The following is a 54,643-nucleotide window of genomic DNA, read 5'->3' as shown; positions in this document are numbered from 1 at the left end:
CTGCCCACCCACGGCTCAGCCGTGAAATTGAGATAGGGCAGGCCTGCCGCCTCCATGAAGCGGCGCTGGGCAAAGACCCACAGGATGATGCAAAGCGCAGCCACCAGGCCCAGATGCACGCGGCTCAGGGCAATGACCAGCGGCATCATGGCAAGGATCACCATGTACATCGGCAGGATGTCGAACAGGTTCGGCACCCATTGCAGCGTCATGAAGCTGAACAGCATGTTGGGAATTTCCCAAAGCCCCTCGTCATGCTCGACAAAGATCATCCAGAGGTTCATCTGACCCCAGTAATTGCGGTCCGTGATCTCTAGGTCGGTGACATAGACCAGCAGGGCAGCGGTGGCAAAAAACAGGCCCACATGCGCCCAGTAGACTTGCCAGATGCGATACCCCACACGGGCCGTGCCAAGGGCAAAGCCCGCCCGGTCAAAGGTTGCGCCAAAGGCGATGGCAGAGGCCATGCCCGAGCAGAACACGAACATTTCGGTCGCGTCGGAAAAACCCCAGCGGGCAGGAATCCACCGCGTCAGGAAATTGCCGGGCGTGTGGGCAAACAGGATGATGAACATCGCGATGCCACGAAAGAAATCCAGACGGATATCGCGCACCCGCACCGGATTGGCTGCGGGGGCCGCTGCGGACGGGGCCGCGGCAGTGTTCGTGGGGTCGGCAAACGTCATGGCCGCTGTCTACTTTACCTTACACATGGGCACCATCTCCCCGCGCCTTATTGCGCAGGGATGCGCCGGGCGTCGTTGATCGAGGCAAGCCGCGTCGCGGCGAACCGGTCGATGACACCCGCGCGGCGGGCGATCCTGTCTTCGATCAGGGCCTCAACCGCGTCATACATTCCGGACCGCAAGCCTGCATCAATGGTCATCCGTTCGAATACGTCGCGCTGGGCGTGGCTGCCGCCGATGGTTTGCATGGTCGGGCGCGCCGCAGCGAGGTCGCGGAAGGCCGCGTCATAGCGCCCTTCGGCAAAGGCATTCAGACCGGCAAGGGCTGCCTTGCCCGGATCGGCGACGCGTGCGGGCATTTCGCCCTGGCGTGCGGCATCAACGGCAAAGCGCGCCGCCATGGCGGCCTTGGCGTCTTCACGCCCTGCGGCACCAAGCGCCAGTTGATAGTGCAGATCGGCAAAGACCAGGCAACCGTCGTCGGTGCGGTTCTGGGCGAAATCCGCCAGCTCGTCCCACCGGTTCGATACGTTCATGCCTTCCAGTTCCAGCCGCATCAGCAGCGATGTTGCATTGGCGATGTCGCGGTAGTCGTCGGTCTTGTCCGCGCGGATCTGCTGATCATAAAGCGCCAGCACGATGTCGTTCTCGCCCCGGTCCATGTGCAGCAGCGCCTTGTGCCACCACACATGGTAGCGGAAGTTGTTGCAGTGATCCCAGGCAGAAAGGTTGTTTTCGATCAGGGAAATCCCGGCATCGGGGCGGGATGTCATGTCATAGACGTGGGCGACAGCGTGCAGGCCCCAGGCGTCGTCGGTTGTCAATTCCAGCCCCTTGAGGCCAGCGGCTTCGGCAGCGGCGTACTCGCCCGTTTCTTCCAGCGTGAAGGCGTGGCAGCCGTGCACATAGCCTTCGAGCGCGTGGCCTTTGTGGGCGTCCAGGATGTTCTCGATCGACGCGCGCATGCCCACGCCATCGCCCAGGATAAAGCGGATGGCATGGCTGACCTTGGCCGACAGGGTATCTGTGGGATGTTCAGCCAGCACGCGTTCCATCGCGGCAATTGCGCCGGATGGGCGGCCATCCAACCACTCACCCAACGCGCGGACCCACAACCGTTCCCGGGGGCTGCCGCCAGACACGGCCAGCGCGGCAACGGCGTCCTTGCCGGCCTGATGCGCTACGTCCCAAAGTTCGGCCCGTCCCATCATCAGGGAAAACAGGCCCTTGGCAGCAAAGCCCATCGCGAATTGCGGTGCACCGGACAAAACAGCGCCCAGATGCGTCGGCGTGGCGGTGCCGTGCGCCATGAAGGCGCGGATCATACCGTTCCACTCGTCAACGAGCGCGGGGTCCTCCAGGCTGACCGGCGCTTGGCAGATATCGTGCATCATGTGGGCGGTACCTCTTACCGTAAGTATTCTGGATGTGGTGTAGAACATCTAAGCCCGTTTGACATGTAATGTGCGGTGGACACACGCAACCGTGAAGGTTTGGTGGGGGGAATGTGAGCAAAAATTCTGCACATTTGACGAAAGCAGGCGAAAACCGGCCAAAGCGCTTGGGTCAGGTGTCGTCTTGGTGCGGTTTTTGAGACTTCAGTGTTGCAAGAACCGCGTCCGTGTCCTGCCCGAACCGGGGCGGAGGGCGCCGATATGTCACTGGTGTTGCTGAAAACTTGAGCGGATTCGCCAGAAGCCGGACGTGTCCGTCCGCGACGTCGTCGCGCGGCACATGCACAACCGTACCGCGTGCTTTTGCCTGATCGGACTTCAGTGCTTCGGCCACGTCATGGATGGGACCACCTGGCACCTTCACGCTGTGCATCTTGCCCAGCAGATCGTCCTTGGTCATGGCCGCAAGGAGGGGCGTCAACGCCGCTGTCAGAGTGACCCGGTTTTCGATCCGCTTGAGGTTGGTCGCATAGCGCGGATCCGTGCCCAGCTCTGGTGCGCCGATGGCGTCGCAAAACCGGACGAACTGGCTGTCATTGCCCACGGCCACCAGCACGTGGCCGTCCGACGTGGCAAAGGCGTCATAGGGCACGATGTTGGGATGCGCGTTGCCGCGTCGTTCGGGCACCTGACCCGAGACAAGGTAATTGCACCCTTCGTTGATCAGCCACGCCATTTGCGCGTCCACCAGGCTCAGGTCGATATGTTGCCCTTCGCCTGTCTGATCCCGGTGGCGCAGGGCGGCCAGAATACCGATGGTCGCATACATTCCGCACATGACATCGGCGATGCCCACGCCCACCTTGGTTGGCGTGCCGTCCGGGTCGCCAGTCAGCGACATGATCCCGCCATACCCTTGCGCCATCAGGTCATAGCCTGGCTGATCCCGGTTTGGGCCGGTCTGCCCAAAGCCAGAGATCGAACAGTAGACTAGCCCGGGATGCGCCTTGCGCAGCGTCGTGTGGTCGAGCCCGTATTTGACCAGCCCGTCGGGTTTGTAGTTTTCAATCACCACATCCGCGCGGGCGGCCAGCTGTCGGACGATGTCCTGCCCGTCGTCGGTGGACAGGTCCACGGCCACTGATTGCTTGTTGCGGTTGGCCGCCATGAAATAGGCCGACAGGTCGGTCGGGTTGCCATCCGCGCCCTTGGCATAGTTCGGCCCCCACGCGCGGGTGTCATCACCTCCGGTCTCGGGGTTTTCGATCTTGATGACCGTTGCCCCCATATCGCCCAGCAACTGAGTGGCCGTCGGACCCGCAAGGATGCGCGACAGGTCAAGGACAAACAGCCCGTCCAGCGCGCCCGGTGTGTCAGATGCGGCCATCATACGCCCCCCGGTCAATCACGGCTGCGATGACAGTGAAGGTATCCGCGGATCGGGCGGCGTCCAGGGCCGCCCGAAGCTCGGCGCGCGAGGAAACCGTATGACCCGCCCCGCCAAAGGCACGGCCAATGGCGGCAAAGTCGTGCTTGGCAAAATCCACGCCCGCATTTGTCAGTTGCCGCTGACGCTGTTTCAGCTCGATCAGGGCAAGGGAGGCGTCCACGAACACCACGAAGATGGTCCTAAGCCCCAGTTCGGCGGCAGTGGACAATTCACCCGCGACCATCAGGAAACCGGCATCGCCGGAAAAGCTGACAACCGTGCGGTCAGGCTCAGCCACTTGCGCGCCCATCGCCAGCGGAACCGCACAGCCCATGGTGCAAAGTGCGGATGACTGCATCAGACCGCGCGGCTCGTAACACGCCCACATCTGGCTCAGCAGGATGCGGTGCGCACCGCTGTCAGCAGTGGCAAGCGCGTCGCGCGGCAGGGCGGCCCGGCAGGTATCGATCACGGCGGCAGGACCCCAGTCTTCATCGGTCGGGAAGGCGGCTGCAAGATCTGCCCTGGCCTTGGCAATTTCGCCATCCGCCCACGTCGTGCGCGGTTCGATCCCGTCGCTCATGGCTGTCAGGGTTGCCGCGCAATCGCCGATCACGTTGGTGGTGGCCTGGTGCATGTAATGGTGGTTCGGCTCCGCCGTGATGTCGATCATGGTCTGGATGCCGGGATAGTAGAAATCCCGCCAGCCGGTCCGCATTTCGATCGGATCATAGCCCAGGCCGATGATCAGGTCGGCCCGGTGCACAACCGGCAACAGGATCCTGTCCGCCTTGGGCGACAGGCCCGCCCCACCCAGCGCCAGCGGATGATCCTCGGGCAGCAGCCCCTTGGCCTTGTAGGTGGTGATGACAGGCACGTTGTAGGTTTCGACAAAGCGACGCAGCGTGGCGGCCATGTCCTGACAGCGGGGGTCAAATCCCTGGTTCAGCGCATCAACACCCACGATCAGAACCGGGCGTTCGGCGGCGGCCAGTGCGGCGCGCATCTGCGTCAGGGATTGCTGGGCCGGGACCACCGGTTCGGCTGGTGCGCGTGGCACCGAAACGGGCGGTGTCACGGGCGTGACGGCCACGGTGATGGGGACATCGATATGGACGGGACCGGGGCGCCCTTCCGTCGCGATGCCAACGGCCTTGTCGGCGATCACATGGGCCGCACCCGTGTTCAGCGTGAAGGTGGCCTTGGTGATCGGGCGGAACACCTGGGTCTGGTCCAGCACCTGGTGGGTATAGGTCTGCGCCTCATCCGCATCGACGCAGCCCGCCAGCACGATCAGCGGAACACGGTCCTGATGGGCGTTGGCAACGGCGTTCACGCCGTTCAAGGCGCCGGGCCCCACCGTGGCCACCAGGATGCCGGGCGCGCCTGTGCGGTGCCAGGCTCCCTCAGCCATGAAAGCGGCGGCATTTTCGTGCTTGCACAGAATGAACCGGATGCCCGCCCGCTCCAGCGCGTCCACGATGGTCAGAACTTCGCCCCCGGGCATGCCGAAGGCAAAGCGACACCCGGCGTCATAAAGCCGCGCAGCCAGAACGTCAGCGGCACGGGGCGGGGTGGGGGGCAGGTCTTTCATCTTTGGTCTTCCACGTTTTGGCACCGCGCCTTCCTGTCATGGTCGCGCCTGACGCACAACTCACACCTGCGCCATGCATTGTTTCATCCCGGGACTTGACCTTCCAGTGACTGGAACCCTTATGTGCAAGGCATGAGTGACACACTGACATTCGGCCTGCAGGGCCTGAATTGCGCGTCCTGCGTGGGCCGGGCAGAGGCCGCGCTGACTGCGCTGCCCGGCGCGCGCGACGTCCGCGTGAACCTGGCGGATCACAGCGCACGCATCGCCGGGGTGCGGGCGGACAGTGCGGCGGACGCGCTGCAACAGGCGGGCTACCCCGCCGAACTTTCGGACTTCGATCTGCATATCCCCGCGATGTCCTGTGCCTCCTGCGTTGCCCGGATCGAAACTGCCGCACAGGCCGTGCCCAATGTGCTGCGGGCCGAGGCGCGACTGCCCACCAAAACCCTGCATGTGCAGACATTGGGAAGCGGCGCACAGCTGCATGCGGCCCTTGCCGATGCGGGATATCCAGCCGAAGACACCCAAGACACCGCAGGGACCACAGGTACGGATGGGCAGGACGTCGTGTCGGGTTTGCGGCGCTTCCTTCTGGCCGCAGCACTCACGCTGCCCGTCTTCGTGATCGAAATGGGCGGACACCTGTATCCACCGCTGCACCACTGGATTGCGCGCAGCATCGGGCTGACCACCAGCCACGTGGTCCAACTCGTTCTGACGGCCATCGTGCTGGCTGGGCCGGGCGCCGTGTTCTTTCGTCGGGGCATACCCAACCTGATCAAAAGGCGCCCGGATATGGATGCGCTTGTGGCGCTTGGGGCCGGGTCGGCATTCGCCTTTTCCGCCTTTTCGGTTCTGGCGCCAGGTGTCTTGCCCCCTGCAGGTGTGTATTTCGAAGCGGCAGCGGTGATTGTGACGCTGATCCTTCTTGGGCGGTGGCTGGAGGCGCGGGCCAAGGGCAGAACCGGTGACGCCGTGCGCCGGCTGCTTGGATTGCGTCCCGACACTGCGGAACGGGTGCAGGGCGATGACGTGTCCGAGGTGCCCCTGTCCGTCATTGGTGCGGGAGATCTGCTGCGGGTGCGCCCGGGCGGGCGTATTCCGGTGGATGGTGTGGTCGCATCGGGCCACAGTCACGTGGACGAAAGCATGCTCACGGGTGAACCGGTGCCCGTGCTGAAACAGGTGGGCGATATCGTCACCGGAGGCACGTTGACGACAACCGGCACGCTGACAGTGCGGGCAACGCATGTGGGCGAGGATACGGTGCTGGCCCGCATCACGGCCCTGACCCGTGACGCTCAGGCCGCACGCCTGCCAGTCGAGGCGCTCGTGAACCGCGTGACCGCGTGGTTCGTACCGGCCGTCTTGTTGATCGCCGCGCTCAGCTTCGGCACGTGGTGGGCCCTGTCGGGATTGGCACCCGCTGTGGTGGCGGCTGTGTCGGTCCTGATCATCGCCTGCCCCTGCGCCATGGGGCTGGCCACGCCCATGTCCGTGATGGTCGGAACGGGCCGGGCGGCGGAACTGGGCGTGCTGTTTCACAAAGGCGATGCCTTGCAGCGATTGCAGGATGCGCGTGTGGTGGCCTTTGACAAGACCGGCACGCTGACCCTCGGCACACCGCGACTGGACGGCGTCGTCTCGGCGGCGGGTTGGACCAAGGACGAGGTCCTGCATTTGGCGTCAGGCGTCGAAACCATGTCAGAACATCCGATCGCCCGCGCCATCGTCGCGGCAGCCAAGGCAGTCCCCGTCACGGTCACGGATTTTTCTGCCGCGCTTGGTGCAGGGGCAAGCGCACGTGTCGACAGCAGGCACATCATCGTCGGCAACCGCGACATGCTGGCGCTCTCAGGCGTGCAGGCAGCCCCCGAATTGCTCGAACCGGCCGATACGTGGGCAAAGAGCGGGGCAACGGTGGTGCATGTGGCCGTGGATGGGGTGCATGTCGCGACCCTGTGCATCCGGGACATGGTGCGCGACGGGGCAGGCGCAGCCATTGCAGCGCTCAAGGGGCAGGGACGCGCGGTTGCGATGATCTCCGGTGATACGCCCGCCGCGGCACGGCATGTGGCACAGGCGCTTGGGATCGACACGGTCGTGGCAGGGGTCAAGCCGGACCAGAAGGTGCACGCGCTGGCCGACCTGCGCGCCACGCACGGGGCGGTTGCCTTTGTCGGGGACGGGCTCAACGATGCGCCTGCGCTGGCCGCTGCTGATGTGGGGCTCGCCGTCAATGGCGCCACGGACGCGGCGATCGAGGCAGCCGATGTCGTTCTGATGTCGCCGGATCCCGGAACTGTGTTGCGCGCCATGCGCATCAGTGCGGCGACGCTGCGCAACATCTGGCAGAACCTGGGCTGGGCCTTTGTCTACAACGTGGCGCTGATCCCCGTGGCCGCCGGTGTCCTGGTGCCGCTGGGCGGGCCGCAACTGTCACCGGCACTGGCCGCGCTCGCCATGGCGCTGTCGTCGGTCTTCGTGGTCACCAACGCGCTGCGCCTGCGCGGTTCGGGGGCGACATGAACATCTCGCAAGCGGCCCGGGCCACGCGCCTGCCCGCCAAGACAATCCGCTACTACGAAGCGATCGGGCTGATCACACCGGACCGATCAGCCAACGGGTACCGCAGCTTCTCGGACACCCATATCCACCAACTGACCTTCCTGGCACGCGCCCGTGCGCTGGGCTTCGCGGTCGAAGACTGCCGGTCGCTTCTGGCGCTATGGGAAGACCGGGACCGCGCCAGCGCAGATGTCCGGCGGATTGCCCGTGCCCATCTCGACAGCATCGAGGCCAAGATCGCCGACCTGTCGGCGATGCGGGACATACTCGGTCATCTGGTGCACACATGTGCAGGGGATGACCGACCGGACTGCCCCATCCTGCAAAACCTGTCTTCTTCCGACTGAAAATACGACGGGGGGTCGCGCATGCGACGGGGCGGAGCCCCCGAAAAATGTCGTCGCCGTCAGGCGACCGTCGGATCAGCGGCGGCGATCACGGCGCGAGGACATCGGCTGGAACGCCACGCCGACATGGGCCTCGCAATAGGGTTTGCCTTGTTGCACAGGCAGACCGCAGAACCAGAAATTGTCCGTGGCGGGGTCGCCCACGGGCCATTTGCAGGTCCGCTCGGTCAATTCCATCAGGCTGATCTTCTTGGCCTTCTTCTCGACCTCGTTGACCTTGGCCAGCGCCTCGGGGCTGATTTCATTGGCCGACGGCTGCGGGGGCAGGGGCTGGCCCGCTGGAATGATCTGCTTGCGCGCGGGCACGGCGGCCTTTGGGTCGGGCGCTGCGACCGGCTTGACGGCAGGTTCTGTCTTGGGCTGCGGTTTCGGCTCGGCCTTGGCCTTCGGAGCGGCCTTGGGCTTGGCCTCCGCCTTGGCTGTGCTGGCACTTGACCCGCCGCCTGCGCGGTTCGACAGGCCAAGGCGGTGCACCTTGCCGATCACCGCGTTGCGGGTCACACCACCAAGTTCCTTGGCAATCTGGCTGGCCGACTGGCCCTCGCCCCACATTTTCTTCAAAAGTTCAACGCGTTCGTCGGTCCAGGACATCAGCAGGCTTTCCGATTTAAAAAGCGGCCTCGCGCGGGGCCGCTTGTGGGTCTGAATTCAGTGTCAGCGCCCTATACTAATCACACGGGACGAAGTTACAAGGGACGACCTGTGGGTTTGGCGACAACGCCTCGTCCTTCGCGCCACGCCAGCAACAGCGCACCGGCAATGATGATCCCGGCCCCCACCATGGTTGTCGCGTCCGGCACGACGCCATAGAACATGATGTCATAGACGGCTGCAAAGATCAGGGTGCCATAGCTGAATGGCGCGACAAAGCTCGCATCCGCCCGTGCCATACCGTTGACGAAACAGGACTGGGCCGCCGCCATCGCACAGCCCACTCCCGCCATCAGGGCCCATTGCTGGGGGGATGGCGCGATCCACACAAAGGACACCGCGACACCGGCAATGCACAACCCGATGGCGTTGTTGACCAACAGGATGGAAAACGGCCCCTCGCGCCCCGTCAGCTTCTTGATGAAACTCAGCTCAAGCCCCAGCGCCATGGCCGCGCCCAACGCCAACAGGGCGGCGGGCTGAAAACTGTCCGGCGTCGGGCGCAGCAGGACCATGGCGCCGACAAAGGCAATGGCCGCCGCCAGCCAGCGCCACTTTCCAACCCGCTCACCCAGGAGCGGGATCGCCAGGATCATGCCAAAGACCGGGTTCAGGAACGAAATGGCGGTGGCATCGGCCAGCGGAATGTAGGCGACAGAGGCAAACATCAGCGTGACACCGGCCCAGCCGCTTGTCGTGCGGGCCAGATGCAGACCCAGATGCGGACGCTGCAACTGCGGTCTCAGGATGGTGGCCGCGACACCCAATGTCAGAAAGGCAAACAGGAACCGACCAAAGCTGATCTGGAACGGATGCAACGGCGTGCCGAACTGGTCCGTGCCAAGCGCCTTGGCAAACAGCGTGGTGGCGGCGATGAACGCACATGCCGATACGATGAATCCTGCCGCCAGCGCGGGGTTATGGGCCTTGGGGGTGAACATGGCGCGTGACTGCGCTCCTGCCGCCCCAAGCGCAAGTGCATTTTTGCTGGCAATGGATGCCGACCTGCCGTACACGCCCCCCATGATCAGCTATGCACATCTCCGACGCATCTCGCGACGCAGCTAAGTCCTGCGCCTGATCTTTTTGTGCCCGGATGGCACACCCCTTCTCAAATCTGTTGACCCTGCTCTGTGCGTCATGCACCAACATGCCTTGACGCACAGGGCTCTGACAAAAGGATGATCCACATGATCACGTCCGTTCTGCCGACCTACAACCGTGCCCCCTTGACCTTTGTCAAAGGCGAAGGCACTTGGCTGATCGAGGCGGATGGGCGACGTTTTCTGGATCTGGGCGCGGGGATCGCGGTGAACGCACTGGGCCACGCCCATCCCGCACTGACACAGGCGCTGACGGATCAGGCAAGCAGCCTCTGGCACACGTCGAACCTGTATCACATCCCGCAGCAACAGGCCCTGGCGGACCAGCTGGTCGATGCCACCTTTGCCGATACGGTCTTTTTCACCAATTCGGGCACCGAAGCGTGCGAATTGGCCGTCAAAATGGCGCGCAAGCACTGGTTCGAGAAAGGGCACCCGGAAAAAGTCGATATCATCACTTTCTCGGGCAGCTTCCACGGAAGGTCATCGGCAGGCATCGCGGCTGCCGGGTCGGAAAAGATGACAAAAGGCTTCGGCCCCCTGTTGCCTGGCTTTATCCATCTGGAATTCGGCGACCACGATGCCATCGCACCTGCGCTCACCGACACGACCGCCGCCATCCTCATCGAACCGGTGCAAGGCGAGGGCGGGATCATCCCGGTCCCGGATCAATGCCTGAAGGGATTGCGCGATCTGTGCGATGAAAAGGGCATCCTGCTGATCCTGGACGAGGTGCAGTGCGGCGTCGGCCGGACCGGCAAGCTCTTTGCCTATGAATGGGCGGGGATCGAACCGGACATCATGATGGTGGCCAAGGGCATCGGCGGTGGCTTCCCGCTGGGCGCCGTCCTGGCAACCGAAGATGCGGCCAGCGGCATGACCGCGGGCACGCACGGGTCAACCTATGGCGGCAACCCCCTGGGGTGCGCGGTCGGGTGCGCGGTCCTGGACATCGTCAGCGATCCCGCCTTCCTCGATGACGTGAACCGCAAGGCGGGGCTCTTGCGTCAAAAGCTCGAAGGGTTGGTGGCTGCACATCCGGATGTCTTTGACCTGGTGCGTGGCTCTGGCCTGATGATCGGGATCCGGTGCAAGGTGCCGTGCGGCGATGTTGTGTCGGCCGGATATGACCACAACGTCATTGTCGTGCCCGCGGCGGACAATACGATCCGGCTCTTGCCACCGCTCACCATCACGGATGAAGAGATTGCCGAAGCCGTCACACGGCTGGATGCGGCCGCAACCGCGGTTGCGGCCTGATCCTTCTCTGTTCCACAGAAGGCCGGGGCGCGCCCCCGGCACTTGCCTTTCACGAGACCGAAGATGACCCATTTCCTTGATATCCACACAACCGATCGGGCTGCGCTGCGCCAGATCATCGACTCTGCGCAGGCCATGAAGACGGCCCGTGCGGGCCGCCCAAAGGGCACACCCGACGACGACATGCCGCTGGCGGGGCACATGGTGGCGCTGATTTTTGAAAAACCGTCGACCCGGACACGCGTCTCCTTTGATGTCGGCGTGCGCCAGATGGGGGGGCAGACCATGCTGCTGTCAGGCAACGACATGCAGCTTGGGCACGGCGAAACCATCGCGGATACAGCGCGCGTGCTCAGCCGATATGTGGACCTGATCATGATCCGAACCTTCGAAGAGGCGACATTGCTTGAAATGGCCGAATATGCGTCGGTCCCGGTCGTGAACGGTCTGACCAACCGGACCCATCCCTGCCAGATCATGGCCGATATCATGACGTTCGAGGAACATCGCGGCCCCATCAAGGGCAAGAAGGTCGTCTGGTCAGGCGATGGCAACAACGTGTTTGCCAGTTTCGCCCACGCAGCCAGGCAGTTCGACTTTGATCTGGTCTTTACCGGGCCGGAACCGCTGGACCCGGAACGCGCGCTTGACGGTCTCTACACCACCGAACGGGACCCGCACAAAGCGGTCGAAGGGGCCGATCTGGTTGTGACCGACACCTGGGTCAGCATGCATGACCCGCAATCGGCGCGCGAACGCCGCCACAATCAACTGCGCGGTTATCAGGTGAACGCGGACCTGATGTCCAAAGCCAAGGATGACAGCCTGTTCATGCACTGTCTTCCGGCCCACCGCGATGACGAGGCCACGTCAGAGGTCATGGATGGCCCGCATTCGGTGATCTTTGACGAGGCAGAGAACCGCCTGCACGCGCAAAAGGCGATCATGCGCTGGTGCCTGGGCGTCTAGGGCAGTGACCGGGCCGCGCATAACCGTCGCGGGTGCAGGCAGCATTGGCTGTTATGTGGGCGGCGTGTTGGCAGCAGCCGGGCAGGACGTGCGGTTTCTGGCGCGGGACCGGGTTGCGTCCGCCTGCGCTGCGGCGGGGCTTCGTTTGACCGACTATGACGGCAACGACCTGCATGTCACCGCACCGGTCATGGAAACCGAGGCGCGATTGGCCTTGAAAGATGCCGACGTGGTTCTTGTCTGCGTCAAATCCGGCGACACCGCAGGCATGGCACGCGAGATTGCGGCGCATGCACCTTCCGCGCAGGTCATCAGCCTGCAAAACGGCGTCGAAAATGCGGACATGCTGCGCACGCACCTGCCCGGTGCCGATGTGCGTGCGGCGATGGTGCCGTTCAACGTCGCGTCCCAGGGGGCGGCCCGGTATCACAAGGCCACATCCGGCGACATTCTTGTCGAAGCGGGGCCCATGCCGGACCTCGGCACACCCACCCTGACCTGGCGGCAGGTCGACAACATCAGGGCCGTTCAGTGGGGCAAGCTGCTGATCAACCTGGGCAATGCCATCAATGCCCTGTCCGACCTGCCGTTGCTGACCCAGTTGCACGACCGCGCATGGCGCCGCCTGATGGCGGATCAAATGGCGGAAGGGTTGCGCATCCTCGCGGCGGCTGGGATCATTCCGGCCAGGACAACGGCCGTTCCCCCGTGGCTTGTCCCCCATGTCCTGCGGCTGCCCACACCCGTCTTTCGCAGGATCGCGGCCCAGATGCTGACCGTTGACGCACAGGCCCGTTCATCGATGTGGGACGACCTCAAACACGGCAGACGGACCGAGATTGACGCCCTGCAAGGTGCCATCATCGCCCTGGCCGCGCGCCATGGCAGGCATGCGCCCCTGAACACCCGAATGCGCGCGCTGATCCGCGCGGCCGAAGATGCAGGCAATGGACCACCCGGCCTGACGCCACGCGAGATCCGAGGCGCGCGCGGCACCTAACCGCGCCGCGGCTTGGCCCGCAATGTCGGGTCGGCCTCGGTCGGGTCTTCGGGCCATGGATGCTTGGGATATTGTCCGCGCATGTCCTTGCGCACATCGGCATAGGACGTCGCCCAGAACCCCGGCAAGTCCGCCGTCACCTGCACCGGGCGTTGGGCCGGGGACAACAGGGTGATCTGCAACGCCTGCGCACCGACGCGGGGGTGCGTCGTGACACCGAACATCTCCTGCAGGCGAACGGCAATGCCCGGAACCTCCCCGTCATAGTCGATCGGAACACGACGCCCCAGAGGTGTCTCGAAATGGGCAGGCACGGCCTGGTTCAGCCGCCGCATGGCATCCCAGCCCAGATGCGCTTCAAGGGCCGGCAGAATGTCGAACGCCTTCCACTCCGCTGCCGTCCGGACCGTGCCCAGATGGGGCAACAGCCAGTCGTCCAGCGTCTCCATCAAGGTCGCGTCGTCCAGCCTGGGAAAATCCGGTCCCATCAGGGCCGCGCGCGCCATCAGACGCCGCGCCCCTTTCGACGGGGCCAGTCCCAGGTGGCGCACCCCGTCCAGCATCGCCGCGGCGATGGCGCCCGGCGGCGCATCGTGCCAGGGTCGATCCTCCAGCACCAGGGCACCAAAGCGCCTTTGCGTGCGCGCCAGGACCGCACGCTCGCGCCTCGACCAGACACAGGTATCAGACCAGGCGATCTGGTCCTCGAACAGCGCTTCCAGGTCTGACAGGGCCAATGCCGCTGCCTGCCGGACCCTGGCCTCTCGTGGGTCGCCATCAAGGTCGGTCGCGACGATCAAGGACGTGCCCGCCAGCGCGTCGCCCTCGGGCAGGACCGCGCCCTTGCCACCCGACAGGACATAGCGCGGCACCTTGCCCGTGCGCCGCAGGCCGACACGGTCGGGATAGGCCAGTGCGGCCATGGCCGCCAGGCCAAGTGCGGGGCCATCACCTTGACCGCGCGCCAACCGCCTGCCTTCGTCCTTGATGCGGGCAATGGCACCGCGATGGACGCTTTCGCCGAAATCACCGGGCCGGTGCAACGCACGCATGCGCAAGGCCAGGTCCGTACCCCGGTTGCGCAGCGGGTCACGATCCGACAACAGCGCGGCCAGCGGGGCCGCCTGCGCCCCGGCAGAGACCAGCATATGGGCCAGCCGCGGGTGCAAGGGTTGCCGCGCCAACAGGCGTCCGTGGTCCGTGATCCGGTGCCTGTGGTCGAGCGCGCCCAGCATCTGCAACACGGCGCGCGCCTCGGCCAGACGGCCCGCATGCGGCGGCGTGACAAACCGCAACCCGGTCTCGCTGGCCCCCCAGATGGCAAGCTCAAGGGCAAAGCTGGCAAGGTCTCCGGCACTGATTTCAGGCGGGGGGAAGGCGGCCAGTGCGCCCTCTTCGCCCCGGGTCCACAACTTGTAGGCGGTGCCGGGCGCCACGCGGCCGGCACGGCCTGCGCGCTGGGTGGCCTCGGCGCGTGTGACCCTTTCGGTGATCAGGCGTGACATGCCTGATGACGGATCAAACTGCGCGCGCCGTGCCCGACCCCCGTCCACCACGATTTTGATGTCAGGGATGGTGAGGGAGGTTTCGGCGATGGAGGTTGCCAGCACGATCTTGCGTTCCTTGGAGGGCGACACGGCGGCGCGTTGCGCCTTGAAGTCCATGGCCCCGAACAGGGGTTGCACATTCGGCAGGTCAGAGAGCAGCCCCGCCGTGCGCCTGATTTCACCTTCGCCGGGCAGGAAGGCGAGCAGACCGCCTTCGTTCGCGGCGTATGCGGTGCGGATCAGGTCGGCCATTGCGGTCTCAAACCGCGTTGCCTTGGGCACGGGGGTTTCGAGCCAATGGGGGGCGACGGAGAAACTTTTGCCTGCGGAGGTCAGGATGGGGGCGTTCATCACCTCGGCCACGGGTGCGGCGTCCAGTGTGGCCGACATCGCCAGCAGGAACAGGTCATCGCGCAGCGCCTCTGCCACTTCAAGGCACAGGGCAAGACCGAGGTCTGCGTTCAGAGAGCGTTCGTGGAACTCGTCAAAGATCACCGCACCGATGCCCGGCAGGTCAGGCGCGTCTTGCAACATGCGGGTCAGGATGCCTTCGGTCACGACCTCGATGCGTGTGGCCTTGCTGACCGTGCTGTCGCCACGGATGCGGTAGCCCACGGTTTGGCCCGTCCTTTCCCCCAGGGTCTGGGCCATGCGGTCAGCAGCGGCCCGGGCCGCAAGGCGGCGGGGTTCAAGCATCAGGATGCGGCCCTGCGTCAGGCCCGCGTCCAGCATGGCAAGGGGGACACGTGTCGTCTTGCCCGCGCCGGGGGGCGCTTGCAGGACAGCCCGTCCCTGTTCGCGCAACGCGTCCATGAGGTCGGGCAGGATGTCGTCAATGGGCAGGCGCATGGGCGGCCTTATGGCGGAATGGGCGCGCTTCGCCAACACTGGACATTCCGGGGGCGGCCCCGCAGAAACGCTGGCATGGATACGCAGGACCTTGCAGCGCGGATTGCCGCGGGTGAACGGCGCGCCTTGGCGCGGGGGATCACACTTGTCGAAAGCGGGCGGGCGGATCACCGGGTGCAGGCGACCGAGGTGTTGGCGGCCCTGCCACGGGACCGGCAGGCGTTGCGCATCGGCCTGTCCGGCACGCCGGGCGTGGGCAAGTCCACATTTATCGAAGCCTTTGGCATGCACCTTCTGAAGGCGGGGATGCGGGTGGCCGTTCTGGCGGTTGATCCGTCATCGGCCCGATCGGGGGGCTCGATCCTTGGCGACAAGACGCGGATGGACCGGCTCAGCCGCGAGGCCAACGCATTCATTCGCCCATCGCCCAGCCAGACGCATCTGGGCGGGGTCGCGCGCCGCACGCGCGAGGCGGTGGCCCTGTGCGAAGGTGCCGGGTTTGACGTGGTGCTGATCGAGACCGTGGGCGTGGGGCAATCCGAGACGGCTGTGGCGCAGATGGCCGATCTGTTCCTGCTGTTGCTGGCACCCGCCGGAGGGGACGAATTGCAGGGGGTCAAGCGCGGCATCATGGAGATGGCCGACATGATCCTGATCAACAAGGCGGACGGAGACCTCAAGCCCGCCGCGACGCGGACCTGTGCGGACTACGCCGGTGCCCTGCGGCTCTTGCGCAAACGGCCGCAGGATCCGGACGGTTTTCCCAAGGCGATGATGGTGTCTGCGTTGACGGAACAGGGGTTGGAGGCCGGGTGGGCCGACATGCAGGCGCTTGTCGATTGGCGTCGCGAGGCGGGGTTCTTTGACGGAACGCGCGCGGCCCAGGCGCAATACTGGTTCGAACAGGATGTCCGGGCGGCCCTGCTGTCCAGGTTGGAAACCGGCGCTGCGAAACAGGCGATGAAGACCCTTGGCGCACAGGTGGCCGAGGGGGCGCTGGACCCGTCGATCGCGGCCGCACGCATGCTCGATGTTCTGGGGGCTGATTTCGGCGCGCCTTGGGTTGACCCGGTCCCCGATTCCCCCTAAAGCCACCAAACGAATTTCTATGGTGCCGCCGTGTTGCGCGGCGCCTTGTCGTTTGAGGAACCGTTTCGGGACCGAACGGCAAAGCGGAGAAGAGGATAAACCCATGTCGCGCGTATGCGAACTGACCGGTAAGGGCCCGATGACTGGCAACAATGTCAGCCACGCCAACAACAAGACACGTCGGCGTTTCCTGCCGAACCTGAATGATGTGACACTGCAGTCCGAAACACTGGGCCGTGGCGTCAAGCTGCGCATCTCGGCGGCGGCATTGCGGTCGGTCGATCACCGCGGTGGTCTGGACGCCTTCCTTGCCAAGGCCAAGGACGTCGAACTGTCGGACCGCGCGCTGAAGGTCAAGAAAGAGATCGCAAAGGCCCAGGCCGCAACCGCCTGAACCCTTGCACCGCGCCAAAACAAGGCCCCGCTTGCGATGCAGGCGGGGTTTTCCCGTTTCTGCGCCGTGGCCTTGTGCGGATCCGGCGCATCTGCCGCAGTTGAGGCGCGCGGCATTTCGGGCTAGGCATCCGGCATGTTCCGCAGTCTGGCCGCCCTTGTTCTGAGCCTCGCGCTCGTGGTGACAAGCCACAGTGCCGCAATGGCGCGTGGGTCGGCCACCGCTGTCGACCAGATGGTCATCTGTACCGGCGCGACCGTGATGACCGTCTACGTGGACCGTGACGGCCAACCGACCAAGGCCCCGCACCTGTGCCCCGATTGCGCGTTGCACATCTTCGCCGCCGCGGTCCCGCCAGCCACCCATGCGGGCCCCGCATTCACCGTCGTGACCCTGCACCCGTGGCAGCCTGCCGTGCGACATGCCCGTGCCGCGGTAAAGCAGGCCCTCGCACGCGCGCCACCCGTCTTGATGTGATCCCCGACATATCCTTGGACCACTTCAATTCAGGAGGACGACATGTCCCTTCGCACCCCTATCGCCGCGGCCATCGCCGCCACGTTGCTGGCCTGTCCCGTTCTTGCCGACGGTATCATGGTCGTGGACCCCTACGCCCGGGCCGCCAGCCCCGCCGCCAAATCCGGTGCGGCCTTCATGACCCTGCACAACGACAGCGGGCAGGATGACACGCTGATTGCCGCGCGCACGGAGGCCGCCGTCCGCGTGGAACTCCACACGCATATCGAGGTGAGCGACGGCGTTCTGCAAATGACCGAGATCGAGGGCGGGATCGCGCTTCCGGCGGGCAGCATGCACCACATGAAGCGGGGCGGTGATCACGTCATGCTCATGGGGCTGACCGGCCCGCTGGAACAGGACGCCACCATCGACGTCACCCTCGTCTTTGAACAGGCAGGAGAGGTCGTGGTGACCATCCCGGTCGACAACGACCGCAAACCCGAAGCGGGCGCACATGGCGGGCACGGCCACTGACCACCGCAGCGCCTGATCGCAAGGCGGACGCGGGTCCGGCCTTACCCGGCCAACACCGTCTCCACCCAGACGGGGACCGTGTCAGAGGCCTTGCCGGGTCGGGTCTCGTCAAACAGACCCGCGTTCTCGCCCGGATCAAGGTTCATCTCTATGGTCCGGGCCCCGACATGCCGGGCCATCTGCACGAAACCGGCCGCAGGATAGACATTGCCTGACGTTCCGATGGCAACAAAGATGTCCGCCGCGCTCAGCGCCCGTTCAATCCGCTCCATGTGGTATGGGATTTCGCCAAACCAGACGATATCCGGGCGCGCGGCGGGCGCATTGCACCGCGGACACGCCGCACCAACCGCCATGGTCAGCGGCGCAGGCCACCTGTTGTCGCACGTTGCACACAGCGCCGACGTCAACGCGCCATGCATGTGAATGACGTCCTGACTGCCGCCTTTTTCGTGCAGGTCGTCGACATTCTGCGTCACCAGCGTGACGGGCCCCGCATGGTTCGCCTGCAATCGGGCAATCGCGACATGTGCGGCATTCGGGGTCGCTGCATGGGCCTGGGTGCGGCGGGCATTGTAAAAATCCACAACCAGCTGCGGATTGCGCGCGAACGCTTCGGGCGTCGCGACATCCTCGATCCGGTGCTGTGCCCACAGCCCGCCTTCATCGCGGAAGGTGCCCAGGCCACTTTCGGCCGATATACCGGCCCCGGTCAGGATGACGATCGACGGCGCAGACATGGCAGCGCTCCTTGTGTTCAGGCGTCCAGCAGACGCAGATCGCCGGCCAGCCAGGGCAGCTGGGTCAGGGCCGGATCAATCATGTGCGTCTTGATCAGGCGGCGCATCGTGTTCGCGACATCCGTGGGCACGTCGCCCGCCCAATCCGCACTGGCATAAAGCGATATGGTCCGCGAAAACGGTTTGAAGGGCAGGGGAAAGGCGTCCACCTGATCATGAAAGCGGCCGGCGCGCATATACCCCAGCGGCGTGGTCACGGACCACCCGATGCGGCGCGCAACCATCGCCATCAGCGCCAGGTGACTGCCAATTTCGAAACGGTCGGAAAAATCCAGCTTCTGGCGTGCAAGATGCGCTTCGATCTGACGCGAAATCAGCTGTTCGCGTTCATAGCGCAAAAAGGGCAGATCGGGCAGGATCGACATCGGATTGCCATCGCGCACAATGCCGCGCGGGGCCACCAGGATGAACGGATCGCGCGCCAGCGGATACTCCAGCACGCCGTCGCGCATCGTCCCGTCACTGGCCGAGATGGCGATATGCAGGCTTTTGTCGGATATCGCCTGCAGGATTTCATGGCTGGGCGCGGTGGCGAGCGTGAATTTGCAGCGGGTCAGGCTGTCTGCCAGGATCGTGACCAATCGGGGGGTCAGGTCGTTCTCGAAATCGTCGATCACGCCAATGGACAGGGACGACAGATGCGCCAGGTCCATGACCGTCAATTCGGATTGCGCCAGCCGAAGCTGCGACAGCGCCGCCTCTGCCCGCGCCAGGAAACTGGTGCCCGCGGGCGTCAGCCGCATGGGCCGCCTCCCGTGATCGACCAGGTCGGTCGACAGCGCTGTCTCCAGGTTGCGCAACTGCTGGCTGACCGCAGGTTGGCTCAGCCCGGTCACCACGGCGGCCTGCGCAACCGATCCGGTCGCGGCCAGGGCTTCGAAAACCTCAAGCCCGCGCAATGTGACGCCCTTGCTCAGCATGTGTTGCCCCTGTCCAGTTTCGCAATCTTTGAATGTCGCGTTGGGGCCAAGGTCAAGAAAAATCCGCTTTCGCGCAGGCCATATTTCAGAAAGTTGAAAGATACGCCAAGCCTTGCACCATTTGGCGCGGGTGGTGCACAACATGGGCATGAGGATCGCGACCGCTGCATATCCGTTGGACGTCCTGCCCGATTGGGCCGCGTACGAGGACAAGCTAAGCGCTTGGGTGGATGAGGCGGCGACGGCAGGTGCGGACCTTCTGGTTTTCCCCGAATACGGCGCGATGGAATTGGCAACGCTTGCCGGGTTGGATGTCGCGGCCGACCTGGAAGCGTCCCTGTTCGCAGTGGCCGACCGTCTGGCAGAGGCGGACGCCATGCATGCCCATCTTGCCGCGCAACATGGCGTCCACATACTTGCCGCGTCGGGTCCCGCAACGACGCATCTGCCCGATGGGGTGACGCGTCCCGTCAACCGTGCGCGCCTCTTTGCGCCGTCGGGGCGCATGGGCGTGCAGGACAAGCAGGTCATGACCCGTTTCGAGGCCGAGACATGGAATGTGGTGCCGGGCGGTCCGTTGCGTCTGTTTGACACCGCCCTGGGCAGAATCGGCGTCTTGATCTGCTACGACAGCGAATTCCCGCTCCTGGGCCGGGCGCTGGCGGACGCGGACATCCTGCTGGTGCCGTCCGTGACCGAGGCGCTGACAGGGTATTCCCGCGTGCGGATCGGCGCGCAGGCCCGTGCATTGGAAAATCAGTGTGTGACCGTCATGTCCTCGGTCGTGGGGGCGGCGGCGTGGTCCGAAGCGGTGGATGTATCGGTTGGCGCCGGGGGCATTTTCGGCCCGCCGGACAAGGGGTTTCCCGACGACGGTGTCATCGCCCTGGGCACCCTGAACGCGCCCGGCTGGGTCTACGGCGATGTCGATCTTGCGGCGGTGGCTGCCGTCCGCGCCGACGGTGCCGTGCTCAACCGCAGGGACTGGGATGCGCAAACGGGTCGTGCCGATCCTGTCACAGTCGAGACACTGGCCTGATTACCCCTTGAATTATGGGGCGCGGGGGCGCATTTAGTGGCGCGTCCGCAACTTGGCGGGCCGTGTAACGAAGGAGAGACCATGGCCAAGGAAGATACGCTCGAATTTCCCGGTGTCGTGAAGGAACTCCTGCCCAATGCGACGTTTCGGGTCGAGCTTGAGAATGGCCATGAGATCATCGCACACACGGCAGGGAAAATGCGCAAGAACCGTATCCGGGTTCTGGCAGGCGACAAGGTGCAGGTCGAAATGACCCCCTATGATCTGACCAAGGGTCGGATCAACTACCGGTTCAAGTAAACCGTACGCACCGTTAACGGTTGGGTTCGGTGCATGCGCGGTGCACGACCTGTGCACAGCTTGTGTACGGGCTGTGCAGGCCCTGTTTCGGCTGATTAACCTTATTTACAAGGGCCGCGCGGGCTGGCATCACCCCTGCTGTTGCAAGGCACGCCAAGCAGCGCACGCATGGGTCACACACGGGTTGGGATCATCGATGTTCATCCTCGGATCGGGAAGCCCGCGACGGCTGGAACTGCTTGGGCAACTGGGTATTGTTCCCGACACCGTGCGCCCCCCCGACATCGACGAAACACCGCTCAAGGGCGAGTTGCCGCGCCCCTATTGCGCCCGCATGGCCCGCGAGAAAGTGGCGGCGGTCAAGGCCGCGGCGACGGATATCGTGCTGTGCGCGGACACGACCGTCGCGCTGGGCCGCCGCATCCTGGGCAAGCCCGCAAACAAGGACGAGGCCCGGGCGTTCCTGCGTCTGATGTCAGGTCGACGCCACCGGGTGATCACCGCCGTTGCCGTGCGCAAAGGCAACCGGATCTGGGAACGTGATGTCGTCAGCACGGTCCGGATGAAACCGCTGTCAGACCCTGAATTGACGGGCTATCTGGCCACGGATGACTGGCAGGGCAAGGCGGGTGGCTACGCTATTCAGGGACCGGCCAGTGCTCTTATCCCTTGGATTTCCGGGTCTTTTACCGGGATCGTCGGTTTGCCACTGGCCGAGACGGCGGGTCTGTTGCAGGCGGCTGGAATGGAGGTCTGGACATGAAGGGACGGCAAATTCTGCTGGATCACCTCGATGGGCGCGAAGCGGCGGCCCTGATGGTTGATGGCCAACTGGATGATCTGCTGATCGACGCGGATACGCCACGCCCCGGAACGATCTACCGGGCGGTCACGGATCGGCCCGTCAAGGGGCAGGGGGGCGTGTTTCTGAAAACGCCGGACGGCGCCGCATACTTGCGCGGCGTCAAGGGGATCGGCCCGGGCGAGACGGTGCAGGTCCAGGTCACCGGATATGCCGAACCGGGCAAGGCGATCCCCGTCAGCCACAAGGTGCTGTTCAAAAGCCGCTACGCAATCGTGACGCCGGATGCGCCGGGTCTGAACCTGTCACGCAGCATCCGCGATGAGGATGCAAGGGACGCACTGCTGGCCCTCGCGCATGAGGGTATGGGCGACAGTCCCATGGGCCTGATTATCCGATCAGCCGCCGCAACCGCCGACCCGTCCGAGGTCGCGGCCGACATCGACGCCATGCATGCATTGGCCGAAGCGGTAACGGCAGACCAGGGCACGGGCCCCGAAGTTCTGGCCGAAGGGGATGGCCCGCACGTGCTGGCGTGGCGCGACTGGATCGATCCCGCAGAGGTCGTGACAGATGCGGGGTGTTTCGAAACGCACGGTGTCCTTGACGCGATTGACCGGTCCAAAGGCCCCTTTGTGGCGTTGGACGGCGGCGCAGGCATGTATGTGGAGGCGACCCGCGCGCTGGTTGCCGTGGATGTGAACACCGGCGCCGACGGATCGTTTGCTGCGGGGCTCAGGGCCAATCTTGCCTGTGCCCGACGCTTGCCCGCCGCCCTGCGGGTGCGTGGCCTTGGCGGGCAGGTCACCATTGATCTGGCTCCCATGCCCAAGAAAGAACGCAAGACGTTCGAGGCCGCGCTGAAAGCTGCCCTGCGCAAGGACGAAATTGATACGGTGATGGCCGGTTGGACGCCGCTGGGACATTATGAATTGCAGCGCAAACGCGCGCGTCTGCCGTTGACAGAGGTGCTGGTGTGACCTGTCCGATCTGCGCGAAGAAGACAGTGCGGGAATATCGCCCTTTCTGCTCTCGCCGATGTGCGGATGTGGACCTGGCACGTTGGATGAATGGCGGATACGCGGTGCCGTCCCAGCGCGAGGAAGACCCCGATTTGCCCGACGATGCAGGCTCTGCGCCACATTAGGCGTCAGCGGTGATTTTCCTATGGACAGTGCCTGGTGATACGCTTATCACGCCCGCACCCGAAGCCGCAGGCTTCTCCCGTGCCCGGGTAGCTCAGGGGTAGAGCAGTGGATTGAAAATCCTCGTGTCGGTGGTTCGATTCCGCCCCCGGGCACCATCGTTTCCATACCAAGACGATCTTCACTCTGTCTGGGCGGAAGAAAAACCCCTTCAATGTCGCCGTTCAGCCCACCATCGGGCCTTGCGGCGCTTTGTTGGGGGGACGGAAGGTGTCGGCAGACATGTTGAAGCGCTCAGCCTGCATTTCCGGGCAGGCAACAAGTGTCGCAAGGTGCCTGCATTCAATTGCATCTGAAAGGTCAACCACACCTCCCGACCGTTTGGGGGGTGTCTGAGACGGGCCGACCCCTTCGCGGCCACGTCGGCCTTGCCCTGGTTGGATCGTTCCATTTTTCCAAGCGGGCTTCCCTGCCGCCTCCACGTGACGTACGCAGCCATGGTGATGCCCCCGGTCAACCAGTGTATTGGCCCAATTTCAGCGGGATGGGCACGTAAACGTCAGCCCGCGAAATGCGCGCCATGCGGCGCTCTGAACGGACGAAATCCGCAGCCCAACGCAAAAAGCGTGATGCGTCAAACAGGGCGCGCTGTCGGACCGCGCGCGACGTGCCCGAAGACGAGGCTCCGTCTGCGTCACGTAAGGGTCTGACGCCGATGATACTTCCGGCTCATGTGGAACTTATCGCCGACGTGCAAGTTGGAAACCCAGAGTTGATACGTGACCGTCTACCAATGTCGGTCGCACTGTCCGCTCCGTCGAATTGGTGCCTCACGTGGATCTTGGGTTCACGACAGCGGCGTTTCGGCATCGTTTTGGCATGCGCATGCAGGGAAAGCGTGCCGGCGAAGCAAAGCAGTGTCTGCCGATCCCACGCGGCATCATCGTGGTGGGGCGAGCTGATGACCGGAATATCCCTGGGATGGCCCTTGGCGCCGCCACGGGCCTGACACGCGCCAACCACGATCCTTGGCCCGAACGCACCAGAAACCGAACATGACACAGGAGACCACGAACACGCCATGACCCGTTACGCACAACAACGTATTGCAAACCCTGTGTATTTTTTCGATGCACCGGATCAAGTCCTGACAGACGAGAAGCTGACATGGGATGAAAAGCAGAAAGTCCTTCAATCGATGGTGGTCGATGCCGAGCAGTTGGTCGACGCCACCGCAGAAGGAATGGAAAGCCCGGAACCCACCTACAAGGCCGAAGATCTGCGTCGCGCCCTGGCGCAGCTGGGCGACACAAAGGACACCGCCGCGCCTGCCGCGGACGCTGTCCAGAACCGGTCCAGCCAATTCAAGCGGATCATTGTCGTGACCACGGCACGGCAGGACCTCAACCGTGTCGTGCTGGATCATGCGTTGGACATGGCGGACCTGTCCGATGGTGACGTATCGCTTTTGAACATCGTCCCGTCCGAGGCTGACACGGTGGGGTCGATGGCGGCCATGCCGATGGCCGGAACGGTTCAGGGCGTGCGCGTCGACACTTCAGCGATCCTGGAAGATCGGAAGAAACTGCTTGCGGACCTGCGCGATACCTGCGGCGCAGGAGACGCCGTGGAAATAGAGGTCAGAACCGGTCCGATCGAAGGCGAGATCGTTGCCTATGCCGAAACCTGCAACGCCGATCTGATCGTTGTCGGGTCTCCCAACCGGTCTTGGCTCGAGGGTTTGTTCAACCCAACGCTGGACCGGCACGTCACCAGAATTGCGCCATGCCCGGTCCTCGTGGTGCCGGAACCGACGTAATTGTGAACCGCTTTGAACAAGAAATTGGAAACCCGGTCGCATCTTGTGAATGCCTCTGTTACCCGAGGGTCTGAAATCAAGAAAATCCGGCGTGCGGACCGCGCCGCCGCCGTCAGTCGCAGACTGCGCTCTCCCAAGCCGGACAGCTTGGGAGAGCCGTCGTTTGCCGTACAGAAAGGGACATTGAAATGTCAGATGTAACCGCCGGAACGGGCATACCCGAACCAGAGGGCGAAAGCGATGTGATCGAAACCAATTACGAGCTTGGTCAGGACAATATCCAGAAAAGCGTCGGTCAGTTTGGCGTCGACATCCACAACCCGGTCTTCGTGATCTCGGGGCTGGCTGTCGTGGCGTTTGTGTTCTTCACGCTGGCCTTTCCGACACAGGCGGGTCCGATCTTTGCCGCGATGTTCGATTTTACGACCAAGAATTTCGATTGGTTCCTGATTGGCGCGGCGGATCTGGTCGTGATCTTTGCGCTCTTGCTGATCGTGACGCCGTTCGGCTCTGTCCGCCTGGGTGGATCAGAGGCTACGGCGGATTACAGCTATCCGGCCTGGTTCGCGATGCTGTTTGCCGCCGGCATGGGCATCGGGCTGATGTTCTACGGCGTATCCGAGCCGCTGACGCATTTTTCAACGGCCTTCGGCGGGACCGCACTTGAAAATGACCTGCGCACGGACTGGGCGCCGCTTGGCGCCGCCACCGCGGACGAGGCCGGGTCCATTCGACTTGGCATGGCCGCGACGATCTTTCACTGGGGTCTGCACCCCTGGGCCATCTACGCAACCGTCGCCCTGGCCCTCGCGCTCTTTACCTACAACAAGGGCCTGCCGCTGACGATCCGGTCCGCATTCTATCCCATACTGGGCGAACGTGTCTGGGGCTGGCCCGGGCACATCATCGATATCATCGCCGTGTTCGCGACCCTTTTCGGTCTTGCGACATCTCTGGGCTTCGGGGCCACACAGGCCACGGCCGGTCTCAACGCGCTCTTCGGCCTTCCCATGGGCACGACGTCCGAGATTGTCCTGATCACCCTGATCACGGCGGTGGCGCTCATCTCGGTCCTGCGCGGGCTGGATGGAGGGGTAAAGGTGCTCTCCGAACTCAACATGGGGCTTGCGGCGATACTGGCGCTCTTTGTCCTCATCGTCGGGCCGACCGCGTTCCTGCTGACCTTCTTCTGGGACAGCCTCGTGGCCTATGTCACCTACCTTCCCGCGCTCGCCAATCCGTTTGGGCGCGCGGATGTGAACTTCAGCCAGGGCTGGACCGCGTTCTACTGGGCGTGGTGGATCAGCTGGTCACCCTTTGTCGGCATGTTCATCGCGCGGGTCAGCCGGGGCCGCACTGTGCGTGAATTCGTCACCTGCGTGCTGATCATCCCATCCTTCGTCTGCGTTGCGTGGATGGCGATCTTTGGCGGCACGGCCATCAACCAGGTCCTGGCCGATGGCTATACCGCCGCCCAGCAGGCAGAGCTTCCGCTGCAGCTGTTCAAGATGCTCGAACCGATGCCGCTGGCCGGGATCACGTCCTTTATCGGGATCGTTCTGGTGATCGTGTTCTTTGTCACGTCGTCCGATTCCGGCTCGCTCGTGATCGACACGATCACGGCGGGCGGCAAGATCGACGCCCCGCTCCCCCAACGTGTGTTCTGGTGCATCTTCGAAGGTGCCGTGGCCATCGCCCTTCTTGTCGGCGGCGGTCTTGCCGCGCTTCAGTCGATGGTGATTTCAACGGGGCTTCTGTTCACCGTTGTGCTGTTGCTGATGTGCTGGTGCATCTGGCGTGGCCTCGCCAGCGAACGCGCCAAGATGTGATCATTTCGCCTCCGGCCCGGTCATCGGGCCGGGGGCCAACGACAAAGCCCGTAAAACGATCCCCTGCCTCAAGATTGGTCGCCCGCCCATGTCTGAACCCTCCGGACCCCTGACACAATCCCTCGACGATGTCCGTGCCGCCGCCTCCGGCGCGCAGGTGTCGGTGGGCGAGATCATCGATGCGCTGAAGGAACGCGGGCTCTTGCCCATCATACTGGTCCCGGCGACTGTCGCCGCGACGCCCCTGTCCGGCATTCCGGGCCTGTCGGCGTTCTGTGGCATCATGATCGCGATCCTGTCATTCGAACTGCTGCTGGGGTTTCGAAAGGTGCGCCTGCCCCGAAAAATGCGATCCAGATCAATCGACGCCGACAAGCTGGCGAATGCACTGTCGCGCATAGAACCCGTCATTCACTGGGTCGAACGCCGGACAAGACGCCGATTGTCCGTGCTGTTCCACCGCCCCCTGGTGTGGATCCCGCAGGCGCTTTGCCTTGCAACCGGTCTGGCAATGCCATTTCTGGAGATCATTCCCTTCTCCGCATCGGCGGCCGCGATTGCCGTGTGTTTTCTGGTGGTTGCGATGCTGACCGCAGATGGCCTGTTCTTCATCCTCGCGCTCTTGCCCTATGCCGGTCTGGGCTTCATCGTGGTGCGCATGACGTCAGCGTGACCGCGACATGTGGCGGCCCGCGACATCGACTGAGCGCGCGGATGCGACCGCTGCGGTCCGGTCAGTTGATGGCTGATTTGAACTTGGCGGCCAGGGTTTCGCCAGCACCGTCATAGGCCTTGGGCACAATGCGATAGACCGCATTCACGGCGCAGAAAAACGCAAAGCCGACAAGGCCAACACACAAGACAGCGACAAGGACGCGCCCGAACGCCTGACCTCGAAGCCACTCGAACGCCTGGCCCATGCCACCGGCCTGCGACGAATCCGCCTGCAGCGCGGCATAGACGATCAGACCGCCGATGATCCCGACCACGGCCCCCTGCGCCAGCACGCCGCATTTCAGGACGATGTTGGCGCGCGCCGTAAACGCGTTGGCCTTCAGATTGCTGCGATAATCTTCCTTCAATCCCTTGCGGAAGTAATAGATCGACGCGCAGGCGGTCAGCGCACCCGCAATCCCGACAATCCAGCGCCCGCCGGGCATCTGCATCAGCGACGCGACCAGCCCGTCACTGCCACCGGATGACGACCCGATCAGGGCGGACAGCGCCAGAAACCCGATGCCAAGGTGGACAAGGCCGGTCACGATCATGCCCGTGCGGGCGATCAATCCTTTCGCATCCGTACCATAGGCTTCCAGGTCGGCGATGCTGTCGATCAGCCGCCAGAGCGCATAGGCCGCCATGCCAAGCGCGATCAGCACCAGCACGGGCCAGCCGCTTCCGGTCAATTGCTCCATCACGCCTTTTGTGCCTTCGGCCTGACCGCCCTGGGCGATCGACCAAAGCGAAAATCCGGACACGACAAGGTAGACCAGCGCGCGCCCGGCATAGCCCGCCCGCATGAACGGGACGGCCCATCGGTACTCATCGGGATTGACCTCCCGAAGGCGCTTTGCCCGATCAGACGTCCCGTCCAGTGCCAATGCTTGGGTGATATCCATGGGGCCGCTCCAACATGCTTGCGTCGCTCGACATTGGCAGACGCGTCGATGACCCAACAGCTGAGCAGGCGAAATCGTTCCGCAGCGCGCCATGACACGCATCGCTGTCCGCAGCGACGCTGATATCCGCAGGCGGGGCTGCGCCATCGTCAAATCCACACGCGTCGTTGGTGCCATGGCTGTTGGGGCAGGGCGCGGTTGCAAGGCAGCGTCGTCCACCACGGTCGCGTGCGGGTACGCAGCCGTATCCACGTCGGTCAGCGCGCCCTGTCCCGGATGCACGCTTTACCCAGGTCTGAAGGCCAATTGGTTCACCGCGGACAACAGGTCGGATTCCAGCACCGGCTTCGCCAGCCGCAACGCGGTCTTCAGCGTCTCGGGGGCTTCGAAGCTGCTTTCCGAATACCCCGACAGAAAGACAAAGGGCACGCCCAGGGCGTGGATTTCTTCGGCAAAGTCAAAGCTGGTTTTGCCACGGCCCAGGTTGACGTCCAGTATGGCGACGTCCGGGCGCCGCGACGCCACCGCCGCGCGTGCCGCCTCGACCGAATTGCACGGGCCCAGAACGAAGAACCCGTTGTCCTCCAGCATCATCTCCATGTCCATCGCGATGATCGCCTCGTCTTCGAGGATCAGAACGCTTCTTGGGTTCATGCGGGCATCTCCCGAACAAAACTTACTTCAAAGATCAGGCCATCCGGCGCAAAGTCGTTCTTCACGTCCGCGGACAGATCGCGGGCCAGCACTTTCTCAAGAATGAGAGAGCCGAACCCGCTGCGGTCCGGCGCCTTCTTGATTTTCGGACCATTCCGTTCGTGCCAAGTCAGGGTGACGGTCTCGTGCCCATCCTCCTGCGCATCGACGCGCGACGCAATGACAACCTTGCCATCCGGTACCGAAAGCGCGCCGTATTTCGCGGCATTTGTCGTCAATTCGTGCAACGCCATGCCCAAGGACAGCGCTTCGGAACTGTCCAGCGCGACATCGGGGCCCTGCCGTTCGAACACCGGTACCGGGCCGTCGGACGCATAGGGCGCCAGTTCTGCTGTCACCAGCTGATCCAGCGATGCGCCGGTCCAGCCGACGCCTGTCAGCAGGTTGTGTGTCCGCCCGATGGCCTGCAGCCGTTGGGACAGCCGCTTTTGGTAATCGGCGGCGGTGTCCGTGCCCTTCAGCAGCAGCTTGGAAATCGCGTTGATCGTGGCCAGGGTGTTCTTGACCCGATGTTCCAACTCTCCCAGCAGCAGGGTCTTTTGCGCGTCCGAGGCTTCGGCGGCGTCGCGCGCCTCGATCGCGTCGCTGATCTCAAAGGTAAACGAGGCAACGCCAGACACATCCCCATTGCCGTCGCGGATCGGCTCCAGCGTCTGCACGAACCAACCCTCTTCGAAATCCCCGTCCCCGTCGCGGTCGAAGACGGCCTTGAATTCCGGGATCCTCAGCGTTTCGCCGGTATCATACACCTGATCGAACCGCTCTATTACGCCTTGGCCCTTCAATTCGGGAATGGCGTCCAATATGGATTTTCCGATCAACTCCCGATGACCGCAGATCGCGTCATGCGGCGGGTTGGAATAGGTATAGACGTGGTTCGGCCCCTCGGTGATCGCCACAAACACGGGCGAGGCATCGAACAGCCGTTGCAGCCGCGCCCGGCTTTCCTCCAATTCCGCCTGGAGCCGTTTCTGATCCGTCACCTCGCGCACGCATGCGCCGATCGCGAACACCGTCTCGTCCGCCGAGACAGGATAGTAATCCGCAATCCAGTGCCGGGTGACGCCGGGTTCGGCTTGCGTCTCGCCCGTCACCTCCTCGCCAAGCACCGGTTCGCGGGTGTCGATGACCCGTTGAAAGGCGGCCTCGATCTTGTCTGCGATTTCCGGCAGCAATTCGCGTTGCGACTTTCCGATATGCGCGTCCACCGGATATCCGTTGATGGCGGCAAGGCTCTCGTTGATGCGCATCCAGCGAAAGTCCGTGTCCACCAGTGCCAGACCCACGGGGGTCGTGTCATACAGGTTCTCCAACTCGGCATATTGCCGCGCGAATTCCTGTTGGTTGCGCTGCAACGTATCTTCGTACTGCTTGCGCGACGTGATGTCGAAAAAGGACAGCACATAGCCGTCGATCAGGTTTTCGGTCGTCCGATACGGCCTGATGCGCAGCAGGTACGTCTCGCCCGAGGCATCGATGCCGATCTCGCGCTCAAGCGGCTGCAGGGTGTCGTCGACCTTTGCGGCGTCCTCTGCCAGTCCGGGATAATCCATCCTCGACGACAGGTCCGAAATCGGCCGCCCGATATCGCGCCTGCGGATGCCGAACAGCCGCGTGGTCGTGGGGGTGAAATTCCGCACACAGAAATTGCGATCCAGAAACAGAACGGCGACATCCGTGCTTTCGAACAGGTTCTTCAGGTCGCTGTTGACGCGCGTCAGCAAGCGGTTGTTTTCCTGCAACTCGGCGTTGACGGTTTCCAGTTCTTCGTTGATCGACTGCAATTCCTCGCGCGAGGTCTCAAGTTCCTCGTTCGAGCTTTGCAGCTCTTCGTTCATCGACAGCAGTTCCTCGTTGGTGTTCTTCAGCTCCTGGCTTGATGCCTCGTGTTCCTGCAAGATGGCCGACAATTGGCGGCGCAAGCTGAAATTCTCGGCCTCCAGCATGTCCTGATCCCGGGTCTCGCGCCGGGCGACGGCGTCGCTGACCGCCTCCTGAGCAAGGCTGCGCACACGGTTCAGCCGGATCAGAAACAGCGTGTCGTCCTGTTGGGTCGCCCCCAGGTGAACATCGACAAACGACGCGGACCCACCGTCGTCCAGCATCACGTCCTGTACCTCGATGATGCCGCCGCGTGCGCGGGCCTGTTTCAACGCGTTGCGGACGGGCAGGCGCAATTCGGGACGCAGATAGGCGTCGATATTGCTGGACGGCACACCGGATTTCGGTGCGACGAACGCGGTCATGCCTTCGGACAGAAAGACGATGTCACCACTGCCCGTCACCAGGGCATAGGGGGCTGCGAACCGGCTGAGGTATTCACGCTCGGCGATGGTCTGGCGCGCCGCGTCGGTCACCGCACCCGGCAGGGCCGCAATTTCGCCCGGTGTGGGGCGCGGGTGTGCGGTACGTGCCCGCGGCTTGGGATCACTCAGCGCAGAGTACCTGGTGACCGCCTCGTCGTTCTTTGCAAAGATCCTGTGGGTGCGGTCGACCTCAAGGAACAGGTTGTCCTCATCACCGACACCTTCCGAAGGCCCGAGCAGCAGATGCCCGCCCTCGCGCAGTGCAAAATGCAAGCGCGGCACAACGCGTGCCTGCAATTCGGCCGACAGGTAGATCATCAGATTACGACATGAAATCAGGTCCAGCCGGGAAAACGGTGGATCCTGTATCAGGTTGTGGGGGGCAAACACGCAGCAGTCGCGCAGGAACGGCACGGCCCTGTATTGCCCGTTCTCGATCGAGAAGAAGCGCGCGCGCTGCGCGTCGCTCAATGCCGACATCGAGGCGGGGGCAAACAGGCCATGGCGCGCGTTGAACAGCGCTGCGGTGTCGATATCGGTGCCGAACACCTGCAGCGCATGTTGCGCGCCCTGCGCCTCCATCTCTTCAAGGAACAGCATCGCGACGGTATAGGCCTCTTCGCCCGTGGAACAGCCCGGAACCCAGACGCGGATGTGGGTCTGGTCACGTGCCAGCAACGGGCGCACGACCTGCGTGCGCAGCGCGGCCCAGGTCTCCGGATCACGAAAGAACTTCGTCACGCCGATCAGGAAGTCCTGCGCCAGCAATTCGGCCTGCATGTCGTCCTGGGTCAGCACCTCAATGAATTGCGCGACCGACTGAACCCGCAAAAGTGCCATGCGCCGTTCGATACGTCGCACCAGCGTGCCGGGCTTGTACCGGGAAAAGTCATTGCCCGCCACATCCGCCAGGTGCGCGGTGATCTGGGGCAGGTGCGCCTCGACAGAGCTGCGCAGGTCGGCCTGCGCGGTGTCGTCCATCAACTGGCGGCGGTGCATGATGATCTCGTGCAGACGCACGGGTATCTGGCGCGCGGGCAGCACGAAATCCACCAGTCCGGTTGCCACGGCACTGTCCGGCATGCCCGGAAACCGCGCGCCGGTGCTTTCCTGCACCAGCGCGAACCCGCCCGCCGACTTGACCGCGCGCACCCCGTCGGACCCGTCCGTGCCGGTGCCCGACAGCACGACGCAATACGCGTCCCGTCCCTGCGCCTCGGCCAGCGACCGAAAGAACATGTCGATCGGCCGGAAAACACCGCGATCCTGCGATCGTTTCGTCAACTTGAAACGCCCGTCGGTCAAGTGCAGCGTAACCCCCGGCGGCACCATGTAGACATGGTCGGGACGCGGGATTTCCCCATCCTCGATCTGGGTGACAGGCACGGGCGCGACCGGTTGCAGCAACTGGTCCAGAATGGAATCCTGATCCGGCGACAGATGCTGCACGATGACAAAACACGCGCCAAGATTTGCAGGAATGTGCGCAACGACACTTTTCAGGGCGTCCAACCCGCCTGCGGATGCACCGATGCCGATGATGGGCGTTTCGGCCCGGGTGGGGTCAGTCTGTGTCATGCGGACTGCATTTCAGTCACCGGGCTAAGGCTGCAACTTTGCGGAAGAATCCCGAAAAACAGTGCAGTGATGTAAGCCCAGACATATACTTATCGCCGCACTTTGCCACTGTTCCGTTGCTTTGGTGCAAAAGACCACGGATCCGCCTGTCCTGCGATGTCCCCCCTGCCGTGTTCGCGAACCCGTGCGCTGGCCCAAGTGACACCGGGCTGCGCCTTGGGATCAGGTCCGAACGGGCACAACAGCGGCGCACGCCCGGCACATCCCGCGATGCCGGGCGAAACCGGCACCGCAGGACATCGTGGCAAAGACCAACGGGCCAGCCGTCATGCGGCCACCGTGTCAGGCCGCGTCCTTGTTGATCGTGCCGGTTGCCAGATCCGTCATGGCCCGGTCGCCGTCATAGGACTTGTTCAGGCATTCTTCCAGTTTCGACACGTCATCGCCATGGTCCATGCGCCGGGCAAATGCCAGGCACGAGCCGTAGCCCGCAATCGCGTAATGCGCCATGCGCTGGTATTGCGTGATGATCATCGCATCCTGTGCGGCACTGTCGCCAAAGTCCTGCTCCAACCCGTGTGCGCGCGCTTCCTTGACCAGACCTTCCATGCCCTTGCAATGCTCGCCCTCAGGGTCGGCATCATGGCCCTTGATGATGTGGCTGAGCGTGTCCATGCCCCGCTCGATCCCCTCGACCCCGCGTTCCAGCGCGTCCTTGAGGGATGGGTCCGTGGCGGCGTCGGCCAGCTTGCGGGTCACGCCGCTGGACTGTTTGCAGGCGCTGTGAATGTCCTGAAGCTGGTCGATATATACGTCATGAAGAGAGTTGAGAGCCATGGTGCGTCCTCCGGTTGCGGTTGTGCCGTTTGAAAGGCAACACGCGCCGGTCGATTTTGTTCCGGCGTGGGATGAAACGCGCAAGGACCGGGCAGGGACCATCCCAAAGCCCGGTGCCCCCGAGGTCTGAGATAGGACGCGTCAGCCCGCATCCTTTTGATGCGTCGCAAGGAAAAAGGGGCGTCCGTCTGAACGCCCCTTCTGACATTGGGGAACACGCGCGGCGCTAGTCCCGCACGCGGATCGCAAGGCCCAGCAGGAAACCGATACCGGCGGCACCAGCCAGCGCGAGGGCGGGATTGTCCCGCACGAATTGCGCCCCCTGGTCCGACGTGCGTTGCGCCGTGTCCGCCACCTGGCGCCGCGTGCTGTCCAGCGCGTCACCTGCCTGCGCGCGGCGGGTTTCGAATTCCTTGCGCGCGGCGTCGGCCAGGGTGTTGCCGTCTTTGCCGTTTTTCGTCTCGGTCGTTTGGTCGGGATGATATGTGGTCATTGAATGTGTCTCCTTTGCTGAATCAACGCCGCGCGGCGCAATCGGTTCCGCCGCTCTGACATCCGGCAGGGCCGGTCGCGCCTGTTCAGGCGGCGGGGTCTGCCGGGCCGCGCGCATTCAAAAGGACCGCGAGCCACAGGGTCAGCGGCAGCGCGACGATCGCCCCCACCGGTCCCCAAAGCCACAATCCGATCACGATGGACACAAACACGGCAAGCGGGCTGATGCGCAGGCGCTGCCCGACAAACCCTGGTGTCACGAACTGCGCCTCGATCATGTTCAGGCACAGGAACGCAAAGGGTGGCAGCAGCGAATAGCCACCGTTGAACTGCACCATGCCCACGATCAGCAGGCCGAACAGGATGGTGAGCGGCCCAAGATACAGGATGAAGTTCAACAGCCCCGCAGCCAGCCCCCACAGGACCGCGTTGTTCAACCCGATCAGGGACATGACCACGGCCACGGCAATGCCCAGGCCCGCGTTCACGATGGACACGGCCAGAAAATACTTGGCCACGGCACGGTCCGCCCGGAACAAGGTTTCGCTGAACCGGCCAGCGGCGGCATACAGGTCGGTGCGTGTCAGCATGAAGAAGAAAAGCGTGCCCGCGAAGATCAGCACGCTGGCCCCCAGATCCGGCGCAAGCCACAGCGCATCCATCATCGTGGGCAGTTCGGGGGCTTCGTCACCGCCCTCGGACGCGCCGACGGTCTGTTCTATCTCTTTCGAAATGGTTTCGATCCCGCGGATCAGGCCCGACGCGCTCTGGACCCAGCCTTCGATCTCGGCGCGGATTTCAGGCAACTGGGCCGCCATCGAATTCAAGAGCGGCTCAAGCAGGACAAATCCAAGGACCAGGCTGCCGCTGGTCAGCACAAGAAGCGCGGTGGCGATGGCGATGCGCGGGACACCCCAATCGTGCAGACGGTCTGCCAGCGGCGACGCGACGATCCCGACCACCAGTGCGAAACACATGGGCACAAGCACGGGGCGCGCCCATATCATGATGCCCCCGGCGGCGAAAATCGTCAGGATGAACAACATGACGGACCGGGCCCGCGGCGTCGACAGCAGGTTCAGAAAGTTCCCGCGTGCGGCTGCCACGGGCAGGGCCGGCGCCCGCTGCTCGTTCACGACGGTACTTGCAGGCTTGCCGCGTCGCGCGGGCCGGTTTCCGGCTCGCGGATCGCGTCGGCCACGGCATCGCGCGCCCGCGCCATCTCTGCCTGCAACGTGGTCCCGGCTTCGGCCATCATCGCATCGCGATGTGCGCCCAGCAGGTCATCTTCGCGCCGGGTCGACGGCAACAGGGCCGCCACCAGCGCCCCCACGCCAAAGGCTGCCGCAGCGCACCCGACGGGGTTGCGGCGCGCCATGCTGTGCGCCTGACCGGCCACTTTCGCAGCCTCCCGTTCCACGGCCTCCTGTGCGGAAATCGCGGCTTCCCGTGCATTCAGGATGCGCGCCTTCGCCGCGGGCGGCAAATTGTCCAGACCGCTGTGCAAAGCGGCCCGCAGGCGGCTGGCGCTGGCTGGCGCATGGGCGGCCTTTTCGTCCTTGCGCATCTGCGCATCCGCCGCGGCAACGCGTGCGTCAAAGCCCTCCATCGCCTCCTCTGGCGGAACTGCCATCGGCGCGTCGGCGGCGGGCACCGCATCGCCTTCGCCCCGGCGGCCCGTGTTGCTCAGCAACAGCGCCAGACCGGCCCCGACCAGCGCAAAGGCCGCCGGGTTTTCCCGCGCCGCTGTCCACGCCTGCCGACCCAGATCGGACCCGTAGGTGTTCGCAAGATCAGCGGCCTCGCGCTTGAGGCGGTCGGGCGCCAACGTGCTGCTCAGCACATCAAGCGAACGGGCAAGCTCGGCCCGGTCGCGGGCAACGCGCTGTTCGATATCGGGCAGAGATCCATCAGGCATCGGTTGCCTCCTTCATGGCATCAAGGTCTTGGGATAGGTTGTGCATGGTGCGGTCGGGCGACAGGGCGTCGGCCGTCAGGCGTGACTTGCCCACGAAGGCCAGAACTAGGGCCACAACAAGGCACCCGCCCCCCACGATCAGCGCGGCGGTGCCGACACTCATCTCCGTCGTCGCAAGGTAGGCCACCAGCGCCCCCGCCAGAACATCCAGCGCGGTCAGCGCGAGGATGGCGGCGACGCCGATGAGGGCCAGACCGGCCCCGGCCCGCGACAGGTTACGGGACAGCTCGGCCTTGGCCAGCGTCACCTCGTCCTGCATCAGCTGGCTCAATTGCCGGAACGCCTTCACCATCAGCGACGGCGTGTCCTTGATCTCGGCGTGTTGCGCCATCGTTCACGCCCCTCCGCTGGTGTTGTCGTTGACGCGCCAGACGTTGCCGTCCGTGGTCCCGCCGCGTGCGTGCGGATCGTTGTAGCCCTGCGCCGTGCGCCGTTCGGGATCACGCGACCGCATGAAACGGGTCGCGGCAAACCCCACAATGGCGGCCCCGGCGACAAACATCAGCGGGTTGCGCTGGGCCGCCTGTCCGACGCTGCGCGCCAGACGGTCGATATCGGTTGTGCGGATCTGTTCGGCAAGGTGATCGACTTGGCGGGCCACCTCTTCCAGTGCCTTGGCCTGGATCGAACCGGGGTCGAACTCATCGGCGGCTGCCTGCGCGGCCCCGGCGGTTTTTTCCGCCTCATCCGATACCATGTCGCGCGCGGCCTCGGCTTCTTTCCGGGCCTTTGCAGCGGCTGCATCGGATACGTCGGCCGCGGCGGTGGCGGCGCTTTCCTTGACCTTGTCAGCCAGGGGCTTCTGCGATGTCTGGGCCATGTCGTTCTCCTTGCGTGAATAAATATGTGCTTGGTCGATGAACGCGGGCGCTGCGACGAAAGTTCCCGGAACAATGGTGCGCACATGGCGTTGGTCCTGTACTTCAGCGGAGGATTTCCAATGTCTCGCGGACGCAACGCGCACACGCCCCGAAATATCACGGGCAAAGGGTGGCTTGATGTCGCCGCACGGGTGTGGTCGGGCATCGGCGACCTGCATCTTGGCCTTTTGGCGGCGGGCGTGGCGTTTTATGGTCTGCTGTCGCTTTTCCCGGCCATTTCGGCAGGCGTCGCGATCACCGGCATCGTCTACGACCCCGCGTCACTGGTGGATCAGGCCGGCTGGCTTTTGAACATGCTTCCGCAGGCCGCGCGCGACGTCATCACCGGGCAACTGTCCGAGGTGTCCGGCGCCGGGCAGGGGGCGCTGGGCCTTGCGGCCATCGTGTCGATCGCGCTGGCGCTGTGGTCCGCATCAAGTGCGACGGGCAGCCTCGTGGAAGGGCTGACCCTGATCTACGAGGAAGAGGACACGCGCGGCTTCCTCAAGTCCAAGGTGCTGGTGATCGGACTGACGCTTGCCATCCTTCTGGGGCTTGTGGTGATGGTGGTCGTTGTGGCGGCCATTCCTGCGGTGCTGACATTTGTGGGCGCGGGGCAGGGCCTGATCGATACGGCGCTGATGCTGCGCTGGCCGATCATGTTTGCGCTGGGCGTGCTGGGCATCGCCTTTCTGTATCGCCACGGTCCCGACCGGCGTGCGCCGCGCTGGCGGTGGGTGACGCCGGGTGCTGCGCTCAGTTGCGTGCTGTGGGTGGCGGGCACCTTCGGATTCAGCGTCTATGTCCAGTCCTTCGCCAGCTATAACGAGACCTTCGGCGCGCTGGCGGGTGTGATCATCCTGATGACATGGCTGTGGCTGTCGGCCTTTGTGGTGCTGCTGGGCGCGCTCCTGGATGCCGAGCTTGAGGCGCAGACCGCCCGCGACACGACCGTCGGACCCGACCGCCCCATGGGCGAGCGTGGCGCGGTCAAGGCCGACACGCTGGGTGCCCGCCGCGACCAGAATGATGGGGCGGATGCGGAACAGGTAGGCGCGACCGCGCGTTGAGTTTGCAACCTGACACATGACCGATTGGACCCTGCCATGGACCTTGTTCGCATCATCATTGCCATCTTGCTGCCCCCGCTTGGTGTCTTTCTTCAGGTGGGCATTGGCAAGCATTTCTGGATCAACATCCTGCTGACCCTGCTGGGCTACATTCCGGGGATTGTACATGCCATATACATCATCGCCCGCAGATGACGCCGCTACCACGCAGGCACGTGCCGCGCGGCGCGACCGTGTCGCCCGCCTTGACCGGCTGGCCACCGCGCTGGACGCGCGGTTTCGTGTCTTCGGCATTCCGGTGGGCTGGGATTCCATCCTCGGGCTTATTCCCGGTGTTGGCGACGTCGCTACCGCCTTGCCCGGCGCCGCCATGTTCTACGAAGCGCGGCGCATGGGGGCGCGACGCCGGGCCCGCACCCGCATCGCGATCAACACCGGCATCGACCTGGCGGTGGGGGCAATCCCGCTTGTGGGCGACCTCTTTGACCTCGCGTTCAAGTCGCACCGCCGCAACATCGAGATTTTGAAGGCCGAACTGGCCCGGACCGAGGCGCAGGAGGGCCTGCCGCCGCCTGCGCCACACCAAACCAACACATCAGAAACGGAGGCATAGAGATGGCAGACCGACACAGATCGAAAGACGGCAGCCGCGACAGCGACAAGGTACTGGGCGAAACGGGCCCTGTAAGCCAGCAGGGCCGCAGCGGCGGCACGCTGCAACGCGACATTGCCAGCCGCGACGAGGAAAAGCGCGCGACCGAGCGCCCCGCCGGTCAGACGCGCGTCACGAAATCCGACAAGACAGGAGACAAAGATGCGTAAATCAGGCTTGCCCCAGAGCACATGGGTGATCGTCGCCGACGGAGAAAAGGCGCTGTTCCTGAAGAACCAGGGCGACGATATGGACATGGACCTGACCGTCATCCGCAAGGACGAACAGGACAATCCACCGGCGCGCGAGTGGGCCGCCAACCGCCCCGGTCGCTTCAACGACGGGCCGGGCGTGCAGCGGTCTGCCGTGGATGACACCGACTGGCACGAGCTGGAAAAGGAACGCTTTGCCTCGGACCTGGCCGACCGGCTGTACAAATATGTGCACAAGGGTGCGTTCGACCATATCGTGCTGATCGCCAGCCGCGTCGTGCTCAGCCAGTTGCGCGCGGAACTGCACCAAGAGGTGCAGGACCGGGTGATCTTCGACATTGCCAAGGTGCTGACAAACCACCCCATCGACGAGATCGAAAAGCACCTCGCGCGGGATCTGGCCGACGCGGACTGAACCGGTGGAACCGGACGGACGCGCGGCGCGTTGACCAAGTGAACACAGACGAGAAAAGGAGACTGCGATGAATTGGGACCAGATCAAAGGCAACTGGAACGAAACAAAGGGCAAGCTGCGCCAGCAATATGGCGATTTGACCGATGACGAACTGGAACAAGCCAAAGGCAGCCAGGAAGAACTGGTGGGCCTGATCCAGAAGAAATACGGCAAGACCAAAGAGGAAGCGGAACGCGAACTCGACAGCATGTCGGCCTGATCAAACAACACCGCCGCGACCCTTTCTCCTCCCTCGGGTCGCGGCAACTGCTTCTGGTCGGCCTTCGGGCCGGCTTTTTTTATGCCGGATCGGTCCGGGCGGCGTGGACCTGATCGCGGCCCCTTGCATAGGCGCGTGCCGCCACGACCAGCGCGCGGAAGATGCGGCGTTGGCGGCGGGCATAGAACAGGTGTTCGGGGTGCCACTGCACGCCCAGGGCAAAGGGGTCGCGCACCCGCTCGACCCCCTGCACCATCCCGGCGGTGTCGCGGGCGCACACACGCAGGCCGCGGCCCAGAGTGTCCACCGCCTGCGTGTGCAGCGCGTTGACCTGCATCGGTGCGGTGCCTGCATGCCGCGCCAGGTGGCTGTCCGGCACCACGCGCACCGCGCGACGCGGCAGGATGGTTTTCACGAAATCGGCGTCCGGGTAAATGTCCCACGCGTCCTGATGCAGCGTGCCGCCAAGCGCCACGTTCAGCATCTGCGCGCCCCGGCAGATCCCCAGCACGGGGATGTTCCGGCCCAAGGCCTCGTCCGCAAGGCGCCGTTCCAGCGCATCGCGGGCGGCATCGATGCGCGCACTCAGGCGCACGTCACCGTCATATAGCTCGGGCGAGATGTCGTCGCCGCCCCCGATGATCAGGCCGTCCACGCGGTCAAGATCAGCGGGGCGTCCCGCGCCCCAGCGCACGCCGCGCCCACCGGCCAGCCACAGGTTCAGGTTGACCAGCGGAAAGATGCGCCAGCCCGACCGGGTCGAGGTGGTGATGGCAATGCAGGGGCGTGTCATGGGCTCAGGCGCGCGACAGCTCGCTGTGCGATTTCAGCACGCGGTCGCCATCGTCCTGTTCGATCATGTAGGCGGGGCACCCGGCATCTGCCTTGCGCGTGACCTCGTTGCCCTTGATCGTGCGCGTGACATCATCGGTAAAGCGTTCGACAACCTTGCCGGTGCCGGTGCCGCCGCCCCAGTTCCATTCCACGGTGTCGCCCTTGGAAAACGTGCTCACCAGATCCTCCTTCAGCCCCTGAGGGCGTCAATCAATTCATCCTTGGTCATGTCCGACCGGCCCGCGATGTCCAGTTCGCGGGCCCGGTCCATCAAGTCGTCCTTGGTCCAGTCCTCGTAGGGCGGGGTGGACCCGCCCTTGGCGGATGGGTCCATGTCATCGCTGGCCTGCGCGTTGGCGATGGCTGCCGCCTTGGACTTGTCGTAGCCCTTGTCGCGCAGGCTTTCATAGGTGTCGTCATCCTTGATGGATGGCCCGTGATCCTTGGTCATTCCGCGTCTCCTTTGCCATGTGGCAACGCGCGAACTGGACAAAGGTTCCGGCATTCGTGTGGTGAAAACCGATAATTTTCAACAGGTTGATCGGCATTGCCAATGGGCAACGCCACCCCTCAGCCATAGGTATGCGCGATAAAGCGTTCGAACGCCCCGCGCAGGGCCTTTTCCCCGAGGGTGGGGGAAAAGCGCAGCGTGACCTCGTTGCCCCGGCGCTGCATCGTGATGGGGGCGTCGTGTATGGACCGGCGGAACTGACGCGCACCGCGGGGCAGGCGCGGTGGGCGGCACACGGCGGCACGCAGGCGCGACACAACCCGTGCGGCGGGCAGCGCGGTGCCCTCTGCTGTGATCGCCGCGGCGGCGGCCAGAACATCGGGGGCGGTCTCGGGGTCGGCCAGCAGGTGCCCGATCTGGCGGGCATGGCGTTCGCGGATCTCAGCGGGATCGGCAAAGGCGGCCACGATGTCCTGCGGCAGGCGGGCCAGTTGCAGGTGCCGGCTCAGCCAGGCGGCGCTGACCTGCATCCGCGCGGCCATGCGTGCCTGCACCCCGTCGTAATAGGTGTCCAGCGCCGCCGCGTATGACCGGGCCCGGTCATAGTCGCTGATGTCGGTCCGGGTCCGGTTTTCGAGGTCGGCCACGCGGAACGCTGCCTCGTCCGTCAGCGCGCGCAATTCGACCAGGAACCCGATGTCCATACCCGCCGCGCGCAGATGCGTGACGGCGTGGTGGCGACGGGCGCCGCAGATGATCTCGTACCTGTGGGTGTCGTCCTGGGGCAGGGGCCGGACGATGGCGGGCAGTTCCTGTCGGCCCTGCGTGCGCAGGCTGTCGATCAGATCGGCGCAGGCGTCATCGGTCAGGGTGCGGGCGGCACGGGGATTGCCCGGCCACAGACGGCACAGGGCGGGATCGATCAGTTGGAAGTCATTTGGCATGTCATGTCCTTTGCAATGCAAAAACCGCGCACAGATTTACCTGCGCGCGGATGCGGATGTGCGGGACAATGATTGACAAACGGCGACGGCACCGTTCGGTGGTCTGCGTCAGTTTTCGGGATCGCTTTCCAGAACGGGCGCGTCATCCGCGAAAAACGCGTCAAGCGGCCCGTCGCCGTCTACGGAAAAGGCGACATTGAACAAAAAGACAAGGGCAGCAAAGACTGCAACGATCGCCATGCCCCAAAGCGCGGGGCGGTGGCGTCTCTTTTGACGTTCGATATTTGTGTTCGGGGCTGACATGTGTGGCCTCCCTTGGGTTTGCGTGTCTGTTTATGAAACGCACGCCGCGGTCAAAACGTTGCGCGGCATCCGTTTGCGTGATGGGTGCACTGCGGCCTGCCTCGCAGCCACAGGCCCTACACCCGGCCGTGCCATCCGCGCCTAGCCTGACTGCGCGTCACGGGGCGACGTGACGGGGAAACTTTGATCCCTGAACTTGTCGAGCAAGGCCTTGAACCTGTCGGGGACGTCGTCGTCCACGGTTTCCCGAAATGCACGTCTGAGGTTGTCCTGAATATGGGTCTGCGACGTCTCTGCCCGTTTATTCGTTATCATGTGTCGCTGCCTTTTTGTGTCGCCAAGATGTTTCGGTTGTGGAACCAAACGCATAGAGTCGACGTTAAGTTCCGTTATTTGTTGAGAGGACGCCCTTCCATGACATCCAATGCCGCTCCGGCACCGCTTGCGGACGCGATCAGCCCGGCCTTGCCGTACCTGCGCAGATATGCGCGCGCCCTGACGGGAAGCCAGACCAGCGGTGACGCCTACGCCGCTGCAACGCTCGAGGCCATTCTCGGGGACGAAGCCAGCTTTGACCGGTCACTGTCGGACAAGGTGGCGCTGTTTCGTGTCTTTCACGTGATCTGGCACGGCGGCAACGTCGCTGCCGACGGGACGGAAACCGGTCTGAAGGCCACCGCGCGCAAGCATCTCGACAAATTGACGCCGAACAGCCGCGAGGCCCTGTTGCTGTCCACGGTCGAGGAGTTCACGGTGTCCGAGATCGCCCAGATCATGGGCATCGACGGGCAGGAAGCGGACCTGCTGGTCGCCACCGCCTACCGCGAGATGGGCAACGCCATCGCGGGCAAGGTCATGATCATCGAGGACGAGGCGATCATCGCCATGGACCTGGAGGCGCTTGTGGCCGAATGCGGCCACGCGGTGACGGGTATCGCCCGTACGCGCAGCGCCGCCGTCGATCTGGGGCGGCGAACGCCACCCGACCTGATCCTGGCCGACATCCAACTGGCCGACGATTCGTCGGGTATTGATGCCGTGCGCGACCTCTTGGCGGACCTGGGCGATGTTCCGGTGATCTTCATCACCGCATTCCCCGAACGGTTGCTGACCGGGGACCGGCCGGAACCGGCTTTTCTGATCACCAAGCCGTTCAGCGAACCGCAGGTGCGCACCGCGATCAGCCAGGCGATGTTCTTTTCATCGACCGAAACGCTGAAGGCGTAAAAAAGTGGTTTGAAAACAGCCACGGCGGGAACCGACCTTCGCCGCGGCGCGTTCATCTGACGTAACCTTGATGGAAACGAAGGAGAACCATTATGACACGCTTTCTCACAAGCACCGCCGCCGTTCTGGCCCTGTCCACGTCTGCCGTATTCGCGCAGTCCGAGACCAAGGACAACCGGTGGGAGATGCACAACAACACAGCCAAAAGCGCCATGTCCAGCGAAGAGCTGTCGCAGGCCCAAGGCACGCTGATCCGCTCGCGCGACATCACCGGTGGGGCAATCTACACGATGAACCAGGCCAATGACGAAGGCTGGGACCCGGAAATGAACCATGAAGAGGTTGGCGCCGACTGGAACAAGATCGGCGAGATCGAAGACCTCGTGCTGACCAGCGACGGCAAGGTGACAGGGATCGTCGCCGAAGTCGGCGGCTTTCTGGACATCGGCGACAAGCACGTCGTGATTTCCGTGTCGGACCTGAACCTGGTGGCCGTGGATGACAAGACCTACGCCTATGTGACCAAGTACAACGAAGAAGACCTGGAAGAGATGCAAGGCGTCGATGAAGGGTTCTGGAACTGATCCGCTAGGGGTCATTCAGGATTGGGAAAGGGGGGCGTTTCGCCCCCCTTTTTCTGTGGTGCCGACGGGATGACGTCTGACAAGCTGCGCGGACTGGCGTCAGTGGCTTGACAGGAGCGCGCCCATATCCTGTATTTGGCGTCTCTGGGGCAATGCGCGGATCGAACCCTTTGAACGATGACACCACTTCGCACGAGACACTGACTGGAACAAGCTTTCTGGATGCGCTGTCGCACGCCCCCTTTGCCATCGTCATCACCAACCCGCGGCACGCCGACAATCCGATTGTCTATGTGAACGACACCTTCACCGAAATGACCGGCTATGCACGGGACTTTGCCGTGGGCCAGAACTGCCGCTTCCTGCAGGGCGACGACCGGCAGCAGGACGGGATCGTCGCGCTGCGCAAGGCAGTGGCCGAAGGTCGGGAGATCACGGTTGATCTGAACAACTACCGTCCCGACGGCGTGATGTTCCGCAACCAGCTCACGATTTCGCCGCTCTATTCCCAAGAGGGCGATCTGTCCTTTTTCCTTGGCATCCAGATGGAGCTGGAGGCGAAGAAGGACGACCCGAAGACCGAAGCCGATCGCCGCGTGCGCACGGCTCTCGAAGAGATACAGCACAGGGTCAAGAACCATCTGTCCATGGTCGTGGGCTTGATCCGCATGCAGTCGCGTCAATCCGGCGACAGCGGCGCGCAGGATTTCAACACGTTGGCGCGCCGGGTCGAGGCGCTGCAGCTTCTGTATGCCGAACTTGCCGACAAGAGTGGCGCAGAGACAGAGAACCCGGAAGACGAACTGGTGGCCCTTGGGGCGTATCTGTCGCGGATCGCGAACGCGCTGGGCCATCTTGAGGGGCGCAGCGGCATCCGGGTAAATGTCGAGGCCGAGAAGATGAGCGTGCCGTTCCAGGTCGCGACCCAAGTCGGTCTGGTCTTGTCCGAGTTGATGACAAACGCCCTTCAGCACGCATTTGTCGACCGTGAGGAAGGCTTGCTCGAGATCGAGGCCAAGACCCTGAGCAACGGGGTGCTGCGGCTTGTCGTTTCGGATGACGGGCACGGCATTCCCGATGGTGTGAATTGGCCGCAGGACGGCAATCTGGGCAGTCGCATCGTGCGCCAGCTGGTCAGGGATCTGGACGCATCGCTTGATGTGGCCAGCGGCGGAGTGCAGGGCACGACCCTGACCCTGGACGTGCCGGAAGCATCGCTGGCGCAGGTCGAGGTCGAGAAAGCCTAGCGCGGCTGATCGCGTGCCCTTCGCCGCTCAGATGGCTGGCACCGATGACAGCGGCAGGCGCAATTCCAGATCGACCGCCATACCCTGTTCCACGACCGCGCCATAGCTGTGCAACAGGCCCAGCATCGCGTGATTGTCGCGGTGGACCAGCGCGATAAAAGCGGTCACGCCGCACCCGCGCGCCGCCTGGGCCAAAGTCTCCAGCAACACCCGCCCCGCGCCTTGTCCCTGAAAGGCGTCCACCACGGTCAGCGCCATCTCTGCGTCGGGGCCCGCCGGGTCCAGACGGATAAAGCGGGCCAGTCCCACGGGTGTGGTGTCCGGTTGGGTGACGGCCCCGAGCGCCAGGCTATCGTCGTCCCCGGCGTCCGTGAGACGCGCCAGTTCCGCGTCGCTGAGCGCGCCGCGCGTCGCGAGGAAGCGCATGAAGCGCGACTGGTCGGACAGGTGTGCAAAACCGTCGCGGATCAGCGCGCCGTCGCGTTCCTCGACCGGTCGTATCTCGACCTCGTGGCCCGATTTCAGCCTGGCCCGCCGTGGCAGAATGTCATGCGCGTGATGCCTGCACCCCGTCATGTGTCGCCTTCCCCATGTCAAAGCCCCCGCCGCGCGGACCGGCGCGGGCGGGGGCACCTGGTGCAAATGCGGCGCGTCCGCGGGTCGGGTGCGCGGCGCGCCGCATCGAAGAACCGGACCCGTTACACCGGGCTGCGCGCGGCTTTGGGGCCTGCAATCAACCAGACGATAAAGCCCAGGACGGGCAGCAGGAGGATCAACAGCACCCACAGGACCTTGGCCCCCGTCGATGCGGCCGAGCCGATGATGCTGACGATGGCCCAGATGTTGAGGACCAACAGGATTAAGCCGCCGATGCCATATATCTCTACCACGAGGGATCTCCTTTTTTTCAACGTGACACGACCATAACCTGCCGGTCGGCCAGACGGTTCCATCGTGCGGTGCCGTGACCACATCCGCTGGCGGCCCCGATGTCGGGATCGGCCCTGCCGTCCCGGCGCGTCCCATTGACCGCCTGCCACATCTTGCCGATAGTTTCGCCCAAGGGGATCGGCAAGGAGCATAGGATGACGCGTCGCGATGCCAGGACGGTCAATGACGAGATCGACAGCAACCTCAAACGGGCCTTTGCCGAGGTGGCCGAAGAACCGGTGCCCGATCACCTGCTGAAATTGCTGGATCGCCTGCGATCGCAGGACGCGGACACGGCGGATGGCGACCCGCCAAAGGACCCTCCGGACCGGAACGACACCGCCTGACCCCTGCGACTGGGCCGCGCGCGGGAATGTACCGGGGAACCGGTCGGGGCGGCGCGTGTTCTTCCCGCGTCATGGGGGAGAACGGACATGAACTGGGACGGCATCCAGGCGCACTGGCCCGCGCTGAAAAGATCGTTACGCAAAGAACATCCTGATCTTGACCTGGACGCGCTGGAGAGAACGCCCGAGGGGCGTCGCCACGTGTTGCAATTGCTGGATGCGCGGTAAGGATTTGCCGCACCGAAGGCCAAGGATGACGTGACCCGACATGTGGACGACGAAAAGAAAGGCTGAGCGTCAGGGCGTGAGCGCGGCCCAGTCCACGCCAAGCACCTCCTGCACGACATCTGTCCAGCCGGGCTTGCCTGCGCCCTGAGCAGCCCAGGCGCGGCGCTTGTGCGTCAGGGCGGACAGCGTATCGGCATCCGCGGCCAGCCGCTCGACCAGACGCCAACGCTGCCATTCCAGGTCCAGCGACCACGCGGCATCGTCTATGCGGCAATCGGGCAGGCGAAAGTGAAAGGCCGGGCGGCCCGTGGTGTTGGACTGGTTCGGGAACAGGCGGTCAAACCCCTCTGCATCCGCGTGGCGGAAGATGGGCAGCAGATCCAGCGCATGGTTCCGGCTGTTGCAGTGCTGCGCATAGAGGTCGCGCACCGCGTCAAGGGTGGATGCCGGACCGATCCGGGCAAGCTCTGTCACGAAGGCATCCGGCCAGGGGGCGACAAAGGGCATCAGCCGCCGTGTGTCGTCGATTGGCATCTGGCGGCGCAGCCATCCCTGTATCAGGGCAAAGGCCAGCACCGTGTCCCAGGTGAAAGGATCCTGCGTGTCGGTGATGGCCACGTTCAGATGAACGCCAAAGCCCAGCAGCACCCCGTCCGTTGTCCCCACCGCCCCGTGTCGGCGCAGCGTGTCGCGGAACGCATCCAGTTGGACAAGCTGATCGCGGGTCAGGGGATCGGTGACAATCTCGACCGGGATCAGGCCGCGCAGGGCATCCAGAACCTTGTCGACCGGTCCCGCGTCCCCCAGCCTGCGCAGGGCCGTGTCGAGGACGATCTTGACCTTTCCCAGCTCCGTCCCGCTGACATGCAGGTCATGGGTCGCGTCGCGGTGGATGTCGCCACCCAACGCGTCGCGCACCAGCGTGGCGGTGGCGTCTTCGGTCAGTCCAGCAAACTCGATCTCGACACCGACGCGGCGGTCGGTGCCATCGGGCCGGTGCGGATGGGGCAGCGGGGCAAAGGGGGGATCGGTGCGGGACATGTCAGGGCCTTGTGTGGTGCCGGTCAGCAGCGGATGTCAACAGATCGTCGGGGGCGGAGAGACGGGCAGGCGGCCTGCCCGTCACGCCGCGTCCGAACAGCCATCCGATTTCAGCGGATCATGCCCCCAGTTCATCAGCGAATAGCGCCATTTGCTGTGGTCCACATCCTCCTCCGGCCCGCCCTGGCTGCAATGGCGGTTGATGTAGCCCACGACGGTCGCCATGTGGTCCCATTGATCATCGGTCAGGTCGTCCTTGTTGGTGCGCTTGATCTTGACGATCCGCTTGGCGGATGCGCGCCCGGTTGAACGCGCGTCGCCGGTGTCGCCGACCGATTTGCTCTCGTCCGTGTCCAGCCACGCCTCGATCTCGGACGGGCTCATGTTGACCTGCGCCCGCCATTCGTTCCAGATCTGGTCGCGTGATTTCGAAGAGGACATGCCGGGGCTCCGTTGTTGCAGCTTGGGTTCACGGGTGGAACGCGGCCGGGGTGATTTTGGTTGCAGCGCCGCGTACGGGGTGTCGCATCCGGCGGGGTCTGGCCCCCCGCAGACTGCGACGCCTCGCGTTATCCGCCGGACCGGGGCCTGCAGACCGGCTGTCGCGGCGGTCGGCGGGCGCACCGGAACAAATCATGCCGGTGACGGGTTTGCCCACAAGACCAAATAAAAATCATCGAGGCAACGGCACATGGCGCAGACCCCGAAACGCCAGATCACGCGCTGGCACATGGCAGCGATCAAGGGACCCTTGCGGCGGGCCTATGCCACAGGCGCACCCGATTGCACGGTGCCCCGCCGGCTGGGCGCCCTTCTGGACGCGCTGCGGGACACGCCCGGCGCGGCGACAAGGCCGTGATTGCAACCTGCGGAACGGCGACCCTGCACAACGCCCGCAATCCGCATTCGGGGCGCGCGACGGGCGCGGTGCGTGATGCGTTTGGTTACATCGGCACATCGCCCGTTGCACCGGTGGCGCAGCAAGGGCGGCCTGCTTTTCAGATGTTGCGATCGGGCACGCACAGGCGTTCCCCGTGTCTGCGGCCGGTCGGCACGGTCAGACGACCGGATCAACCGCGTCCGCAAAAGACGTGCGGACCTCATGGACATGGTCGCCAAACATGTCATCCTGCCCGATGACAGGGTCACAACGACGCTCGAAGTACGTAAAAGGCAATATAGTGACATCAGACACTTCAAGTGGCGACACCGCGGTCACGACCGGCACGTCGCTGACGTTTCGCATCGGGGCGTTGCTGACGCTGGCCCTGCTGCCCCTCGGCGTGATCGCCATCCTGCAATCCTGGTCAGCGATCGACACCGCGCGCGACACCTACCGTCAAAGCCTGGCGGCGCAAACCCTGCGTGCCGCAAGGCCCGAAACCGAGGCGATCACCCACGCCTTCGGTCTGGCCCTCGGGCTGAGCAATGCGATCCCGGCCTTGCTGGCGGATCCGGCGGGTTGCGTCGCCGCCATGCGCAACGCGGTCAGGCAGAACCCCAAGTTCGCCTTTGCCAGTTTCATCGAAATGGATCAGACAACCACGTGCAACAGCGCCGATCGGCGCTTCGACTTTTCGGACAACCCCGCAAATGAACAGGTGTTCGAAGCACGCGCGGCGGATGTCACGTTCAACCCGTCCGGCAGCGTATCGAACCAGGCCGTGGTGATCGTCAGCCAGCCGGTGCGCACGCGCGACGGCACGTTTCTGGGGTTCGTGTCCCTGTCCTTTCCAACCACACCGCTGGCCGAAACCCGCGCCCGGGCCGATGCCGACCCGGAACTGACCCTGATCACCTTTGACGGGCAGGGGGAGGTGTTGACAACCGGCGGCGACCGCGACGCGGTCGCGCCCCTGTTGCCTGCCGAGGGCGGATTGACCGCCCTTGTCGGCGGCGGGCAGCGCGTCTTTTCCGCTGTCAGCGTGGACGGTCAGCGCCGCGACTACACGCTTGCGCCGATTGTGCCCGGTCGGGCCTATGCGTTGGGCATCTGGGATGTGCCGCGCCTGAACACGGGTGATCTGCCGCTGATCCTGCGGGCCGCGTCCTTTCCCTTGCTGATGTGGCTGGCCAGCCTGATGGTGGCCATCATGGCGCTGCGCCATCAGGTCATCGGGCCGGTGCGCGCATTGCGGATGCGAATGCGCAGCTTTGCCGATGGACGGGCGATCTTCCGGGCCAATTCCATCCCGAACGCCCCGCGCGAGTTGCAGGAGATCGGCGAGACGTTCGAACAGGTCGCCGACAAGGTTGTGCGCGACGAGGCAGACCTGGAAGAAAAGGTGCACGAGCGCGAATTGCTGCTGCGCGAGGTGCACCACAGGGTGAAGAACAACCTGCAACTGATGTCCTCGATCATCAACATGCAGATCCGTCAGGATGTCGGTGCGGAAGCCGAGGATGCGCTGCGCCGCGTGCAGCAACGGCTGTCGAGCCTCGCCAAGTTTCACCAGGACCTGTACGAAACCTCGTCCTTGTCCAAGCTGCGCGCCGATCAGCTGCTCGAAGATCTGGCCCGTCAGAACGTCAACCTGAACACCGATGTGCATCGACAGATCGACCTGCGGCTGGATCTGGACAAGGTCACGTTGGAGCCGGACCAGGCGGGCCCATTGGCCATGCTGGTCACCGAGGCGCTGACAAATGCCATAAAGCACGCAAGCGGTGCGGTGGATGATCCTGTTTTCATTGCCGTTTCCATGAAGCGAACAGGCGGCGACACGGGCCGGCAGATATGCCTGAGGGTCGAAAACTCGCTGTCGCGGGACGCGTCGGGGCCCGGAGAGTCCGGTCTTGGGACGCGGTTGATCCAGGCCTTTGCGTTGCAAGTGGGGGGCAGCCTGCGGCAGGACCGGGACAGCGACCGTTACTTTGTCGAACTTGTCTTTGACCGGCTGTAACGGACTTCGGCGGGAACAAGAGGGGGCCTGCCGCGTTGGACCTTGCAGTGGACAGGCGGACCGGAGACGATGGTGCAGGCACATTTCGATCACACCGGCACGGGCGCGTCTGCGCCTCGGCCACCAACGCCCGCATTGTCGGATGTGCAGATCCTCATCACCGCGGCGGAAACCTATCCCGAGATGGAACGCGCCTTTCTGGCCGCCGAGCGTGAGATCTGGGCCAGCTACCGCGTGTTCGATCTGGGGACCAAACTGCGCAGCGACGAAGGACGCGCCATCGGCGACACATGGTTCGACCTGATCGTGCATGTGCTGCGCAGGGGTGTGCGCCTCAACATGGTGCTGGCCGACTTTGATCCGATCCTCGCGCCAAAGCTGCATTGTGCCGCGTGGACGGCGCGCCGCGCCTTCATTGCGGCAGGAGAGGCGGCGGGACCGGACGCGGACCTGCATGTGGTCAATGCCACGCATTCGGGCCGCGTGGGGATCCTGCCCCGCACCCTGCTGTGGCCCCGCACCGTGCGCGAGATCGCGCGGCTGGCCCGCAAACTGAATGCGATGCCATCCCACAAGCGCGCGCGCCGCCTGCAATGCAGCCCGGGCCTGCGGCCGTGGTTGAAGGAAAGCGCTGGCGGCACTCTGAGCGCGCGCAAATGGCCGCCCCCGCCGCTGGTGCCCGGCACACACCATCAGAAGATCGCCGTGTTCGACCGGACCCGCCTGTGTGTCGGCGGGCTTGACCTGGATGAACGCCGCTATGACGACCAGGGCCACAACCGCCGCCGGGACGAAACCTGGCACGATGTCCAGCTGATGTGTCGCGGTGCGGTCGTGCAAGAGGCGCAGGAGCATCTGGAGACATTCCTTCATGCGGTGGCGGACGACGGTGAGGTGCCGAAAACCTCGCACCTGCGGCGGACCCTGTCGCGCCGCCGCCGGATGGAGGCACCGTATCTGGGCCCGCAACCGCTGGTCTGCGAACTGGCCGACGCGCATTTCGACATGATCGGGCAGGCGCGGCAGTTGATCTATCTGGAAACCCAGTTCTTTCGGGACGTACGCATCGCGGACGCGTTGGCCGAGGCGGCGCAGAAAACCCCGGACCTGGGCCTGATCCTGATCCTGCCCGGCGCGCCCGAGGACGTGGCCTTTGACGGCAATACCGGGTCGGACGCGCGCTTTGGCGAATACCAGCAGGCGCGCGCGCTGGACCGGGTCAGCGATGGCTTCGGGACGCGGCTGGCGCTGTGTTCTCCGGTCAAGCCGGTGCGCGTGGCGGGGCGCGGGCGGGACACGTTGTGCGGATCGCCCATTATTTATGTGCATGCCAAGGTGTCGGTCTTTGATGATGCCGGGGCCATCGTGTCCTCTGCCAACATGAACGCCCGCAGCCTGAAATGGGACACCGAGGCCGGTGTCGTTCTGGACCGCGCGCAGGATGTCTGCGGGCTGCGGAACCGGGTGTTCGACCATTGGCTTTCGCCGGATGCGGACCCCGCATGCTATGACCCCGCGCGCGCTGTCGCGGCCTTTCGGGATGTCATTTCCCGCAATGCCGATTGCAGGCCCGACGCGCGCACCGGCTTTCTGGTGCCGCATGACCGCGCGCCCGCCAGAGATTTCGGGCGCCCCCTGCCCGGTATCCCGGACGCGATGGTCTAGCGCCCCCTGCGGGCGGGAACAACTGCCCTGCGTGCCGCGTTTCACCTGCAACGAGGTTATGAAACCGGAGATTGAAAATGGATGTTATGAACCTGCTCGCCGTGCTTGCCCTTGCCACCCTGGTGATGGTCATCGTGTTTGCCCTGGTCAGCAAGCGGAAGACGGAACAGCGCATGAACGACGACGATGCGCCCAAATCTCGCCTGGCCAAGGACGCCCCGGACAAGTGATCCGTCATCCCATCTTTCCGTTGTCGCGCAAAGGAGACCGCAAATGACCATTGATACAGCAACCGACACAATCGCGCCCGGGCGGGAACAGGCCTTTCGGGCTGGCAAGGATGCTGCGCAAAACCGCTGGCTGCTTGGTCTTGTCGGGATCGTGACCGTGGTCGCGGGCGTCATCGCGCTGGCGATGCCGTTTCTGGCGTCGCTGACGGCGGCGCTGATTGCGGGGTGGGTGTTGATTGCATGCGGCGTGGTGGGACTTGTCACTGCCGTGCGTCGGAGCGCGGGCTGGTCGCTGGCCGCATCTTTCGTGCTGTCCCTCGTGTCGATCCTGGCGGGTGTGATGACACTCGTCCTGCCCGGTGCGGGGCTGTTGGCCCTGACGACACTGCTGATCGCCTATTTCGCCGCCAGCGGCATCCTGCGCATCTACTACGGCGCGGGCGCGCTGCAGGATGGGGGTGGCTGGATGCTGGCGGCAGGTCTGTTGTCGCTTGTGCTGGCTGTTCTGCTCTTTTTCGGGCTGCCGTTCAGCGCCGCCTGGGTGCCGGGCGTGATGCTGGGTGTGGACCTTGTGCTTTTGGGGGCCTTGCAGATTGCGCTGGCCGTGCGCGCGGGCAAGGAAGGTCCGCGCACAGAGGCCCATGGCGCAGAGCGTCACGCCTGATCCTTCGCAAACACCTTGGTCAGCGCCTCGGCGTCGTCGCACGACACGACAAAAAGCACGTGATCGCCTTCCGACAGGGTCACGTCGGGATCGGCAAACACTTCCTTGTCCTTGCCTGCATGGGCCACGGGCCGCGCGTTTTCCGGCAGATCGAGATCCTTGATCGCGCAGCCATGCAGCGCGCCGGGCACCGCGTGGTTCGCGATCCGCAGGTCGCGGTGCAGGGCCATGTCCGTGTCCATCTCGCTGTGGTCGGTCAGGTTTGACAGGATCGACGCGGCAAGGCTTTCATGCGGTGTCACCACATCGTCCAGCGACAGTTCCTCGGCCACCGACATCAGTTCGGCGCGCACGATCTGCGGGATGACCCGCTCATACCCGACAGAGCGCCCGACGATGGCCGCCAGGATGTTGACGTCGTCCTGGTTTGTCAGGGCAACCAGGGCATCCGACCCGTCGCCATAGGCATCCCGCAGCGTGGATGGCAGCGTGCCATCGCCGCAGACCATGGCGCAATCCAGCCCGTCGGCCAGATCATCAAGCCGGGACCGATCAATGTCGATCAGGATGACTTCGTGATCCGCATCCACCAGTTGACGCACCAGCGCCACGCCAAAGCGCGACGCCCCCAGAACGGTGATGTGCATGATGTGTTACCTCATTGAAAACCAGGTCGAGGGGAGAAAGAGCGCGATCAGCACGAAAAATTCGAGCCGCCCCAAGAGCATCGCGAATGTGGCCAGCAGCTTCAGGCCGGGGCCCAGATCGGGCCCGATCACCCCCGCCGACAGCCCCACGCCCGACAGGGCCGATACCGCGTCGAACAACGCAGGCAGGGCAGGGTGGCCCGCAGCGTACAGAGCGGCCCAGAAGATCAGGGCGCTGGCCAGATAGAGCGCCAGCAATGCGGCGGCGAACAGGATGGCCTCGGCATCGGCGCGCTTGTCCCCGATCTTGAGATGCGACAGCGCCCGTTCCGGCAGGCGCAGGCGCAGAAAGACCAGTGCCACCATACGCCAAAGCATGCTGGCGCGCGCGGTCTTGATGCCCCCGGTGGTGGACCCGACATCGCCCCCAAGGGCCATCAGCACGATCAGCAAAAGCATCAGGGGGCTGAACGGCATCAGCGGCGCGGTCGAGAACCCCGCTGTTGTCTGTGCGCTGAGTTGATTGAGCAGACCGGAGATCAGCGCCTCGCGTTCCCAGCCGTGCAGGACGCCGTGACCCAGCACATAGGCCACGCTGCCCACCAGAAGGATCGCGAGCGTGGTGCGGACCGTGCCCCGGCGCAGGGCGGCCCGCGGGCCCAGCTTGACCGCGACCGCATAGAACAACAGCGACAGCGACGTGGCGACACATAGGGCCAGCGTCAGGATCTGGGCGGGTCGGGAATAGTCGGCAAGACTGCTGTCGCGGGGCGTGAACCCGCCCGTGGATACGGCGGCAAGCGCGACCATCGGCCC

The 54,643-nt window shown here is 64.2% G+C and carries 64 protein-coding genes and 1 tRNA gene (2 of these 65 only partly in view); 34 read left to right on the top strand and 31 right to left on the bottom strand.

The annotated features are described in order from the left end of the window. From Q0844_RS15350 to Q0844_RS15335, 4 genes are all read right to left on the bottom strand, one after another. A protein-coding gene (locus Q0844_RS15350; protein WP_299046527.1) for an OpgC domain-containing protein crosses the window boundary here: on the bottom strand, positions 1-686 show its 5' portion. Its footprint begins 592 nt before the window's first position; only the first 686 of its 1,278 coding nucleotides appear in the window; its start codon is at positions 684-686; its stop codon lies off the left edge, out of view. Positions 687-733: 47 nt separating this feature from the next. After that, entirely contained in the window at positions 734-2,080 is a 1,347-nt protein-coding gene (locus Q0844_RS15345; RefSeq protein WP_299046524.1) for a tetratricopeptide repeat protein, read from the bottom strand. 172 nt (positions 2,081-2,252) lie between these two features. Then, complete coding sequence (locus Q0844_RS15340; RefSeq protein ID WP_299046521.1) at positions 2,253-3,467, bottom strand: CoA transferase; 1,215 nt, start codon at positions 3,465-3,467, stop codon at positions 2,253-2,255. Next, positions 3,454-5,103, bottom strand: a complete 1,650-nt coding sequence (locus Q0844_RS15335; RefSeq protein ID WP_299046518.1) for a thiamine pyrophosphate-binding protein — start codon at positions 5,101-5,103, stop codon at positions 3,454-3,456. The genes Q0844_RS15340 and Q0844_RS15335 overlap by 14 nt, the downstream gene beginning before the upstream one ends. Positions 5,104-5,235: 132 nt before the next feature. Between Q0844_RS15335 and Q0844_RS15330 the strand changes: the two genes are divergently transcribed. Both Q0844_RS15330 and cueR read left to right on the top strand, forming a co-directional pair. After that, on the top strand, positions 5,236-7,635 hold the full coding sequence (locus Q0844_RS15330) for a copper-translocating P-type ATPase (RefSeq protein ID WP_299046515.1): 2,400 nt from the start codon (positions 5,236-5,238) through the stop codon (positions 7,633-7,635). Further along, positions 7,632-8,021, top strand: coding sequence for a Cu(I)-responsive transcriptional regulator (gene cueR, locus Q0844_RS15325; RefSeq protein ID WP_299046513.1), 390 nt, complete (start codon positions 7,632-7,634; stop codon positions 8,019-8,021). Before Q0844_RS15330 ends, cueR begins: the two co-directional genes overlap by 4 nt. A 75-nt stretch (positions 8,022-8,096) precedes the next feature. Here cueR and Q0844_RS15320 read toward each other — a convergent pair whose 3' ends face one another. Together Q0844_RS15320 and Q0844_RS15315 are read right to left on the bottom strand one after the other, a co-directional pair. After that, positions 8,097-8,672 carry a GcrA family cell cycle regulator gene (locus Q0844_RS15320; protein ID WP_299046512.1) on the bottom strand — a complete coding sequence of 192 codons (576 nt, stop codon included), beginning with the start codon at positions 8,670-8,672 and terminating at the stop codon, positions 8,097-8,099. A gap of 95 nt (positions 8,673-8,767) precedes the next feature. Then, entirely contained in the window at positions 8,768-9,673 is a 906-nt protein-coding gene (locus Q0844_RS15315) for a DMT family transporter (protein ID WP_299046511.1), read from the bottom strand. Between the two features lie 249 nt (positions 9,674-9,922). On the opposite strand from Q0844_RS15315, the gene Q0844_RS15310 reads away from it, so the two are divergent. The 3 genes from Q0844_RS15310 (at position 9,923) to Q0844_RS15300 (ending at position 13,064) form a co-directional block, all read left to right on the top strand. Then, positions 9,923-11,095, top strand: coding sequence for an aspartate aminotransferase family protein (locus Q0844_RS15310; RefSeq protein ID WP_299046509.1), 1,173 nt, complete (start codon positions 9,923-9,925; stop codon positions 11,093-11,095). A 63-nt stretch (positions 11,096-11,158) separates the two neighbouring features. After that, a complete protein-coding gene (argF, locus tag Q0844_RS15305; RefSeq protein WP_299046506.1) occupies positions 11,159-12,064 on the top strand; it encodes an ornithine carbamoyltransferase in 906 nt (301 codons plus the stop codon). Between the two features lie 4 nt (positions 12,065-12,068). Continuing rightward, on the top strand, positions 12,069-13,064 hold the full coding sequence (locus Q0844_RS15300; protein WP_299046504.1) for a 2-dehydropantoate 2-reductase: 996 nt from the start codon (positions 12,069-12,071) through the stop codon (positions 13,062-13,064). Here Q0844_RS15300 and hrpB read toward each other — a convergent pair. Then, positions 13,061-15,460: an ATP-dependent helicase HrpB gene (gene hrpB / locus Q0844_RS15295; protein ID WP_299046502.1), complete on the bottom strand. Its 2,400-nt coding sequence runs from the start codon at positions 15,458-15,460 to the stop codon at positions 13,061-13,063. The genes Q0844_RS15300 and hrpB overlap by 4 nt on opposite strands. A gap of 75 nt (positions 15,461-15,535) precedes the next feature. On the opposite strand from hrpB, the gene meaB reads away from it, so the two are divergent. From meaB to Q0844_RS15275, 4 genes are all read left to right on the top strand, one after another. Continuing rightward, positions 15,536-16,549 (top strand): methylmalonyl Co-A mutase-associated GTPase MeaB, encoded by a 1,014-nt coding sequence (meaB, locus tag Q0844_RS15290; RefSeq protein ID WP_299046500.1) that lies wholly within the window; start codon positions 15,536-15,538, stop codon positions 16,547-16,549. 103 nt (positions 16,550-16,652) lie between these two features. Beyond that, on the top strand, positions 16,653-16,943 hold the full coding sequence (gene rpmB, locus Q0844_RS15285) for a 50S ribosomal protein L28 (RefSeq protein ID WP_039684004.1): 291 nt from the start codon (positions 16,653-16,655) through the stop codon (positions 16,941-16,943). A 135-nt stretch (positions 16,944-17,078) separates the two neighbouring features. Beyond that, positions 17,079-17,420 (top strand): hypothetical protein, encoded by a 342-nt coding sequence (locus tag Q0844_RS15280; RefSeq protein ID WP_299046490.1) that lies wholly within the window; start codon positions 17,079-17,081, stop codon positions 17,418-17,420. Positions 17,421-17,462: 42 nt separating this feature from the next. Further along, complete coding sequence (locus Q0844_RS15275) at positions 17,463-17,936, top strand: copper chaperone PCu(A)C (protein WP_299046487.1); 474 nt, start codon at positions 17,463-17,465, stop codon at positions 17,934-17,936. A 41-nt stretch (positions 17,937-17,977) separates the two neighbouring features. Here the strand turns inward: Q0844_RS15275 and Q0844_RS15270 are convergent, their stop codons facing one another. Then, on the bottom strand, positions 17,978-18,676 hold the full coding sequence (locus tag Q0844_RS15270; protein WP_299046484.1) for an NAD-dependent deacylase: 699 nt from the start codon (positions 18,674-18,676) through the stop codon (positions 17,978-17,980). Between the two features lie 17 nt (positions 18,677-18,693). Beyond that, positions 18,694-19,656, bottom strand: coding sequence for a LysR family transcriptional regulator (locus Q0844_RS15265; RefSeq protein ID WP_299046481.1), 963 nt, complete (start codon positions 19,654-19,656; stop codon positions 18,694-18,696). A 148-nt stretch (positions 19,657-19,804) separates the two neighbouring features. On the opposite strand from Q0844_RS15265, the gene Q0844_RS15260 reads away from it, so the two are divergent. From Q0844_RS15260 to Q0844_RS15220, 9 genes are all read left to right on the top strand, one after another. Continuing rightward, on the top strand, positions 19,805-20,695 hold the full coding sequence (locus tag Q0844_RS15260; protein ID WP_299046479.1) for a carbon-nitrogen hydrolase family protein: 891 nt from the start codon (positions 19,805-19,807) through the stop codon (positions 20,693-20,695). Between the two features lie 81 nt (positions 20,696-20,776). Further along, positions 20,777-20,995 carry a translation initiation factor IF-1 gene (gene infA, locus Q0844_RS15255; protein ID WP_005978431.1) on the top strand — a complete coding sequence of 73 codons (219 nt, stop codon included), beginning with the start codon at positions 20,777-20,779 and terminating at the stop codon, positions 20,993-20,995. Positions 20,996-21,191: 196 nt separating this feature from the next. Next, positions 21,192-21,758, top strand: a complete 567-nt coding sequence (locus Q0844_RS15250) for a nucleoside triphosphate pyrophosphatase (RefSeq protein ID WP_299046478.1) — start codon at positions 21,192-21,194, stop codon at positions 21,756-21,758. Next, positions 21,755-22,777 (top strand): ribonuclease E/G, encoded by a 1,023-nt coding sequence (locus Q0844_RS15245; protein ID WP_299046475.1) that lies wholly within the window; start codon positions 21,755-21,757, stop codon positions 22,775-22,777. Before Q0844_RS15250 ends, Q0844_RS15245 begins: the two co-directional genes overlap by 4 nt. After that, positions 22,774-22,944 (top strand): DNA gyrase inhibitor YacG, encoded by a 171-nt coding sequence (yacG, locus tag Q0844_RS15240; protein WP_299046472.1) that lies wholly within the window; start codon positions 22,774-22,776, stop codon positions 22,942-22,944. Before Q0844_RS15245 ends, yacG begins: the two co-directional genes overlap by 4 nt. A gap of 81 nt (positions 22,945-23,025) precedes the next feature. Further along, positions 23,026-23,100, top strand: a tRNA-Phe gene (locus tag Q0844_RS15235). A gap of 923 nt (positions 23,101-24,023) precedes the next feature. Beyond that, positions 24,024-24,761, top strand: a complete 738-nt coding sequence (locus Q0844_RS15230; RefSeq protein WP_299046470.1) for a universal stress protein — start codon at positions 24,024-24,026, stop codon at positions 24,759-24,761. A 188-nt stretch (positions 24,762-24,949) separates the two neighbouring features. Further along, on the top strand, positions 24,950-26,590 hold the full coding sequence (locus Q0844_RS15225; RefSeq protein ID WP_299046467.1) for a BCCT family transporter: 1,641 nt from the start codon (positions 24,950-24,952) through the stop codon (positions 26,588-26,590). Positions 26,591-26,678: 88 nt separating this feature from the next. Further along, complete coding sequence (locus Q0844_RS15220) at positions 26,679-27,263, top strand: exopolysaccharide biosynthesis protein (RefSeq protein ID WP_299046465.1); 585 nt, start codon at positions 26,679-26,681, stop codon at positions 27,261-27,263. 61 nt (positions 27,264-27,324) lie between these two features. Here the strand turns inward: Q0844_RS15220 and Q0844_RS15215 are convergent, their stop codons facing one another. From Q0844_RS15215 to Q0844_RS15175, 9 genes are all read right to left on the bottom strand, one after another. Beyond that, positions 27,325-28,209, bottom strand: a complete 885-nt coding sequence (locus Q0844_RS15215) for a DUF1206 domain-containing protein (protein ID WP_299046462.1) — start codon at positions 28,207-28,209, stop codon at positions 27,325-27,327. Between the two features lie 285 nt (positions 28,210-28,494). After that, positions 28,495-28,863, bottom strand: coding sequence for a response regulator (locus Q0844_RS15210; RefSeq protein ID WP_299046460.1), 369 nt, complete (start codon positions 28,861-28,863; stop codon positions 28,495-28,497). Further along, on the bottom strand, positions 28,860-32,807 hold the full coding sequence (locus tag Q0844_RS15205) for a chemotaxis protein CheB (RefSeq protein ID WP_299046457.1): 3,948 nt from the start codon (positions 32,805-32,807) through the stop codon (positions 28,860-28,862). The genes Q0844_RS15210 and Q0844_RS15205 overlap by 4 nt, the downstream gene beginning before the upstream one ends. Positions 32,808-33,149: 342 nt before the next feature. Continuing rightward, complete coding sequence (locus Q0844_RS15200; protein ID WP_299046455.1) at positions 33,150-33,644, bottom strand: ferritin-like domain-containing protein; 495 nt, start codon at positions 33,642-33,644, stop codon at positions 33,150-33,152. Between the two features lie 226 nt (positions 33,645-33,870). Further along, positions 33,871-34,137 carry a hypothetical protein gene (locus Q0844_RS15195; RefSeq protein ID WP_299046453.1) on the bottom strand — a complete coding sequence of 89 codons (267 nt, stop codon included), beginning with the start codon at positions 34,135-34,137 and terminating at the stop codon, positions 33,871-33,873. An 85-nt stretch (positions 34,138-34,222) separates the two neighbouring features. Next, entirely contained in the window at positions 34,223-35,272 is a 1,050-nt protein-coding gene (locus Q0844_RS15190; RefSeq protein WP_299046452.1) for an AI-2E family transporter, read from the bottom strand. Next, positions 35,269-36,054, bottom strand: a complete 786-nt coding sequence (locus Q0844_RS15185) for a hypothetical protein (protein WP_299046451.1) — start codon at positions 36,052-36,054, stop codon at positions 35,269-35,271. Before Q0844_RS15185 ends, Q0844_RS15190 begins: the two co-directional genes overlap by 4 nt. After that, entirely contained in the window at positions 36,047-36,445 is a 399-nt protein-coding gene (locus tag Q0844_RS15180; RefSeq protein ID WP_299046449.1) for a phage holin family protein, read from the bottom strand. The genes Q0844_RS15185 and Q0844_RS15180 overlap by 8 nt, the downstream gene beginning before the upstream one ends. Before the next feature lie 3 nt (positions 36,446-36,448). Then, a complete protein-coding gene (locus tag Q0844_RS15175; RefSeq protein WP_299046447.1) occupies positions 36,449-36,934 on the bottom strand; it encodes a hypothetical protein in 486 nt (161 codons plus the stop codon). A gap of 120 nt (positions 36,935-37,054) precedes the next feature. Between Q0844_RS15175 and Q0844_RS15170 the strand changes: the two genes are divergently transcribed. The 6 genes from Q0844_RS15170 to Q0844_RS15145 all read left to right on the top strand — a co-directional run bounded on the left by Q0844_RS15170 (position 37,055) and on the right by Q0844_RS15145 (position 39,582). Next, on the top strand, positions 37,055-38,044 hold the full coding sequence (locus Q0844_RS15170) for a YihY/virulence factor BrkB family protein (RefSeq protein ID WP_299046445.1): 990 nt from the start codon (positions 37,055-37,057) through the stop codon (positions 38,042-38,044). A gap of 36 nt (positions 38,045-38,080) precedes the next feature. Then, positions 38,081-38,239: a YqaE/Pmp3 family membrane protein gene (locus Q0844_RS15165; RefSeq protein WP_076626391.1), complete on the top strand. Its 159-nt coding sequence runs from the start codon at positions 38,081-38,083 to the stop codon at positions 38,237-38,239. Continuing rightward, on the top strand, positions 38,211-38,657 hold the full coding sequence (locus Q0844_RS15160; RefSeq protein ID WP_299046441.1) for a DUF4112 domain-containing protein: 447 nt from the start codon (positions 38,211-38,213) through the stop codon (positions 38,655-38,657). Before Q0844_RS15165 ends, Q0844_RS15160 begins: the two co-directional genes overlap by 29 nt. A 2-nt stretch (positions 38,658-38,659) precedes the next feature. Beyond that, positions 38,660-38,866 carry a hypothetical protein gene (locus Q0844_RS15155; RefSeq protein WP_299046439.1) on the top strand — a complete coding sequence of 69 codons (207 nt, stop codon included), beginning with the start codon at positions 38,660-38,662 and terminating at the stop codon, positions 38,864-38,866. Beyond that, complete coding sequence (locus Q0844_RS15150; RefSeq protein WP_299046437.1) at positions 38,859-39,323, top strand: host attachment family protein; 465 nt, start codon at positions 38,859-38,861, stop codon at positions 39,321-39,323. The genes Q0844_RS15155 and Q0844_RS15150 overlap by 8 nt, the downstream gene beginning before the upstream one ends. A 67-nt stretch (positions 39,324-39,390) precedes the next feature. After that, entirely contained in the window at positions 39,391-39,582 is a 192-nt protein-coding gene (locus Q0844_RS15145) for a CsbD family protein (RefSeq protein ID WP_299046435.1), read from the top strand. Between the two features lie 79 nt (positions 39,583-39,661). Here Q0844_RS15145 and Q0844_RS15140 read toward each other — a convergent pair whose 3' ends face one another. The 6 genes from Q0844_RS15140 to Q0844_RS15115 form a co-directional block, all read right to left on the bottom strand. Beyond that, positions 39,662-40,375 carry a gamma-glutamyl-gamma-aminobutyrate hydrolase family protein gene (locus Q0844_RS15140; RefSeq protein WP_299046433.1) on the bottom strand — a complete coding sequence of 238 codons (714 nt, stop codon included), beginning with the start codon at positions 40,373-40,375 and terminating at the stop codon, positions 39,662-39,664. A 4-nt stretch (positions 40,376-40,379) separates the two neighbouring features. Then, a complete protein-coding gene (locus tag Q0844_RS15135; RefSeq protein ID WP_299046431.1) occupies positions 40,380-40,595 on the bottom strand; it encodes a DUF2945 domain-containing protein in 216 nt (71 codons plus the stop codon). 11 nt (positions 40,596-40,606) lie between these two features. Then, entirely contained in the window at positions 40,607-40,867 is a 261-nt protein-coding gene (locus tag Q0844_RS15130) for a Rho termination factor (RefSeq protein ID WP_299046429.1), read from the bottom strand. Positions 40,868-40,986: 119 nt separating this feature from the next. Then, a complete protein-coding gene (locus Q0844_RS15125; protein WP_299046426.1) occupies positions 40,987-41,811 on the bottom strand; it encodes a ParB/RepB/Spo0J family partition protein in 825 nt (274 codons plus the stop codon). 108 nt (positions 41,812-41,919) lie between these two features. Then, positions 41,920-42,114: a hypothetical protein gene (locus tag Q0844_RS15120; protein ID WP_299046425.1), complete on the bottom strand. Its 195-nt coding sequence runs from the start codon at positions 42,112-42,114 to the stop codon at positions 41,920-41,922. A gap of 141 nt (positions 42,115-42,255) precedes the next feature. Then, complete coding sequence (locus tag Q0844_RS15115; protein WP_299046423.1) at positions 42,256-42,429, bottom strand: NepR family anti-sigma factor; 174 nt, start codon at positions 42,427-42,429, stop codon at positions 42,256-42,258. 99 nt (positions 42,430-42,528) lie between these two features. Between Q0844_RS15115 and Q0844_RS15110 the strand changes: the two genes are divergently transcribed. From Q0844_RS15110 to Q0844_RS15100, 3 genes are all read left to right on the top strand, one after another. Continuing rightward, the gene (locus Q0844_RS15110; protein WP_299046421.1) at positions 42,529-43,341 is read left to right on the top strand and encodes a response regulator; all 813 of its coding nucleotides are present in this window, start codon (positions 42,529-42,531) and stop codon (positions 43,339-43,341) included. 92 nt (positions 43,342-43,433) lie between these two features. Continuing rightward, positions 43,434-43,925, top strand: coding sequence for a PRC-barrel domain-containing protein (locus tag Q0844_RS15105; RefSeq protein WP_299046420.1), 492 nt, complete (start codon positions 43,434-43,436; stop codon positions 43,923-43,925). Positions 43,926-44,095: 170 nt separating this feature from the next. Beyond that, positions 44,096-45,172: a PAS domain-containing protein gene (locus Q0844_RS15100; RefSeq protein ID WP_299046419.1), complete on the top strand. Its 1,077-nt coding sequence runs from the start codon at positions 44,096-44,098 to the stop codon at positions 45,170-45,172. A 27-nt stretch (positions 45,173-45,199) separates the two neighbouring features. Here Q0844_RS15100 and Q0844_RS15095 read toward each other — a convergent pair whose 3' ends face one another. The 3 genes from Q0844_RS15095 to Q0844_RS15085 form a co-directional block, all read right to left on the bottom strand. Next, positions 45,200-45,748, bottom strand: coding sequence for a GNAT family N-acetyltransferase (locus Q0844_RS15095; RefSeq protein ID WP_299046418.1), 549 nt, complete (start codon positions 45,746-45,748; stop codon positions 45,200-45,202). A 122-nt stretch (positions 45,749-45,870) separates the two neighbouring features. Next, entirely contained in the window at positions 45,871-46,062 is a 192-nt protein-coding gene (locus Q0844_RS15090; RefSeq protein ID WP_299046417.1) for a PLDc N-terminal domain-containing protein, read from the bottom strand. 17 nt (positions 46,063-46,079) lie between these two features. After that, positions 46,080-46,235, bottom strand: a complete 156-nt coding sequence (locus tag Q0844_RS15085) for a hypothetical protein (protein WP_299046416.1) — start codon at positions 46,233-46,235, stop codon at positions 46,080-46,082. A gap of 22 nt (positions 46,236-46,257) precedes the next feature. Between Q0844_RS15085 and Q0844_RS15080 the strand changes: the two genes are divergently transcribed. Both Q0844_RS15080 and Q0844_RS15075 read left to right on the top strand, forming a co-directional pair. Beyond that, on the top strand, positions 46,258-46,449 hold the full coding sequence (locus Q0844_RS15080) for a NepR family anti-sigma factor (RefSeq protein ID WP_299046415.1): 192 nt from the start codon (positions 46,258-46,260) through the stop codon (positions 46,447-46,449). Positions 46,450-46,536: 87 nt separating this feature from the next. After that, positions 46,537-46,677, top strand: a complete 141-nt coding sequence (locus Q0844_RS15075; protein ID WP_299046414.1) for a hypothetical protein — start codon at positions 46,537-46,539, stop codon at positions 46,675-46,677. A gap of 69 nt (positions 46,678-46,746) precedes the next feature. Here the strand turns inward: Q0844_RS15075 and Q0844_RS15070 are convergent, their stop codons facing one another. Beyond that, entirely contained in the window at positions 46,747-47,718 is a 972-nt protein-coding gene (locus Q0844_RS15070; protein ID WP_299046413.1) for an amidoligase family protein, read from the bottom strand. Between the two features lie 81 nt (positions 47,719-47,799). After that, entirely contained in the window at positions 47,800-48,159 is a 360-nt protein-coding gene (locus Q0844_RS15065) for a DUF3140 domain-containing protein (protein WP_299046412.1), read from the bottom strand. A 250-nt stretch (positions 48,160-48,409) separates the two neighbouring features. Between Q0844_RS15065 and Q0844_RS15060 the strand changes: the two genes are divergently transcribed. The 5 genes from Q0844_RS15060 to Q0844_RS15040 all read left to right on the top strand — a co-directional run bounded on the left by Q0844_RS15060 (position 48,410) and on the right by Q0844_RS15040 (position 53,180). After that, positions 48,410-48,577 (top strand): hypothetical protein, encoded by a 168-nt coding sequence (locus Q0844_RS15060; protein ID WP_299046411.1) that lies wholly within the window; start codon positions 48,410-48,412, stop codon positions 48,575-48,577. A 322-nt stretch (positions 48,578-48,899) separates the two neighbouring features. Then, positions 48,900-50,621, top strand: coding sequence for a histidine kinase dimerization/phosphoacceptor domain -containing protein (locus tag Q0844_RS15055; RefSeq protein WP_299046410.1), 1,722 nt, complete (start codon positions 48,900-48,902; stop codon positions 50,619-50,621). A 42-nt stretch (positions 50,622-50,663) separates the two neighbouring features. After that, complete coding sequence (locus Q0844_RS15050; RefSeq protein ID WP_299046409.1) at positions 50,664-52,286, top strand: phospholipase D family protein; 1,623 nt, start codon at positions 50,664-50,666, stop codon at positions 52,284-52,286. Between the two features lie 77 nt (positions 52,287-52,363). Next, positions 52,364-52,516, top strand: coding sequence for a hypothetical protein (locus Q0844_RS15045; protein WP_299046408.1), 153 nt, complete (start codon positions 52,364-52,366; stop codon positions 52,514-52,516). A 43-nt stretch (positions 52,517-52,559) separates the two neighbouring features. Further along, entirely contained in the window at positions 52,560-53,180 is a 621-nt protein-coding gene (locus Q0844_RS15040; protein WP_299046405.1) for a DUF308 domain-containing protein, read from the top strand. Here the strand turns inward: Q0844_RS15040 and Q0844_RS15035 are convergent. Next, a complete protein-coding gene (locus Q0844_RS15035) occupies positions 53,171-53,827 on the bottom strand; it encodes a TrkA family potassium uptake protein (RefSeq protein ID WP_299046402.1) in 657 nt (218 codons plus the stop codon). The two genes, Q0844_RS15040 and Q0844_RS15035, sit on opposite strands and share 10 nt — an antisense overlap. Before the next feature lie 6 nt (positions 53,828-53,833). Beyond that, on the bottom strand, positions 53,834-54,643 hold the 3' portion of the coding sequence (locus Q0844_RS15030) for a potassium transporter TrkG (protein WP_299046399.1). 663 nt of this gene lie beyond the right edge of the window; 810 of the gene's 1,473 nt are visible here — the last part of the coding sequence; the start codon falls outside the window, past its right edge — the gene reads right to left on this strand; it ends in the stop codon at positions 53,834-53,836.

It is taken from the genome of uncultured Tateyamaria sp. (genome assembly GCF_947503465.1).
GTDB lineage: Bacteria > Pseudomonadota > Alphaproteobacteria > Rhodobacterales > Rhodobacteraceae > Tateyamaria.
Note: the sequence above shows the minus strand (reverse complement) of the source record. Positions and strands in the feature narration are given on the sequence as shown.

Excerpts from the sequence above, each read along its gene's own strand:
- Q0844_RS15345 (WP_299046524.1), bottom strand. The coding sequence starts at position 2,080 with ATGATGCACGATATCTGCCAAGCGCCGGTCAGCCTGGAGGACCCCGCG.
- Q0844_RS15340 (WP_299046521.1), bottom strand. The coding sequence starts at position 3,467 with ATGGCCGCATCTGACACACCGGGCGCGCTGGACGGGCTGTTTGTCCTT.
- Q0844_RS15335 (WP_299046518.1), bottom strand. The coding sequence starts at position 5,103 with ATGAAAGACCTGCCCCCCACCCCGCCCCGTGCCGCTGACGTTCTGGCT.
- Q0844_RS15330 (WP_299046515.1), top strand. The coding sequence starts at position 5,236 with ATGAGTGACACACTGACATTCGGCCTGCAGGGCCTGAATTGCGCGTCC.
- cueR (WP_299046513.1), top strand. The coding sequence starts at position 7,632 with ATGAACATCTCGCAAGCGGCCCGGGCCACGCGCCTGCCCGCCAAGACA.
- Q0844_RS15320 (WP_299046512.1), bottom strand. The coding sequence starts at position 8,672 with ATGTCCTGGACCGACGAACGCGTTGAACTTTTGAAGAAAATGTGGGGC.
- Q0844_RS15315 (WP_299046511.1), bottom strand. The coding sequence starts at position 9,673 with ATGTTCACCCCCAAGGCCCATAACCCCGCGCTGGCGGCAGGATTCATC.
- Q0844_RS15310 (WP_299046509.1), top strand. The coding sequence starts at position 9,923 with ATGATCACGTCCGTTCTGCCGACCTACAACCGTGCCCCCTTGACCTTT.
- argF (WP_299046506.1), top strand. The coding sequence starts at position 11,159 with ATGACCCATTTCCTTGATATCCACACAACCGATCGGGCTGCGCTGCGC.
- hrpB (WP_299046502.1), bottom strand. The coding sequence starts at position 15,460 with ATGCGCCTGCCCATTGACGACATCCTGCCCGACCTCATGGACGCGTTG.
- meaB (WP_299046500.1), top strand. The coding sequence starts at position 15,536 with ATGGATACGCAGGACCTTGCAGCGCGGATTGCCGCGGGTGAACGGCGC.
- rpmB (WP_039684004.1), top strand. The coding sequence starts at position 16,653 with ATGTCGCGCGTATGCGAACTGACCGGTAAGGGCCCGATGACTGGCAAC.
- Q0844_RS15280 (WP_299046490.1), top strand. The coding sequence starts at position 17,079 with ATGTTCCGCAGTCTGGCCGCCCTTGTTCTGAGCCTCGCGCTCGTGGTG.
- Q0844_RS15275 (WP_299046487.1), top strand. The coding sequence starts at position 17,463 with ATGTCCCTTCGCACCCCTATCGCCGCGGCCATCGCCGCCACGTTGCTG.
- Q0844_RS15270 (WP_299046484.1), bottom strand. The coding sequence starts at position 18,676 with ATGTCTGCGCCGTCGATCGTCATCCTGACCGGGGCCGGTATATCGGCC.
- Q0844_RS15265 (WP_299046481.1), bottom strand. The coding sequence starts at position 19,656 with ATGCTGAGCAAGGGCGTCACATTGCGCGGGCTTGAGGTTTTCGAAGCC.
- Q0844_RS15260 (WP_299046479.1), top strand. The coding sequence starts at position 19,805 with ATGAGGATCGCGACCGCTGCATATCCGTTGGACGTCCTGCCCGATTGG.
- infA (WP_005978431.1), top strand. The coding sequence starts at position 20,777 with ATGGCCAAGGAAGATACGCTCGAATTTCCCGGTGTCGTGAAGGAACTC.
- Q0844_RS15250 (WP_299046478.1), top strand. The coding sequence starts at position 21,192 with ATGTTCATCCTCGGATCGGGAAGCCCGCGACGGCTGGAACTGCTTGGG.
- Q0844_RS15245 (WP_299046475.1), top strand. The coding sequence starts at position 21,755 with ATGAAGGGACGGCAAATTCTGCTGGATCACCTCGATGGGCGCGAAGCG.
- Q0844_RS15230 (WP_299046470.1), top strand. The coding sequence starts at position 24,024 with ATGACCCGTTACGCACAACAACGTATTGCAAACCCTGTGTATTTTTTC.
- Q0844_RS15225 (WP_299046467.1), top strand. The coding sequence starts at position 24,950 with ATGTCAGATGTAACCGCCGGAACGGGCATACCCGAACCAGAGGGCGAA.
- Q0844_RS15220 (WP_299046465.1), top strand. The coding sequence starts at position 26,679 with ATGTCTGAACCCTCCGGACCCCTGACACAATCCCTCGACGATGTCCGT.
- Q0844_RS15215 (WP_299046462.1), bottom strand. The coding sequence starts at position 28,209 with ATGGATATCACCCAAGCATTGGCACTGGACGGGACGTCTGATCGGGCA.
- Q0844_RS15210 (WP_299046460.1), bottom strand. The coding sequence starts at position 28,863 with ATGAACCCAAGAAGCGTTCTGATCCTCGAAGACGAGGCGATCATCGCG.
- Q0844_RS15205 (WP_299046457.1), bottom strand. The coding sequence starts at position 32,807 with ATGACACAGACTGACCCCACCCGGGCCGAAACGCCCATCATCGGCATC.
- Q0844_RS15200 (WP_299046455.1), bottom strand. The coding sequence starts at position 33,644 with ATGGCTCTCAACTCTCTTCATGACGTATATATCGACCAGCTTCAGGAC.
- Q0844_RS15195 (WP_299046453.1), bottom strand. The coding sequence starts at position 34,137 with ATGACCACATATCATCCCGACCAAACGACCGAGACGAAAAACGGCAAA.
- Q0844_RS15185 (WP_299046451.1), bottom strand. The coding sequence starts at position 36,054 with ATGCCTGATGGATCTCTGCCCGATATCGAACAGCGCGTTGCCCGCGAC.
- Q0844_RS15180 (WP_299046449.1), bottom strand. The coding sequence starts at position 36,445 with ATGGCGCAACACGCCGAGATCAAGGACACGCCGTCGCTGATGGTGAAG.
- Q0844_RS15175 (WP_299046447.1), bottom strand. The coding sequence starts at position 36,934 with ATGGCCCAGACATCGCAGAAGCCCCTGGCTGACAAGGTCAAGGAAAGC.
- Q0844_RS15170 (WP_299046445.1), top strand. The coding sequence starts at position 37,055 with ATGTCTCGCGGACGCAACGCGCACACGCCCCGAAATATCACGGGCAAA.
- Q0844_RS15165 (WP_076626391.1), top strand. The coding sequence starts at position 38,081 with ATGGACCTTGTTCGCATCATCATTGCCATCTTGCTGCCCCCGCTTGGT.
- Q0844_RS15160 (WP_299046441.1), top strand. The coding sequence starts at position 38,211 with ATGCCATATACATCATCGCCCGCAGATGACGCCGCTACCACGCAGGCA.
- Q0844_RS15155 (WP_299046439.1), top strand. The coding sequence starts at position 38,660 with ATGGCAGACCGACACAGATCGAAAGACGGCAGCCGCGACAGCGACAAG.
- Q0844_RS15150 (WP_299046437.1), top strand. The coding sequence starts at position 38,859 with ATGCGTAAATCAGGCTTGCCCCAGAGCACATGGGTGATCGTCGCCGAC.
- Q0844_RS15145 (WP_299046435.1), top strand. The coding sequence starts at position 39,391 with ATGAATTGGGACCAGATCAAAGGCAACTGGAACGAAACAAAGGGCAAG.
- Q0844_RS15140 (WP_299046433.1), bottom strand. The coding sequence starts at position 40,375 with ATGACACGCCCCTGCATTGCCATCACCACCTCGACCCGGTCGGGCTGG.
- Q0844_RS15130 (WP_299046429.1), bottom strand. The coding sequence starts at position 40,867 with ATGACCAAGGATCACGGGCCATCCATCAAGGATGACGACACCTATGAA.
- Q0844_RS15125 (WP_299046426.1), bottom strand. The coding sequence starts at position 41,811 with ATGCCAAATGACTTCCAACTGATCGATCCCGCCCTGTGCCGTCTGTGG.
- Q0844_RS15120 (WP_299046425.1), bottom strand. The coding sequence starts at position 42,114 with ATGTCAGCCCCGAACACAAATATCGAACGTCAAAAGAGACGCCACCGC.
- Q0844_RS15115 (WP_299046423.1), bottom strand. The coding sequence starts at position 42,429 with ATGATAACGAATAAACGGGCAGAGACGTCGCAGACCCATATTCAGGAC.
- Q0844_RS15110 (WP_299046421.1), top strand. The coding sequence starts at position 42,529 with ATGACATCCAATGCCGCTCCGGCACCGCTTGCGGACGCGATCAGCCCG.
- Q0844_RS15105 (WP_299046420.1), top strand. The coding sequence starts at position 43,434 with ATGACACGCTTTCTCACAAGCACCGCCGCCGTTCTGGCCCTGTCCACG.
- Q0844_RS15095 (WP_299046418.1), bottom strand. The coding sequence starts at position 45,748 with ATGACGGGGTGCAGGCATCACGCGCATGACATTCTGCCACGGCGGGCC.
- Q0844_RS15080 (WP_299046415.1), top strand. The coding sequence starts at position 46,258 with ATGACGCGTCGCGATGCCAGGACGGTCAATGACGAGATCGACAGCAAC.
- Q0844_RS15075 (WP_299046414.1), top strand. The coding sequence starts at position 46,537 with ATGAACTGGGACGGCATCCAGGCGCACTGGCCCGCGCTGAAAAGATCG.
- Q0844_RS15070 (WP_299046413.1), bottom strand. The coding sequence starts at position 47,718 with ATGTCCCGCACCGATCCCCCCTTTGCCCCGCTGCCCCATCCGCACCGG.
- Q0844_RS15065 (WP_299046412.1), bottom strand. The coding sequence starts at position 48,159 with ATGTCCTCTTCGAAATCACGCGACCAGATCTGGAACGAATGGCGGGCG.
- Q0844_RS15060 (WP_299046411.1), top strand. The coding sequence starts at position 48,410 with ATGGCGCAGACCCCGAAACGCCAGATCACGCGCTGGCACATGGCAGCG.
- Q0844_RS15045 (WP_299046408.1), top strand. The coding sequence starts at position 52,364 with ATGGATGTTATGAACCTGCTCGCCGTGCTTGCCCTTGCCACCCTGGTG.
- Q0844_RS15040 (WP_299046405.1), top strand. The coding sequence starts at position 52,560 with ATGACCATTGATACAGCAACCGACACAATCGCGCCCGGGCGGGAACAG.
- Q0844_RS15035 (WP_299046402.1), bottom strand. The coding sequence starts at position 53,827 with ATGCACATCACCGTTCTGGGGGCGTCGCGCTTTGGCGTGGCGCTGGTG.